Annotated in this window: 56 protein-coding genes (2 of these 56 only partly in view); 29 read left to right on the forward strand and 27 right to left on the reverse strand. The window is 72.6% G+C overall.

The genetic code is table 11. From position 1 onward, the window contains the following. The 4 genes in view from ACZ6BG_RS21385 to ACZ6BG_RS21400 are tightly spaced (at most 60 nt apart) and all read left to right on the forward strand, a layout consistent with a single transcriptional unit that may run on beyond the window. Positions 1 to 2331, forward strand: partial view of an amino acid adenylation domain-containing protein gene (locus ACZ6BG_RS21385; protein ID WP_469003636.1) — the end only. It extends 4959 nt beyond the left edge of the window; 2331 of the gene's 7290 nt are visible here — the last part of the coding sequence; the start codon falls outside the window, past its left edge; its stop codon occupies positions 2329 to 2331. Between the two features lie 5 nt (positions 2332 to 2336). Next, positions 2337 to 2549 carry an MbtH family protein gene (locus ACZ6BG_RS21390; protein WP_469003637.1) on the forward strand — a complete coding sequence of 71 codons (213 nt, stop codon included), beginning with the start codon at positions 2337 to 2339 and terminating at the stop codon, positions 2547 to 2549. A 20-nt stretch (positions 2550 to 2569) separates the two neighbouring features. Then, positions 2570 to 4123, forward strand: a complete 1554-nt coding sequence (locus ACZ6BG_RS21395; RefSeq protein ID WP_469003639.1) for an MDR family MFS transporter — start codon at positions 2570 to 2572, stop codon at positions 4121 to 4123. A gap of 60 nt (positions 4124 to 4183) precedes the next feature. Next, positions 4184 to 4909 (forward strand): transporter substrate-binding domain-containing protein, encoded by a 726-nt coding sequence (locus ACZ6BG_RS21400; protein WP_469003641.1) that lies wholly within the window; start codon positions 4184 to 4186, stop codon positions 4907 to 4909. Between the two features lie 13 nt (positions 4910 to 4922). Here ACZ6BG_RS21400 and fes read toward each other — a convergent pair whose 3' ends face one another. Beyond that, entirely contained in the window at positions 4923 to 6140 is a 1218-nt protein-coding gene (gene fes, locus ACZ6BG_RS21405; protein WP_469003643.1) for an enterochelin esterase, read from the reverse strand. 269 nt (positions 6141 to 6409) lie between these two features. Continuing rightward, positions 6410 to 8926 carry a Fe(3+)-hydroxamate ABC transporter permease FhuB gene (gene fhuB / locus ACZ6BG_RS21410; protein ID WP_469003645.1) on the reverse strand — a complete coding sequence of 839 codons (2517 nt, stop codon included), beginning with the start codon at positions 8924 to 8926 and terminating at the stop codon, positions 6410 to 6412. Between the two features lie 103 nt (positions 8927 to 9029). Here fhuB and dhbA point away from each other — a divergent pair, with 103 nt between their 5' ends. The 10 genes from dhbA to ACZ6BG_RS21460 all read left to right on the forward strand — a co-directional run bounded on the left by dhbA (position 9030) and on the right by ACZ6BG_RS21460 (position 17867). Next, positions 9030 to 9854: a 2,3-dihydro-2,3-dihydroxybenzoate dehydrogenase gene (gene dhbA / locus ACZ6BG_RS21415; protein ID WP_469003649.1), complete on the forward strand. Its 825-nt coding sequence runs from the start codon at positions 9030 to 9032 to the stop codon at positions 9852 to 9854. A 124-nt stretch (positions 9855 to 9978) separates the two neighbouring features. Beyond that, on the forward strand, positions 9979 to 11187 hold the full coding sequence (gene dhbC, locus ACZ6BG_RS21420) for an isochorismate synthase DhbC (protein ID WP_469003651.1): 1209 nt from the start codon (positions 9979 to 9981) through the stop codon (positions 11185 to 11187). After that, on the forward strand, positions 11184 to 12872 hold the full coding sequence (locus ACZ6BG_RS21425; RefSeq protein WP_469003653.1) for a (2,3-dihydroxybenzoyl)adenylate synthase: 1689 nt from the start codon (positions 11184 to 11186) through the stop codon (positions 12870 to 12872). Before dhbC ends, ACZ6BG_RS21425 begins: the two co-directional genes overlap by 4 nt. 25 nt (positions 12873 to 12897) lie before the next feature. Next, positions 12898 to 13530, forward strand: coding sequence for an isochorismatase family protein (locus tag ACZ6BG_RS21430; RefSeq protein WP_469003655.1), 633 nt, complete (start codon positions 12898 to 12900; stop codon positions 13528 to 13530). Continuing rightward, on the forward strand, positions 13527 to 13772 hold the full coding sequence (locus ACZ6BG_RS21435) for a phosphopantetheine-binding protein (protein WP_469004134.1): 246 nt from the start codon (positions 13527 to 13529) through the stop codon (positions 13770 to 13772). The genes ACZ6BG_RS21430 and ACZ6BG_RS21435 overlap by 4 nt, the downstream gene beginning before the upstream one ends. An 88-nt stretch (positions 13773 to 13860) precedes the next feature. After that, entirely contained in the window at positions 13861 to 14871 is a 1011-nt protein-coding gene (locus tag ACZ6BG_RS21440; RefSeq protein WP_469003657.1) for a phosphotransferase, read from the forward strand. A gap of 86 nt (positions 14872 to 14957) precedes the next feature. Continuing rightward, positions 14958 to 15140 carry a hypothetical protein gene (locus tag ACZ6BG_RS21445; protein ID WP_469003659.1) on the forward strand — a complete coding sequence of 61 codons (183 nt, stop codon included), beginning with the start codon at positions 14958 to 14960 and terminating at the stop codon, positions 15138 to 15140. A 92-nt stretch (positions 15141 to 15232) separates the two neighbouring features. After that, positions 15233 to 15868, forward strand: coding sequence for a hypothetical protein (locus ACZ6BG_RS21450; RefSeq protein WP_469003661.1), 636 nt, complete (start codon positions 15233 to 15235; stop codon positions 15866 to 15868). Next, positions 15865 to 16797, forward strand: coding sequence for a DUF6895 family protein (locus ACZ6BG_RS21455; RefSeq protein WP_469003663.1), 933 nt, complete (start codon positions 15865 to 15867; stop codon positions 16795 to 16797). The genes ACZ6BG_RS21450 and ACZ6BG_RS21455 overlap by 4 nt, the downstream gene beginning before the upstream one ends. Then, positions 16794 to 17867, forward strand: coding sequence for a serine hydrolase domain-containing protein (locus ACZ6BG_RS21460; RefSeq protein WP_469003665.1), 1074 nt, complete (start codon positions 16794 to 16796; stop codon positions 17865 to 17867). Before ACZ6BG_RS21455 ends, ACZ6BG_RS21460 begins: the two co-directional genes overlap by 4 nt. A 22-nt stretch (positions 17868 to 17889) precedes the next feature. On the opposite strand, the gene ACZ6BG_RS21465 is transcribed toward ACZ6BG_RS21460, so the two are convergent. Together ACZ6BG_RS21465 and ACZ6BG_RS21470 are read right to left on the reverse strand one after the other, a co-directional pair. After that, a complete protein-coding gene (locus ACZ6BG_RS21465; RefSeq protein WP_469003666.1) occupies positions 17890 to 18315 on the reverse strand; it encodes a hypothetical protein in 426 nt (141 codons plus the stop codon). Beyond that, positions 18312 to 19016 (reverse strand): TauD/TfdA family dioxygenase, encoded by a 705-nt coding sequence (locus ACZ6BG_RS21470; protein ID WP_469004136.1) that lies wholly within the window; start codon positions 19014 to 19016, stop codon positions 18312 to 18314. The genes ACZ6BG_RS21465 and ACZ6BG_RS21470 overlap by 4 nt, the downstream gene beginning before the upstream one ends. A 321-nt stretch (positions 19017 to 19337) precedes the next feature. On the opposite strand from ACZ6BG_RS21470, the gene ACZ6BG_RS21475 reads away from it, so the two are divergent. Continuing rightward, complete coding sequence (locus ACZ6BG_RS21475; protein ID WP_469003668.1) at positions 19338 to 20639, forward strand: phytase; 1302 nt, start codon at positions 19338 to 19340, stop codon at positions 20637 to 20639. A 156-nt stretch (positions 20640 to 20795) separates the two neighbouring features. On the opposite strand, the gene ACZ6BG_RS21480 is transcribed toward ACZ6BG_RS21475, so the two are convergent. Together ACZ6BG_RS21480 and ACZ6BG_RS21485 are read right to left on the reverse strand one after the other, a co-directional pair. Continuing rightward, positions 20796 to 21977, reverse strand: a complete 1182-nt coding sequence (locus ACZ6BG_RS21480; RefSeq protein WP_469003670.1) for a S1 family peptidase — start codon at positions 21975 to 21977, stop codon at positions 20796 to 20798. Between the two features lie 192 nt (positions 21978 to 22169). Beyond that, the gene (locus ACZ6BG_RS21485) at positions 22170 to 22601 is read right to left on the reverse strand and encodes an ATP-binding protein (protein WP_469003672.1); all 432 of its coding nucleotides are present in this window, start codon (positions 22599 to 22601) and stop codon (positions 22170 to 22172) included. A gap of 206 nt (positions 22602 to 22807) precedes the next feature. Here ACZ6BG_RS21485 and ACZ6BG_RS21490 point away from each other — a divergent pair, with 206 nt between their 5' ends. Beyond that, a complete protein-coding gene (locus ACZ6BG_RS21490) occupies positions 22808 to 23650 on the forward strand; it encodes a DUF1206 domain-containing protein (RefSeq protein ID WP_469003674.1) in 843 nt (280 codons plus the stop codon). 159 nt (positions 23651 to 23809) lie between these two features. On the opposite strand, the gene ACZ6BG_RS21495 is transcribed toward ACZ6BG_RS21490, so the two are convergent. Together ACZ6BG_RS21495 and ACZ6BG_RS21500 are read right to left on the reverse strand one after the other, a co-directional pair. After that, positions 23810 to 24673: an ANTAR domain-containing protein gene (locus tag ACZ6BG_RS21495; RefSeq protein ID WP_469003676.1), complete on the reverse strand. Its 864-nt coding sequence runs from the start codon at positions 24671 to 24673 to the stop codon at positions 23810 to 23812. 247 nt (positions 24674 to 24920) lie between these two features. Beyond that, the gene (locus tag ACZ6BG_RS21500) at positions 24921 to 25769 is read right to left on the reverse strand and encodes an acyl carrier protein (RefSeq protein ID WP_469003678.1); all 849 of its coding nucleotides are present in this window, start codon (positions 25767 to 25769) and stop codon (positions 24921 to 24923) included. A 264-nt stretch (positions 25770 to 26033) separates the two neighbouring features. Here ACZ6BG_RS21500 and ACZ6BG_RS21505 point away from each other — a divergent pair, with 264 nt between their 5' ends. Then, a complete protein-coding gene (locus tag ACZ6BG_RS21505; RefSeq protein ID WP_469003680.1) occupies positions 26034 to 26414 on the forward strand; it encodes a hypothetical protein in 381 nt (126 codons plus the stop codon). 42 nt (positions 26415 to 26456) lie between these two features. On the opposite strand, the gene ACZ6BG_RS21510 is transcribed toward ACZ6BG_RS21505, so the two are convergent. Then, positions 26457 to 28439: a hypothetical protein gene (locus ACZ6BG_RS21510; protein ID WP_469003684.1), complete on the reverse strand. Its 1983-nt coding sequence runs from the start codon at positions 28437 to 28439 to the stop codon at positions 26457 to 26459. Positions 28440 to 28565: 126 nt separating this feature from the next. Further along, a complete protein-coding gene (locus tag ACZ6BG_RS21515) occupies positions 28566 to 29111 on the reverse strand; it encodes a YceI family protein (RefSeq protein ID WP_469003686.1) in 546 nt (181 codons plus the stop codon). A 219-nt stretch (positions 29112 to 29330) separates the two neighbouring features. Between ACZ6BG_RS21515 and sigJ the strand changes: the two genes are divergently transcribed. The 9 genes from sigJ (at position 29331) to ACZ6BG_RS21560 (ending at position 34992) form a co-directional block, all read left to right on the forward strand. After that, the gene (gene sigJ / locus ACZ6BG_RS21520) at positions 29331 to 30272 is read left to right on the forward strand and encodes an RNA polymerase sigma factor SigJ (protein ID WP_469003688.1); all 942 of its coding nucleotides are present in this window, start codon (positions 29331 to 29333) and stop codon (positions 30270 to 30272) included. A gap of 68 nt (positions 30273 to 30340) precedes the next feature. Next, the gene (locus tag ACZ6BG_RS21525; protein ID WP_469003691.1) at positions 30341 to 30889 is read left to right on the forward strand and encodes a YciI family protein; all 549 of its coding nucleotides are present in this window, start codon (positions 30341 to 30343) and stop codon (positions 30887 to 30889) included. Positions 30890 to 31019: 130 nt separating this feature from the next. After that, on the forward strand, positions 31020 to 32093 hold the full coding sequence (locus ACZ6BG_RS21530; RefSeq protein ID WP_469003693.1) for a hypothetical protein: 1074 nt from the start codon (positions 31020 to 31022) through the stop codon (positions 32091 to 32093). Between the two features lie 2 nt (positions 32094 to 32095). Beyond that, positions 32096 to 33223: a hypothetical protein gene (locus ACZ6BG_RS21535; protein ID WP_469003695.1), complete on the forward strand. Its 1128-nt coding sequence runs from the start codon at positions 32096 to 32098 to the stop codon at positions 33221 to 33223. 76 nt (positions 33224 to 33299) lie between these two features. Further along, entirely contained in the window at positions 33300 to 33485 is a 186-nt protein-coding gene (locus ACZ6BG_RS21540) for a hypothetical protein (protein ID WP_380850313.1), read from the forward strand. Next, a complete protein-coding gene (locus ACZ6BG_RS21545) occupies positions 33482 to 33793 on the forward strand; it encodes a hypothetical protein (RefSeq protein WP_468456868.1) in 312 nt (103 codons plus the stop codon). Before ACZ6BG_RS21540 ends, ACZ6BG_RS21545 begins: the two co-directional genes overlap by 4 nt. A gap of 191 nt (positions 33794 to 33984) precedes the next feature. Then, positions 33985 to 34311: a PadR family transcriptional regulator gene (locus ACZ6BG_RS21550; protein ID WP_469003698.1), complete on the forward strand. Its 327-nt coding sequence runs from the start codon at positions 33985 to 33987 to the stop codon at positions 34309 to 34311. Further along, a complete protein-coding gene (locus tag ACZ6BG_RS21555; protein ID WP_469003701.1) occupies positions 34308 to 34664 on the forward strand; it encodes a DUF1048 domain-containing protein in 357 nt (118 codons plus the stop codon). The genes ACZ6BG_RS21550 and ACZ6BG_RS21555 overlap by 4 nt, the downstream gene beginning before the upstream one ends. A 1-nt stretch (position 34665) precedes the next feature. After that, complete coding sequence (locus ACZ6BG_RS21560; protein ID WP_469003703.1) at positions 34666 to 34992, forward strand: DUF1048 domain-containing protein; 327 nt, start codon at positions 34666 to 34668, stop codon at positions 34990 to 34992. Positions 34993 to 35043: 51 nt separating this feature from the next. On the opposite strand, the gene ACZ6BG_RS21565 is transcribed toward ACZ6BG_RS21560, so the two are convergent. Beyond that, positions 35044 to 36279, reverse strand: coding sequence for an epoxide hydrolase family protein (locus ACZ6BG_RS21565; RefSeq protein WP_469003705.1), 1236 nt, complete (start codon positions 36277 to 36279; stop codon positions 35044 to 35046). Positions 36280 to 36685: 406 nt separating this feature from the next. Between ACZ6BG_RS21565 and ACZ6BG_RS21570 the strand changes: the two genes are divergently transcribed. Then, positions 36686 to 36955 (forward strand): SRPBCC family protein, encoded by a 270-nt coding sequence (locus ACZ6BG_RS21570; protein ID WP_469003708.1) that lies wholly within the window; start codon positions 36686 to 36688, stop codon positions 36953 to 36955. Positions 36956 to 37032: 77 nt separating this feature from the next. Further along, complete coding sequence (locus tag ACZ6BG_RS21575) at positions 37033 to 37626, forward strand: TIGR03086 family metal-binding protein (RefSeq protein WP_469003710.1); 594 nt, start codon at positions 37033 to 37035, stop codon at positions 37624 to 37626. 3 nt (positions 37627 to 37629) lie between these two features. On the opposite strand, the gene ACZ6BG_RS21580 is transcribed toward ACZ6BG_RS21575, so the two are convergent. Further along, positions 37630 to 38589, reverse strand: coding sequence for a helix-turn-helix domain-containing protein (locus ACZ6BG_RS21580; protein WP_469003712.1), 960 nt, complete (start codon positions 38587 to 38589; stop codon positions 37630 to 37632). Between the two features lie 163 nt (positions 38590 to 38752). Here ACZ6BG_RS21580 and ACZ6BG_RS21585 point away from each other — a divergent pair, with 163 nt between their 5' ends. After that, a complete protein-coding gene (locus ACZ6BG_RS21585; protein ID WP_469003716.1) occupies positions 38753 to 39784 on the forward strand; it encodes a saccharopine dehydrogenase family protein in 1032 nt (343 codons plus the stop codon). A gap of 84 nt (positions 39785 to 39868) precedes the next feature. Here ACZ6BG_RS21585 and fabG read toward each other — a convergent pair whose 3' ends face one another. The 15 genes from fabG to ACZ6BG_RS21660 all read right to left on the reverse strand — a co-directional run. Next, complete coding sequence (gene fabG / locus ACZ6BG_RS21590) at positions 39869 to 40615, reverse strand: 3-oxoacyl-ACP reductase FabG (RefSeq protein ID WP_469003718.1); 747 nt, start codon at positions 40613 to 40615, stop codon at positions 39869 to 39871. Continuing rightward, the gene (locus ACZ6BG_RS21595) at positions 40615 to 40875 is read right to left on the reverse strand and encodes an acyl carrier protein (RefSeq protein ID WP_469003721.1); all 261 of its coding nucleotides are present in this window, start codon (positions 40873 to 40875) and stop codon (positions 40615 to 40617) included. The genes fabG and ACZ6BG_RS21595 overlap by 1 nt, the downstream gene beginning before the upstream one ends. Positions 40876 to 40926: 51 nt before the next feature. Beyond that, positions 40927 to 41736, reverse strand: coding sequence for an SDR family oxidoreductase (locus ACZ6BG_RS21600; protein ID WP_469003723.1), 810 nt, complete (start codon positions 41734 to 41736; stop codon positions 40927 to 40929). Positions 41737 to 41769: 33 nt separating this feature from the next. After that, on the reverse strand, positions 41770 to 42768 hold the full coding sequence (locus ACZ6BG_RS21605) for a beta-ketoacyl synthase N-terminal-like domain-containing protein (protein WP_469003726.1): 999 nt from the start codon (positions 42766 to 42768) through the stop codon (positions 41770 to 41772). Further along, positions 42765 to 43976, reverse strand: coding sequence for a beta-ketoacyl-[acyl-carrier-protein] synthase family protein (locus ACZ6BG_RS21610; protein ID WP_469003728.1), 1212 nt, complete (start codon positions 43974 to 43976; stop codon positions 42765 to 42767). The genes ACZ6BG_RS21605 and ACZ6BG_RS21610 overlap by 4 nt, the downstream gene beginning before the upstream one ends. After that, a complete protein-coding gene (locus ACZ6BG_RS21615; protein WP_469003730.1) occupies positions 43973 to 44836 on the reverse strand; it encodes a beta-ketoacyl synthase N-terminal-like domain-containing protein in 864 nt (287 codons plus the stop codon). The genes ACZ6BG_RS21610 and ACZ6BG_RS21615 overlap by 4 nt, the downstream gene beginning before the upstream one ends. After that, a complete protein-coding gene (locus ACZ6BG_RS21620) occupies positions 44833 to 45972 on the reverse strand; it encodes a beta-ketoacyl synthase N-terminal-like domain-containing protein (RefSeq protein WP_469003733.1) in 1140 nt (379 codons plus the stop codon). Before ACZ6BG_RS21620 ends, ACZ6BG_RS21615 begins: the two co-directional genes overlap by 4 nt. Further along, on the reverse strand, positions 45969 to 47534 hold the full coding sequence (locus ACZ6BG_RS21625; RefSeq protein WP_469003736.1) for a class I adenylate-forming enzyme family protein: 1566 nt from the start codon (positions 47532 to 47534) through the stop codon (positions 45969 to 45971). The genes ACZ6BG_RS21620 and ACZ6BG_RS21625 overlap by 4 nt, the downstream gene beginning before the upstream one ends. Then, positions 47531 to 47767 (reverse strand): acyl carrier protein, encoded by a 237-nt coding sequence (locus ACZ6BG_RS21630; protein WP_469003739.1) that lies wholly within the window; start codon positions 47765 to 47767, stop codon positions 47531 to 47533. Before ACZ6BG_RS21630 ends, ACZ6BG_RS21625 begins: the two co-directional genes overlap by 4 nt. A gap of 83 nt (positions 47768 to 47850) precedes the next feature. Next, positions 47851 to 48273, reverse strand: a complete 423-nt coding sequence (locus ACZ6BG_RS21635; protein WP_469003741.1) for a PaaI family thioesterase — start codon at positions 48271 to 48273, stop codon at positions 47851 to 47853. 53 nt (positions 48274 to 48326) lie between these two features. Next, on the reverse strand, positions 48327 to 49724 hold the full coding sequence (locus ACZ6BG_RS21640) for an MFS transporter (protein ID WP_469003743.1): 1398 nt from the start codon (positions 49722 to 49724) through the stop codon (positions 48327 to 48329). Between the two features lie 71 nt (positions 49725 to 49795). Then, on the reverse strand, positions 49796 to 51331 hold the full coding sequence (locus tag ACZ6BG_RS21645) for a class I adenylate-forming enzyme family protein (protein ID WP_469003745.1): 1536 nt from the start codon (positions 51329 to 51331) through the stop codon (positions 49796 to 49798). A 14-nt stretch (positions 51332 to 51345) separates the two neighbouring features. Beyond that, complete coding sequence (locus tag ACZ6BG_RS21650) at positions 51346 to 53397, reverse strand: oxidoreductase (RefSeq protein ID WP_469003747.1); 2052 nt, start codon at positions 53395 to 53397, stop codon at positions 51346 to 51348. A 53-nt stretch (positions 53398 to 53450) separates the two neighbouring features. Then, complete coding sequence (locus ACZ6BG_RS21655; RefSeq protein WP_469003750.1) at positions 53451 to 55154, reverse strand: B12-binding domain-containing radical SAM protein; 1704 nt, start codon at positions 55152 to 55154, stop codon at positions 53451 to 53453. 324 nt (positions 55155 to 55478) lie between these two features. After that, a protein-coding gene (locus tag ACZ6BG_RS21660; protein ID WP_469004138.1) for a dihydrofolate reductase crosses the window boundary here: on the reverse strand, positions 55479 to 55925 show its 3' portion. 57 nt of this gene lie beyond the right edge of the window; the window shows 447 of its 504 coding nt (coding positions 58–504); the start codon falls outside the window, past its right edge — the gene reads right to left on this strand; its stop codon occupies positions 55479 to 55481.

Here is a 55925-nt window from a genome sequence, read left to right on the forward strand (position 1 = left end):
TACATGCTCGCCGACGCCCGGCCCGCCGCCGTCGTCACCGACACGGCCACCGCGCCCCGGCTGCCCGCCCACGACCTTCCGGTCATCACCGTCGACGGCGACACGACCGGCTCGTACGCGGACACACCGCTGCGCGACGAGGACCGCACCGGGCCCCTCACCCCCGAGGACCCGGCGTACGTCATCTACACCTCCGGCTCCACCGGCCGCCCCAAGGGCGTCGTGGTCTCCCACCACAACGTCACCCGGCTCCTGACCGCCACCGACCACTGGTTCGGCTTCGGCCCCGACGACGCCTGGACGCTGTTCCACTCCTACGCCTTCGACTTCTCCGTGTGGGAGCTGTGGGGCGCCCTCCTCTACGGCGGCAAGGTCGTCGTCGTACCGCACCTCACCAGCCGCGACCCGGGCGCGTTCCTGCGCCTGCTCGCCGAGGAGCGCGTCACCGTCCTCAACCAGACGCCCTCCGCCTTCTACCAGCTGGCCGCCGCCGACCAGGACGCGCCCGGTACCGAACTCGCGCTGCGCTACGTCGTGTTCGGCGGCGAGGCGCTGGAGCTCGGGCGGCTCGCCGACTGGTACGAGCGGCACGCCGCGGACGCGCCGACGCTGGTCAACATGTACGGCATCACCGAGACCACCGTGCACGTCACCTACTTCCCGCTCGACCGTGCCACCGCCGCCGCTGCCACCTCGTCCACCATCGGCGTCAACATCCCCGACCTGCGCGTGTACGTCCTGGACGACCGCCTCCAGCCGGTGCCGCCCGGCGTCACCGGGGAGATGTACGTGGCGGGCGACGGCGTGGCCCTCGGCTACCTGGGACGGCCCGACCTGACGGCCACCCGGTTCGTCGCCGACCCCTACGCGCACCTCTTCGGTGCGCGCGGCGGCCGCATGTACCGCTCCGGCGACCTCGCACGGCGCCGCGCCGACGGCACCCTCGAATACTTCGGGCGCGCCGACCACCAGGTGAAGATCCGCGGCTTCCGCATCGAACTCGGCGAGATCGAGGCGGTCGTCGCCGCGCACCCCGACGTCGCGGACGCGGCCGTCGTCGTCCGCGAGGACACCCCCGGCGACAAGCGCCTCGTCGGTTACGCCGTGCCCACCCCGGGAGCAGACGGCATGGAAGCGTCCCAACTGCGCGACCACGCCGCCCGGCACCTGCCCGCCCACATGGTCCCCTCGGCCGTCGTGCTCCTCGACCGCCTCCCGCTGACCGGCAACGGCAAGCTCGACCGCAAGGCCCTGCCCGCGCCCGGCGCGCCCGCGGCGACCGGCGGCGGCCGCGCCCCGCGCACCCCGCGCGAGGAACAGCTCTGCGTGATCTTCGCCGACGTGCTCGGCCTCGAACGGGTCGGCGTCGAGGACAACTTCTTCGACCTCGGCGGGCACTCGCTGCTCGCCGTGCGCCTCGCCGCCCGCGTCCAGGCGGCGTTCGGCGCCGACGTGTCCATCGGCACCGTGTTCCAGTCGCCCACCGTCGCCGCCCTCGACGCCGTACTCGACGCCGAGCGCGAGGACGACCCGCTGGACGTCCTGCTGCCGCTGCGCCCGGCCGGGGACCGCGCCCCGCTGTACTGCGTGCACCCCGCCGGCGGGCTCAGCTGGTGCTACGCGGGCCTCATCCGGCACCTGCCGCCGGACGTGCCCGTCTACGGCCTCCAGGCCCAGGGCGTCGGCCCCGCCACCGCCGCCGAGCCGCTGCCCGCCACGCTCGAAGAGCTCGCCGCGCACTACGCGTCCCGCGTCCGCGAGGTCCAGCCCCACGGTCCCTACCGGCTCCTCGGCTGGTCCACCGGCGGCATCATCGCGCACGCGATGGCGGCCCACCTCCAGGCCGCGGGCGAAGAGGTGCAGCTCCTCGCGATCCTCGACGCCTACCCGGCCGAGGGCTTCCGCGACCTGCCCGAGTCCGACCGCGCCGAAGCGCTCGAATCGCTCCTCACGATGGGCGGCTACGGACCCGACAGCCTGGAGGGCAAGGCGCTGACGACCGCCAACGTCGTCGACGTGCTCCACCGCGAGAACAGCCCTCTCGCCGCGCTCTCCACCACGACCATCGAGGCCCTCGCCGACATCTACCTCAACACCAACGACCTGGTACGGCGCTACGACCACCGCCGGTTCGACGGCGACGTCCTGTTCTTCCGGGCCACCGTCGACACCATCGACGACGCCCTGACGCCCGACACCTGGACGCCCTACGTGAGCGGACGCGTCGACAACACCGATGTCGCCTGCTCCCACAAGGACATGACCCTGCCCGAGCCGATCGCGCACATCGCCCGCGTGGTCGCCGACCGCCTGACCCATCTGGAGAAGTGACCCCCATGTCCGTGACCGGCGACGCCCCCGCCAACCCCTTCGACGCGGACGGCCCCACGAGCGCCTTCGTCGTCCTCGTCAACGAACGGCGGCAGCACTCCCTGTGGCCGCTGTTCGCAGCCGTCCCCGACGGCTGGACGGTCGGGTACGGGCCCTGCCCGCGCGCCGCCGCGCTGGAGTGGATCACCGCGTGTGACGCCGGGGCGCTCGCCCGGTGAAGGACAGCTCCGCAGACCCCGTGAAGAACTCCGACGCGAACCCGCCGAAGGAAGGCTCCGTACGCGCAGGCCTGCTCTCGCCGAGAGCCGCCGTCGTGGTCGTCTACGTGGCCGCGATGTGCATGAACGGCCTGGACTCCACGATCGTCAACCCGGCGCTGTTCACCATCGCCGAGGACTTCGGCCGGCCCGTCTCCGCCGCCAACGCCGTCGAGACGGCCTTCCTCGTCGCCCTCGCCCTGACCCTGCCGGTCGCGGGCTGGCTCGGCGACCGCTGCGGCACCAAGCGCGTGTTCCTCGGCTCGCTAGCGGTGTTCACCGCCGCCTCCGCGCTGTGCGGCCTCGCCCAGGACCTGCCGACGCTCATCGCGGCCCGCGCGGTGCAGGGCCTCGCGGGCGGCCTGCTCACCCCGGTCGGCATGACCCTGCTGTTCCGTACGTACGCCCCGCACGAACGCGGCAAGCTGGCCAAGGCGCTCATCGTCCCCACCGCCCTCATGCCCGCGCTCGGCCCGCCGCTCGGCGGCCTGCTCACCGAACACGCCTCCTGGCACTGGCTGTTCTTCGTGAACGTGCCCGTCGGCCTCGCCGCGCTCCTCATCGGCGCCCTCGGCCTGCGCGAGCACGTCGAGGGCACCGAAGGCCCCTTCGACCGCACCGGCTTCTGGCTCGCCACCCCGGCCCTCGGACTGCTGACGTACGCCCTCGGGTACGGCCCCGCACACGGCTGGAGCAGCCCGCCCGTGGCCGCCGCCGGCGTCTTCGGCGCGGCCCTCCTCGTCGCCGCGGTCCGCCACCTCCGGCGCACCGCCGAACCCCTCCTGCGCCTTGGCCTGTTCACCGACCGGAACTACGGGACGGCCTCGGTTCTCGCCGTCCTCACCGCCGCCGGACTCATGGGCCTGCTCTTCGTCTTCCCGCTGCTCTGCCAGGCGGCCATGGGCGCCTCCGCGCTCGACGCCGGGCTCAGTGTGTTCCCCGAGGCGCTCGGCCTGATGCTCGCCTCCCAGCTCGTGGACCGGCTCCTGCCGCGCCTCGGCCCACGCCGCCTCACCGTACCCGCGCTGCTCCTCGCCACCGTCGTCTTCGCCCTCCTCGGCGTGCCCGGCGTCGCCGACGACGCGTGGGCGGTCCGGCTCCTGATGTTCCTGGTCGGCCTGGTGCTCGGCACCGCCGTACTCACCGTGCAGCTCGCCGGGTTCGAGTCGATCGCCCCGCCCGACATGGGCCAGGCCATGGGCCTCTTCCAGATCGTCCGTACCCTCGGCGGAGCCGTCGGCATCGCGCTCTGCGCGGCCGTCATCGGAGGCGGCGGCCACGGCGGCACCCCGGACGCCGGACCGTTCCGGGCGGCGGTGTGGGGGACGGCGGCGCTGGTGGCGGTGGGCGCGCTGGTGGCCCTGCGCCTCCCGGCCGAGGCGCCGCAGCCGCCGCCGTACGAGGACGACGAGGACGACGAGGACGATAAGAACGACAGGAACGGGGGCAAGGACGGGGACAAGGACGAGGACAACAACGAGGACAAGGACGAGGTGGAGAGGGCGGAGGAGGAGGGGGACGCGGTGGTGGCCTGAGCCGCGCTCGGGTGGGGTCCGCGCGGTGGGCGTCCGCCCGCCGTTCCTAGACTCGGCCCCATGGAGATCACCGACATCGCCGCCCTCGCCCGTGACCTCGCCCCCACCGGCGTGCTCCGCGCCTCCGTGAACCTCGGCAATCCCGTCCTCGCCCAGGGCACCCCGGACGCGCCCCGCGGAGTCACGGTCGACCTCGCCGGTGAGATGGCCCGGCGCCTCGGCCTGCCCGTCGAGTTCCGGTGCTTCGACGCGGCCCGCAAGTCCTACGAGGCGATGGCCACCGGCCACGCCGACCTGTGCTTCCTCGCCGTCGAGCCGGCCCGCGAGGCGGAGATCGCGTTCACCGCTCCGTACGTGCACATCGAGGGGATGTACGCCGTCCTGGCCGACTCGACGCTGCGGACGCCGCAGGACGTGGACAGCGCGGGAGTCCGCATCGGGGTGAAGCAGGGCTCCGCCTACGACCTGTATCTGACGCGCACCCTGCGCCACGCCACCGTGGTCCGGGGCCCCGAGGGCGTCGACGTCTTCCACGCCGAGAAGCTGGAGGCCGGGGCGGGCATCCGGCAGCCACTGACCGCGCACGTCGCCGAGCGGCCCGAACTGCGGCTGGTCGAGCCCGCGTTCATGACCATCCGGCAGGCCGTGGGGACGACCAGGGACCGGCGTCCGGAGACGGTGCGGTTCCTGAGCGAGACGGTGGCCGAGCTGACGGCGTCGGGGTTCGTCGCCGAGGCACTCGGCCGCTCCGGTCAGGATCCGGCGCTGGCCGCCCCCGTGGCGTGACCGACCCGCCCGCTCAGCGTTCCGAGAGGAGCGCCGTCAGGCCCGACGCCAGGCCGCCCCGCCAACAGGCGTAGTCGTGGCCGCCGTTGAACTCCGCGTACGACACGTCGTAGCCCCGCTCCTTGAGGACGTCCCGCAGCCTGCGGTTCTCCTCCAGGAGCAGCCACTCCTGGAGGCCGACTTCGAGGCGGAGGCGGACCGGTCGGCGCGGGGTGGACGCGTACTGCCGGGTCAACCACTCGGCGCCGCGCTCGTCGTCGGGCCACCAGAACGACCCGGACTGGGACAGCGCGAGGCCGAACCGGTCCGGGCGGTGGTGCGCGGCGAACGCCGCGGTGAGGCCGCCCGCGCTCTGACCGGCCACGACCGTGCGCTCGGGCCGCGTCTCCGTGCCGTACCGTCCGGCCGCCCACGGCAGCAATTCGTCCGCCAGCCAGTCGACGAACGGCCCGCTGCACGACAGGTCCTCCATCCGGCGGCCCATCGTGTCGACGAGCAGGGCTACGGTCGGCGGCAGCGCGCCGTCGGCGTGCAGGTTGTCGAGGACATCGCCGACGCCCAGGACGGGACCCCACATCTCGCCGTCCAGGAGCACCGCCACGGCGTACGGGCCGCCCTCCGGGGTGTGACCGGGCGGCAGGTGCACGGTGATCCGCCGCCCCTGCACCTCGGCGTCGACGCCGCGGCCCCGGGGCACGCCGGGCCTGCGGCCTGTGTGCGGCTCGGCGGGGGCGTCCTGGAGGGACATTACGGAGGCGGGGGAGCGGCCGTCGCGGGACGGCAGGACGGGGGAGGGGTTCAGGGGGTCGGGAACCGCCGCGTCCAGTACGGCCCTCCAGGACGCCCGGTCGGTGCGCAGGACGTCCTCACGGAAGCCGCGGTGCGGCAGGAACTGGTACGAGGCGCGGTGATCGGCGCGCAGCCGGTGGCTGAGCGTCCAGACCGAGGTGCCGTCCACGCGGTCCATCAGATGGGCGGTCAGATCACCGGCGTGCCGGGCCCGGTCGGTGACGGTGTGCAGCAGCGCCAGGACGTCCGACACGGGCGCCGCGGGGTCGTCGCGCCACACGAACGTGACCAGACGGTACGCGGGGTCGCCCTCGGGGTCGGGTTCGACGAGCGGGGTGCCCAGCGCCTCCGCGCGGAGCCAGAACTCCGCTTCCGCGCCCGCGACCTGGGCGCGGACGGCCTGACGCAGGGAGCGCAGGAGGGGGCTGCGGGTGTCGGTCACGTGGGGGTACCTCTCACGGGTCGAGCGGGACGGGGTGGGGCGGGGGAGGGCGGGGGAGGGAGGGAAGGTCGGGGGCGTCGGCGCGGTCGGCTTGTCGGGGCGGGGTGAGCGGGGGGCTTCTGCGGGGTGGGGCGGTGCCGGGAGCGGCGGCAGGGGAGCCGCGTCGGACGCGGGAGCCGGCTGGGGCAGGGGAGCAGTCTCGGGTACGGCAGCCGTCTCGGTAGGCGCGCCGTCTCGGGTACGGCAGCCCTGTCGGCGGGGGAGCCGTCTCAGACGCGGGTCGCCGCCGAGCGGCCCAGCAGCACCCACAGCAGGAACGGCCCGCCCAGGACGGTCGTCACGATGCCCACGGGCAGTTCGGAACCGGAGAACGCGATCCGCCCGAGCGTGTCGGCGGCGACCACCAGCACGGCCCCGGTGAGCATCGAGCCGATCAACGGCACCCGCAGCGGCCCGGCGAGCCGCGACGCGATCACCGGCGAGGCCAGTGCCACGAACCCGACAGGTCCGCAGACACCGACGGCCAGACCGGCCAGCGCCACCGCGAGCAGCAGACAGACGACGCGGGTGCGGGCGGGGGCCGAACCCAGGGACGCGGCGGTGTCGTCGTCGAACCGCAGCACTGCCAGATGCCGGGCGACGGCCAGGGCCACCGGAATCAGCACCGCGAGGCCGATCAGGACCGGCCCGGCGACCGAGTAGCCGCGGCCGTTGAGGCTCCCGGAGGTCCACACGTACAGCGAACTGGCCGAGTTGAGGGAGCGCCGGGACAGCACGACCTGGGTGACGGCGGAGGCGAGCGCCGACATCGCGAGGCCCACGACGAGGACCCGGTAGCCGCGCCGGCCCACGCCGCCGGACACGGCGGTCACCACGATCACGGCGACCAGCGCGCCGAGCGGCCCCGCCCACCAGGCGCCGAACGAGCCGGACGAGCTGAGGGCGGCGGAGAGCAGGACGGCCGCGGTGGCGCCGTCGTTGACGCCGAGGAGTTCGGGGGTGGCGAGGCGGTTGCGGGCCAGGGTCTGGGTGAGGCAGCCCGCGAGGCCGAGGGCCGCGCCCGCGACGAGCCCGGCGACGATCCGGCCGAGCCGGAACTTCTGCACGAGCAGCACGTCGAAGCGGTCGCCCTGGCCGAGGACGGCGTGGAAGGTCCGGGAGATGCCCATGTCGCTCTGCCCGGCGTACGCGGAGAGGACGACGGCGCAGGCGAGGAGGGCGGCGAGGCCGAGGGCGGCGAAGGCGGGGCGGCGGGCCACGAGGAACGACATCGGCCCGGTGCGCAGGGCCATGAGGCCGTCGGTGCGTTCGGGGCGGAGGGGGCGAGTAGGGCTTTTGGGTCGGGCACGCTGACCGGTGCTGGCGGTGCTGGCGGTGCTGGCGGTGCTGGCGGTGCTGGCGGTGCTGGCGGTGCTGGCGGGATGGTTCGGGCTGCCGGGGGCGTCGCCGTCGCGTGGGCGATCAGTGCCGCGCGCGCGGCCGTAGCGCACGGCACGCAACGCCAACGCCCGCAGCGGCCCCCCGAGCCGCCGTCTGCCGCCGCCCGTCTCCTCCGTGGCCGGGTCCGTCATCCCCATCGTCGCGAGTTGCTTGGAGCGCACGATGCCGATCAGGACGGGCGCGCCGATGAGCGCGACGATGACGGACACGGGTGCCTCGAAGGGCCGGGACACCACGCGGGCGGCGACGTCGGCGGTGGTGAGGACACCGGCTCCGACGAGCCCCGCGAGGACCAGGCGCACCGCGAGGCGGGGCCCGGCGAGGGAGCGGGCCACGAACCCGGCGAGCAGGCCGAGGAAGGAGATGGGGCCCGCGAGCGCCACGGCCGCGGCGGTGAGCAGCGTCACGGCGACGGCGACGACGGTACGGGTGACCGACGGCCGGTGGCCGAGGCCGCGGGCCAGATCGTCGCCGAGGGCCAGTGCGGAGAGGGGCCGGACGACGAGCGCGGCGACGAGCAGTCCGACGCCGAGGACCGGGGCGAGGCGGGCGAGTTCCCCGTACCCCTCGACACCGGCGAGTGAGCCGAGCACCCAGAACCGGAAACGGTCGTACGTCTCGGCGGAGTTCACGACGATGACGCTGGTGAGCCCGCCGAACGTGGCGCCGAGGGCCGACCCGGCGAGCACAAGCCGCATCGGGGAGCCGCCGCCGCGCCCGGCGATGAGCAGCACCAGGGCGCTGGCGACCACGGCGCCGACGAACGCGCAGACCAGATAGGCGTATCCGGAGTCGAACCCGAGGAGCGCGATGCCGGCGACGACGCCGAGGGAGGCGCCCGCGTTGACCCCGAGCAGACCCGTCTCGGCGAGGGGGTTGCGGGTGACGGCTTGGAGGAGGCACCCCGCCACGCCGAGCGCGGTGCCGACGAGGACGGCGGTGAGGGTGCGGGGCAGCCGCAGGTCGCCGATGACGAGGGCGAGCCGCGCGTCGTCGCGGGCGCCGCCGCGGTCGAGCAGATAGTCCAGGGCGCCGCCCGGTCCGACCTCACCGGCCCCGATGGACAGCGACAGGGCGCACAGCACCAACAGGAGGACGGCGAGGCCCGCGAGCCAGAGGTGGATCCGGCGCCGTGCGCGGTCCGGAGCGGACGGCCGGTCGGTGACCGGGTCCGCCTGCTGGCGCGCGGCGTCCGGTCCCGTCTCCCGTACGGCCCCCTCCACCGCCGACGGCGAGATCGCGGTGCTGGCCGAAACACCACCCTGCACGGGTGTGTCGGTCAACTGGCCCGGTGACGGGTCCTCTTCGGCTGCGGGATGTGACGGCCCCGTGTGCTGCGACTGCATGAAGTGAGGTTAGCCTAACCAAACAAGCGACCCGGATCGAGGCGATGTCCGCGCTCGATCATCTAAGGTTAGGCTTACCTAAGAGCAACGGGGGGAGTTGATCATGCCCGTATCCATATCCGGCGACCGCACGGAACTGGCCGACCGGACCGCCCTGGTCACCGGGGCCGGACAAGGAATCGGCGCGGCCGTGGCCCGGCTGCTGGCCGCCGAGGGCGCCCACGTACTGGCCACCGACCGTACCGCGGACGGCCTGGAGGAGCTGACCGCCGCACCGGTGGGCGACCCGCCCCCGCACGGCGCCACCGCTACGGGCACCATCACCGCGCAGGTCATGGACGTCACGGACGCCGCGGCCGTCGAAGCCGTCGTGAACGCCGTCGAACGCGACCGTGGCCCGCTCGACATCCTGGTCAACGTGGCCGGAATCCTTCGCCCGGGTCCCGCCGTTCGGCTCAGCGACGAGGACTGGGCGGACACCTTCGCCGTGAACGCCACCGGCGTCTTCCATACCTCCCGCGCCGTCGGGTCCCGCATGGCCGCGCGCGGCGGCGGCAGCATCGTCACCGTCGGCTCCAACGCGGCCGGAGTGCCCCGCACCGGCATGGCCGCCTACGCCGCCTCCAAGGCCGCCGCGGCCATGTACACCAAATGCCTCGGCCTCGAACTCGCCCGCAGCGGCGTGCGCTGCAACATCGTCGCCCCCGGATCCACGGACACCGCGATGCAACGCGCCCTGTGGACCGACGACGCGGCCCCGCAGCGGGTCGTCGACGGCGACCCCGCCACGTTCCGCACCGGCATCCCCCTTGGCCGTATCGCCGCGCCCCGTGACATCGCGGAGGCGGTGCTGTTCCTCGCCTCCGACCGCGCGCGGCACATCACCATGCAAGAGCTCTACGTAGACGGCGGCGCCACCCTGCGGTGACCCGCCGTCCCCTCGCCCCCGCACGTCCGCCGCCACCGGCAGGACACACGTGCCCCTCCCCCCCCCGCACCCGCGGCCGTACCTCCCACCGGAGGCGCGGGCCCCGGGAGAAACGGAGCCCTCCGTGTCGACGGCACCCGATGTCGCCACACACGTCCCCGCCCTGGCCGACCCGGCCCACCCCGCCGTAGGAGCCGCCACCGCGCTCCTCGCCGACTACCGGCCGGGCGCCCGGTTCCTCGGTACCCCCACCCGCACCCTGCTCGGGCAGGGCGCGCACAGTGAAGTGCCGCACGACGAGAGACCGTTGGCGGCGCGGGTCGCCCAGACGCTCGGGCAGGCCCGCGCGGACGGGGCCGAGTCGCCCGTCGTCATCGGGGCCGTGCCCTTCGACCAGACGGCCCCGGCCGCCCTCGCGGTGCCCGCGGCCCTGCGCACCGCGCCGCCGCTGGCCGCCGACCCGCTGATCGCACTGCCCGCCGAGCCGCCCGCCCGCGTGGACTGGCGCATCCGTCAGGTCCCCGCGCCCGAGGTGTACGGCGCGTCCGTGGCCGCCGCCGTCGACCGCATGTGGCGCGGCGAGTTCAGCAAGGTCGTCCTCGCCCGCACCCTCGAACTCGACTGCGCCGAGCCCCTCGACGTCCCCGCCATGCTCCAGCGCCTGGCCCGCCGCGACGCCGGCGGCTACACCTTCGCCCTGCCGACCGGACCCGCCCGCACCCTCATCGGCGCGAGCCCCGAGCTCCTGGTGTCCCGGCGCGGGCGGCGCGTCATCGCCAACCCCCTCGCGGGCTCCATACCGCGCAGCGACGACCTCGCCGAGGACGTGCGCCGGGCGGCCGCGCTGCTGCAGTCGGCCAAGGACCTGCACGAGCACGCCGTCGTCGTGGACGCCGTGCACCAGGCCCTCGCGCCCCACTGCGCGGACATGACCGTCCCCGCCAAACCCACCCTGATCCGCACCGCCGCCATGTGGCACCTGTCGACGACCGTCACCGGCACCCTCGCGGGCCCGGGTGCCTCCGCGCTCGAACTGGCCTGCGCGCTGCACCCGACGCCCGCCGTCTGCGGCACGCCCACCGACACGGCCCGCGAGGTCATCCGCGACAGCGAGCCCTTCGACCGCGGCTTCTTCACCGGCATGGTCGGCTGGGGCGACGCCGCGGGCGACGGCGAATGGGTCGTCACCATCCGCTGCGCGGAGGCCGAGCGGGACTCCCTGCGCCTTTTCGCGGGCGCGGGCGTCGTCGCCGCCTCCGAGCCGGAGGCCGAGACGGCGGAGACCGCCGCCAAGTTCCGTACGTTCCTCGCCGCGGTGGGGGCCGAGCTGTGACCGTCGCGTCCGACACCGCACGGGAGTCCCAGGCGCCCACCTGGCCGAGGGAGTTCGCCGAGCGCTACCGCGCCGCGGGCTGGTGGCGCGGCGAGACCTTCGGGGGCGTGCTGCGCGAACGGGCCGCCGCGCACCCCGACCGGATCGCCGTCGTCGACCCCACCACCGACCGCCGCTGGACCTACGGCGAACTCGACACCCGCGCCGACCGGCTCGCCGCCGGACTGCTCGCCCGCGGCATCACGGCGGGCGACCGCGTGGTGGTGCAGCTCCCCAACATCGCCGAGTTCTTCGAAGTCGTCTTCGCGCTGTTCCGCGTCGGGGCGCTGCCGGTGTTCGCGCTGCCCGCGCACCGCGAGACGGAGATCGCCTACTTCTGCCGCTTCACCGAGGCCGCCGCCTACGTCATCGCCGCCGAACACGGCGGCCACGACTACCGGACGCTCGCCGCGAAGGTCCGCGCCGACGTGCCCACGCTGCGGCACGTGTGGGTGGCGCAGGGCGAGCCGGGGGAGTTCGAGGCCCTCGCCGACGTGCCCGTCGAGCCCGCCGAGCCCATGGCCGGGCCCGCCCCGCACGACCTCGCGTTCCTCCAGCTGTCGGGCGGCTCCACCGGCGTCCCCAAGCTCATCCCGCGCACCCACGACGACTACATCTACTCGCTGTGGGGCTCCAACGAGCTGTGCGGCGTCGACGAGAACAGCGTCTATCTGTGCGCGCTGCCCGCCGCCCACAACTTCCCGCTGTCCTCACCGGGAACCCTCGGCGCGCTGTACGCCGGTGCCCGCGTCGTGCTCTGCCCCCAGCCCGCGCCCGAGACCGCCTTCCCGCTGATCGAGCGCGAGGGCGTCACCCTCACCGGCCTCGTCCCCCCGCTCGCGCTGCTGTGGACGGAGGCCGCCGCGACCACGTCCCACGACCTCACCAGCCTCGATGTCCTGCTGGTGGGCGGCGCCAAGTTCAGCGAGGAGGCGGCCCGTCGGGTGCGGCCCGCGCTCGGCTGCACCCTCCAGCAGGTCTTCGGCATGGCCGAGGGGCTGGTCAACTACACGCGCCTCGACGACCCCGAGGAGACCATCGTCACCACGCAGGGCCGTCCCATCTCCCCGGACGACGAGATCCGGGTCGTCGACGACGAGGACAACGACCTGCCCGTCGGCGCCACCGGCCATCTGCTGACCCGCGGCCCCTACACCATCCGCGGCTACTGGAACGCGCCCGAGCACAACGCGCGTTCCTTCACCGCCGACGGCTTCTACCGCACCGGCGACATCGTCCGGCTCACCCCGACGGGCCACCTGGTCGTCGAGGGCCGTGCCAAGGACCAGATCAACCGGGGCGGGGAGAAGATCGCCGCCGAGGAGATCGAGAACCACCTCCTCGCCCACCCCGCCGTCCACGACGCCAACGTCGTCGGCGAACCCGACGCGTACCTCGGCGAACGCACCTGTGCCTACGTGATCCTCAAGGCGGGTGCCGAGCCGCTCAAGCCCGTCGCCGTCAAACGCTTCGTGCGCGAGCGCGGCCTCGCGGCGTACAAGGTGCCCGACCGCGTGGAGTTCGTGGACGCGTTCCCGCGGACGGGGGTCGGGAAGATCTCCAAGAAGGACCTCAGGGCCGGTGCCGCCGACACCGGCGAGGCCCCCGCAGCCGACCCCGCCGGGCCCCGCCCCGGCACCCTCTGACCAGCCGAACGGAAATCCCAGCATCATGGCCCTGCCCGCCATCACCCCCTACCCCCTGCCGACCGCCGCCGAGCTGCCGGCCAACCGCGTCGACTGGAAGGTCGACCCGGCCCGCGCCGTGCTCCTCGTGCACGACCTGCAGAACTACTTCCTGTCCGCGTACGACACCGGGGCCGCGCCCGTTCCCGGACTCCTGGCCAACGTGCGCGGCCTCAAGGAGCGCGCGGCCGCCCTCGGCGTGCCCGTGCTCTACACCGCCCAGCCCGGCGGGCAGACCCCCGAGGAGCGCGGCCTCCAGCAGGACTTCTGGGGCTCGGGGCTCCCGGACGACCCGCACGCCGCCGCCATCGCCGACGCCGTCGCGCCCGCACCCGAGGACAAGGTCCTCACGAAGTGGAAGTACAGCGGGTTCGTCCGCACAGACCTGGAGGACCACCTGCGCGCCCTCGGCCGCGACCAGCTGGTGATCACGGGGATCTACGCCCACATCGGCGTGCTGATGACGGCCTGCGACGCGTGGATGCGGGACATCCAGGCCTTCGTCGTCGCCGACGCCGTCGCGGACTTCTCCGCCGACGACCACGCCATGGCGCTGCGCTGGGCCGCCGGGCGCTGCGCCGTGGTGACCACCACCGACTCCGTACTCGAAGGGAACTGACCGCTGTGACCCCGACCCTGACCCTGGACCAGCTCCGCCAGGACATCGCCGACGTCCTCGGCGAGGAGCCCGCCGACATCCCCCTCGACGAGAACCTCGTCGACTACGGCCTCGACTCGGTGCGCCTGATGACGCTGGTCGGCCGCTGGCGCGAGACGTACGGAGTGGACGTGGCGCTCACCGACCTCGCCGAGCGGCCCTCCATCGACCAGTGGGCGGCGCTGCTCGAACTCTCCGCCTGACCGCGGGGAGAGCCCCCTCCCCGTACGCCGGCGGCGGGCGCGCGGTGCCAAGTGTCCGCCGCCGTAAGGCGGTTGCTAGCGTGCGATCATGAAGGTGTTTCCTGAAAATCTACGAAATGAAACCCTCACACGCGGTCTTGCGGCCTACGGCATCGCGCCCACCGCTCTGACCTACGCGCCCGTCGGCTTCGGTGACCACCACTGGAACGTCACCGGCGACGACGGGCGCGACTGGTTCGTCACCGTCTCCGACCTGGAGCACAAGGCGCACTGCGGGCCGGACGCCGCCACGGCGGGCACCGGGCTGCGGCAGGCCATGGACACGGCGCTGACGCTGCGCGCACGCGACGGCCTGGGGTTCGTCGTCGCCCCCGTCGCCGCCACGGACGGGAGCTCGGTGGTGCCGCTGGGGGAGCGGTACGCCCTCACGGTCTTCCCTCATGTCGCGGGCCGCACCGGCGAGTTCGGCGACCGCCTCGGCGTCGCGGACCGCGACCGTGTCCTCGGCCTGCTCGCACGACTGCACGGCAGTAAGCCGCCCGCCACCACTCCGGCCACCACCCTGGAGCCCGCCGGTCTCACTGGCATCCGCACGGCCCTCGACGACCTCGCCAGCACCTGGTCCGGCGGCCCGTACGCCGAACCGGCCCGTCGCCTGCTCGCCGCCCACACCACGACCCTGCGCGCCCGCCTGGCCGAATTCGACGCGCTCGCGAGCCGCGTACGCCACGGCGGCGCCCCGCTCGTCGTCACCCACGGCGAGCCGCATCCCGGCAACCTCATCCAGGGCGCGGACGGATATCTGCTCGTGGACTGGGACACGGTCGGACTCGCCCTGCCCGAAAGGGACTTGTCGCTGCTCGCGGACGACCCGGCCGCGCTGGCCCACTACACCGGGCTCACCGGCCGGACCCCCGACGCGGCCGCGCTGGCGCTCTACCGGCTGCGGTGGAGCCTGCTGGACGTGGCCGAGTTCACCGACTGGTTCCGCGGCCCGCACGAGGCGAGCGACGACACGCAGGTGGCGTGGGACGGCTTCGCGGGGACGCTGGAGCAGTTGGCCGATCGAGGTCGCGGCGCGGTGATCGATTCGAACTGAACAGGCAATAATGATGAATTGCCATAAACTGGGGCAAGGGTGGGCGCCACTGGATGTAGTGGCGACGTCTATTTGAGGAGGCACCGATGCTTGCTCAGCACACACCGCTTCTTGTCGCTCCGACGGACGCCACGGCGCTTGGCGCGGCCATGGTGGAGCCTGAGGCGGCCCTGAGCGACGCGCCGACGTACGCGCCCGAGGCGGCGGGATTCCTGCTGCTCCTCGCGCTCGTATCGCCGAAGGAGCCGAAGGAGCCGAAGGGCAAGTGAGTCCTGATCGGTCGCAGACGGCGTACGCCGCTTCAGCGGCTGACCTGGCAGTTCGTGCCCTCGATGCCCTCCGTGGCATCGGGGGCACCGCCATGGTCGCCGAGCACGTCGAACACGCGGACGACCCCAAGGCGGCACTGGCCGCCATCCGGGTCGTCGGCGCCGACGCCTTCGCCCCCTACCTGCTGGCCGACGCCGTCTTCCACCCCCGGGACGCGGCCGCCGTCACCCAGTCCTTCGCCCTCTTCCCACCCCCGGTGAACACCCCCGACCCGCCGCCCGCGGGGGCCGCCGAGCCCTGGGTCGTCGCCTGGCGCGACTGGGCCATGGCAGCGCTGCTCGCCCGCCTCACCGACGCGGGCCCGGGCGGCGCCCTGGCGCCACGGCCCACGGGAGCCCCCGAGCTCGACACCGGCTGGCAGCGCTGGTCCGTCCGCATGGGCCAGCTCTCGCCGCTCGCCCTGCCCGGACTCGAAGGGCCCGTGCACTCCGCCGCCCGCGCCGCCCCGCTCGCCCTCGCGCGCGGCGCCACCCGCGCCGTGCTGCGCCGGGACTTCCCCACCGCCGCCCGCATCACACGCTGGCTCGCCCTGCTCGGCGCCGAGGGCGTCCCCCTCCCGCTCGACCCCGCGCCCCTGCTCGAACACCTGCGCCTGCACGGCGGCGGCCCGCGGCTCGCGCTCGACGTCGCCATCGCCCGACGGCTGCTCGGACTGGAGACCGTATGACGGCGTCCGTGACGCGGACCGCGCACCAGGTGAGCGCGCGGGCCCTGACCTGGCTGCACACCCACCGGGAGCTCGGCGCCCTGCCCGCCGACACCACCGCCGACCTCGGCGATCCGGACAGCGTCTACAAACCCCTCGGTGAGAGCGCTCTCGCCGCCTCGCTCGTGCTGCGCGAGTCCGCCGCGGGCGGCACCGAGCTGCGCCTTGCCCGCGAGCTGATGGACTTCTGCTGGCAGCAGTTCGGCGACGGCGACATGCTGTACGAACGGCTGCTGCGGTACTCGATGATGACCGACCCGCTGGAGACGTACGCGCCCTTCGCCCGCTGCGGCATCCGCCACGAACCCCTGGAACGGCTGCTCGCCCACACCAGCGGACTGCGCTCGGTGCGCGGCGCCGAGGTCCTGCCCAACCGCAGGCTCGCCGTCGCCAACGCGGCCCGCGTCGCGGGCCTCGACCAGGGCGCGCACGCCTACGACTGGTCCGCCCTGGCCCGCGCCACCTGGCTCGGCGCCGTCCCCGAGCCCTGGCTCATCGACTGGATGACCGGCTATTGCGTCACCCACACCGTCTTCCACCTCACCGACTGGGGCGGCCACCCCGCCGGGCTGCCCGACGACCTCGCCGCGTACGTGACCACCTGGCTGCCCGTGTGGATCGACATCTGGGCCGAGATCGAGCAGTGGGACCTGGTCGCCGAGCTGATGATCGTCGGCTGCTGTCTGCCCGAGCCGTACTGCGAGCCCGCCGACTGGGAGCGGCTCGCCCGCGTCCAGCACGCCGACGGCCTGGTGCCGCGCGACGGCGACCCCGTCGCCGACGACCCCGGGCGCCGCTTCGAGGACCACCAGCACACCGCCGTGGTCGCCGCCATCGCGGGCACCCTCGCGGTCTCCCGCACCCTGGGCGGGGCGGCGGAGCAGCGGTGAGCCCGGGGGAGCCCGCCTGGGCGGTGAACCTGCTCGCCGCCCTGCGTGCCGCGGCCCCCGGCGCCAGCGCGGTGGCAGTCGGCGTCCGCCGCGGCCCCGACCACGCCGTCCTCGCCACCGGCTCCACCGCGCTGCGCGGCGGCACGACGGCCGACCCCGACACGTGCTTCGAGATCGGCTCCCTCACCAAGACGTTCACCGCCCTGCTCCTGGCCGAGATGGTCGCCCGCGGCGAGGTCGCCTACGACGACCCGATCTCCCGCTTCCTGCCCCGCACCGCCACGCCGCACCTGCGCGGCGCCCCCATCACCCTGCTGCACCTCGCCACCCACACCTCCGGCCTGCCCCGGCTGCCCCCAGGACTGCTGCGCAGCGGGGCGACCACCTGGTTCAGCAACCCGTACGCCGCCTTCTCCGCCACCGACCTGCGCGCCGCCCTCGCCCGCACCCGGCCCCGCGCCGCCCCCGGCACCCGCGTGCGCTACTCCAACCTCGGCGTCGGCCTGCTCGGTGCCCTCCTCACCCACGCGGCCCACGGCCCTGGTGTCCCCTTCGCGCCCCTGCTCGCCGCCCGCGTCCTCGACCCGCTCGGCCTGACCCGCACCAGTTGCGCCGCCGACCAGCCGCAGGCCACCGGCTACTGGCACGGCAGAGCGCGTCCCACCTGGCAGATCCCCGCCCTGCCCGGCGCGGGAGCGGGCCGGTCCAGCGCCCGCGACCTGCTGACCTCCCTGGACGCCCTGCTCGACCCGGCCTCGGCACCCGCCACTGTCCCCGCCACGCTGCGCACCGCGCTCGCCGACGTCACGACGCCCCGGATCGCCCTGCCGCGCACCGGCCGCCGCATCGCCCTGATCTGGAACATCCGCCCCCGGCCGACCCACGACCTCTACCACCACTCCGGCGGCACCCGGGGCTTCACCGCCTTCGCGGGCTTCAGCCCGCACAAGCATGTGGCGCTCGTCGCGCTCGCCAACACGAGCCCCGCCCTGACCGGCACGTTCATCCAGCGGGCGTACCTGGAGCTGTGGGCGCTCGCCCAGGCTGCCGAGCCGCGCCAGGCCGCCTAGGCGCGAGGGCGCGGCACGGGAGTCAGCCAGTCGGACAACGGGGTGTTTCTCGCCGGTCACCGTGTCCTGATACGCGTCCCGCAGCGCGGCGGTGACGGATCCCGGGGCGGGCTGTGACGTGGGGTGGTCGGCCAGGGTGCGGGGTGAGGTCGCGGCGGACGGCGGCCACGGCGGCCCGCAGCGCCGCCGGGTCCCCCAGGGTGCGCTCCACGGCCCGGAAGTGCGCCGGGTCGATCATGTCGCGGTGCGGGAAGAGCGGCCGGAACGGCGGGTCGTCCGGGGCGCTCTTCCAGTCCACCAGATGGTCGATGACATGGCCGCTGAGCTTGAACGAAAGCACCTGGCCGACCACGTCGACATCGTGCGCGAGCCTGGCGTCCGCGCACAGGTCGCGCACCAGCGCGGCCAGCCTGCGGCCCGACACCGTGCGGGTTCCCGGGCCGCTCATGCGGCGATCCAGTAGCGGCTCAGATGGCGGTCCGCGTCCTCGTAGTCCTCGTACGCGGAACGGGCGTGCAGCATCCGCTGGTTGTCCCAGATGAGCAGACACCCGTCGGGGACCAGGAACCGTGTGCGGTACTGGTCGAACAGCTCGCCCGCCCGGCGGGCCAGGGCCGCGCCCGCCCGAGCGGCAGCAGCTCCGGCTCCGGGGACGCGTCGAGGGCGGCGTCGTAGTCGGCGGCGGTCAGCAGGTTGTCGCCGAACTTGAGCACCGGGCGGCCGTCGGCCTCCTCGTACGGCGTCGGCACGGTGACGGTCCCGCTTCCCGGGCCGGGGAAGGCGAGCCGGGGCTCGGTGAGGAGGGCGTGCTCGGCCGGGCAGAGCCGCTTCTCCAGAAGCCGTCCGTCGAGCAGGTCCGTGTGGCCGCCGCCGCAGCGGGCCTGCTGGTGACAGTACAGGGCGAGGTGGCGCGGGCTCGGGTCCCAGCCCGGCGCCTCGGTGTGGGCGCGGATCGTGTTGCTGCTCTGCGAGTAGGCGCGGCCGTCGTTGCCGGGACGGTGCACGACCTCGTGCTCCACGGTGCCGGTGTACTGGGGCACGAACCGGCCGATGTCCTGCAGGAGTTCGATGGCGTGCCGCTGTCCGGCGATTCGGTCCACGACGCCGGGCCTGAGCGCGGGCGCCGGGCGGTCGGCGGCCCGCTCCCACGTTCCGTCAGGGCAGCACGAACACCTCACCGGATGCCCCGTCCCCCCGTGTCCCCCTGCCGCCATTGTCGGCCGGGGGAGGGGCCCGGGAGGCGGCGTTCTCGCGCCGGTGTCCTCGTCATGCGCATGCCGTTTATGTGCATGACGTGTCCTCTTCCGCGGGCGTACTTCCGCCCCTCACCCCGCATCAGTACCTAAGAGCCTGCGAGCGCACACGGTCGGGCAGGACGCCGGGTGCGCCGCGCGTCCAGGACAAGCCGAAGTCCGCCGTGAACCGCAGCCGTCACGAGTTGCGTCCGTGAGGAACCGAAGGAGCCCATCCGTGCCCAAGGTCCGTATCCGCATACCGAGCGTCCTCGCCGTCGCGACCGCCCTCGCCGCCCTCGCCGCCACGGCCCCCGCGCAGGCGCACGCGCCCGGCGCCCTGCCCGCGCTCACCCCCCGGGCCGAGACGGCGCCGCTGTACGACGACGAGGCGGGCGGCAACTCCGACGCCGACGACCCGGCGATCTGGCGGAACACCGCGGACCCGGGCCGCAGTCTGGTCGTCGCCACGGCCAAGGAGGGCGGTCTGAGGGTGTACGACCTCGACGCCCGGCAGGTACAGGAGCTGCCCGCGCCCGCAGGACCGGCACCCGGCGACGCCCCCGGCCGCTTCAACAACGTCGACCTGGTCCACGGGCTGAAGCTGTCCACCGGCCGCGCCGACATCGCGGTCACCAGCGACCGGGGCAACGACCGGCTGCGGTTCTACCGCATCGACCGCGACCGCCCCGGCGGCCCGCTCACCGACGTCACCGACCCGGCCGCGGCCCCCGTCTTCTCCGCGGACCAGGGGGAGATCAACGAACAGCGCACCGCCTACGGCCTGGCCACCTGGACCGACCGGGCCACGGGTCGCTCGTACGCCGTCGTCAGCCGGCGCGAGCGGACCCGCGTCGCCCTCCTCGAGCTGCTGCCCGGCCGCTCCGGCACGGTCGGCTACCGCACGATACGCACCCTTGACCTGCCGTCGGCCTTCCGCCTTCCCAACGGCACCTCCTGGACGCCGTGCGCCGAACCGGGCCAACTGCCCCAGGTCGAGGGCATGGTCGTGGACCCCGCCGACGGCACCCTCTACGCGGGCCAGGAGGACGTCGGCATCTGGCGGCTGCGCGCCGACCTCACCGGCACGCCCACCCTCGTCGACAAGGTGCGCGAGTACGGCGTGCCGGGCACCTACGACGAGGCCACGGACGAGTGCGTGCCGGGCGCCGACCCCGGCTACGGCGGCAAGCGGCTCGCCGCCGACGTGGAAGGCCTCACGCTGCTCACCGAACGCGACGGCGACGGCTACTTGCTCGCCTCCAGCCAGGGCGACAACACCTTCGCCGCGTACGACCGCGAACGCGGCGAGGACAACGAGTACGAGGGCGGCTTCCGCGTCACCGCTGCCTCCGCGACCCTCGACGGCTCCGAGGAGTGCGACGGGGCCGCCGCGCTCAACGCCCCGCTCGGCGCCAAGTACCCGCACGGTCTCCTCGTCGTCCAGGACGGCGACGAGACCCCGCATGCGTCCGGACGCGAGGCCACGGGCTTCAAGTTCGTCCGCCTCGACGACGTCGTGGACGCGCTGGAGGACTGAGCGGGACCGGGCGCCGACAGCCGCGTCACGTGTGCGCGGTCTGTCGGCACCCCGGGGTTCACGTGCCCCGGCGCGGTCTGACGGTCTGATCGGTCGTGCGTGATCAGGCGGGACCGGCCGGGCCCACTCGGGAAGGTTCGTTCCGGCCGGTCGCGATCAGGCGGTGTGCAGCCTCAGCCCATAGCGCCCGAGTATCTCGTTCACCGGCTGGAACCACGTCTCGCCGCCGCTGGTGCAGTTGCCCCAGCCGCCGGAGGTCACGCCCTGGGCCTGGTCGCCGCTGATGAACGAGCCGCCCGAGTCGCCGCCTTCGGCGCAGACGCTGGTCTTGGTCAGCTGGTGCACGACCGTGCCGTCCGAGTAGTTGACGGTCTCGTTCTTGGCGAGCAGCCGGCCGCAGTGCCACTTCGTGGTGGACCCGGAGCGGCAGATCGACGACCCGACGGGCGCCTCGGCCGAGCCGCGCACGAGCTGGTCGGGAATCGTGCCCCAGCCGAGGACGACCGGCACGGTCCACCAGCCGTGCCCGACGGACACGTACGCGTAGTCGTCACCCGGGAACGAGGAGCCCTGGAACGTGCCCATGTCGGACCCGTCCCAGCCGCGCACCGACGCGCCCGCGCGCCCGCAGTGCCCGGCCGTCACGAAGCCGCCGTGCACCGAGAAGCCGATGGAGCAGCGGACGTTGCCGGTGTAGTACGGGTCGCCGCCCACCGTGCCCGCGGCGAAGGTCCGCGGCCCCTCGGGGACCGTCGCCACCCGCAGGGGCGCGACGGCGCGGGCCTTCCGCAGGAAGCTGCTGACATCGTTGTCGCCGTGGTGTCCGGCGACGACCTCGACGACGACACGGTTCGCCTTGTGGTCGACGCGCCAACTGGCCACGTCCGCCGGGGCGTCGAGCTTGTCGACGCGGGCCTTCGCCGCGTTCAGCTCCCTGGTGCTGTGCTCGACGAGCCGGACGTCGGCGCCGGTCGCGCGGACGTCGGCGAGGGCGCGCCGCTGTGCCACGGCGACGGTGAGGCCGCCGCGCCTCTCGTCGAACCAGGCGCCGCCGAACGCGGCACCGGCGGCCTTGCGTGCCGCGCTCTCGGTCGCGGTGGCCCGCTGTTCGTCGGCGAGCCGCTCACGCGCGGCGGCGGGGGTCAGGCCGAGGTCGCGCTCCATGGCGTCGAGGAGGGCGGCGGAGGCGGGTGGTGGGGACGTGCGGTCGGGGGTCGCTGCGCGGTCGGCGGCAGCGGCGGAGGAGAGCCCGGTGCCGGCGCAGGTGGCCATCAGGAGCAGGGCGGACAGGCCGAGGCGTGCGCTGCCGGCGCGTCTCGCGGGGACGGTGCGTCTCACAGTGGGGGACCTCTCGTCGTTCCAACGCGGGTGTGGTGGACCAGAGTTGCTGAGAGCGCTCTCAGTTCGTGATGCGGCAGAGCGTAGGGAGAGCACGCGGTCAAGTCCATACCTTCGCCACGGCTCGGCTCTTCGCGGGGAGCCCTTTGTGCGGAGGGCTCTTCACGAGAGGGGAGTCCGGAGGGAGTGCCTTCAGGTGTCGCGCCGGGAGCAGGGCGCGTCGCCGGGGCCCTTGAAGCAGGCGGTGATGGTCTTGCCGTCCGCCGTGGGATGGATGCTCCAGGTGTCGGCGAGGGCGTCCACGATGGCCAGGCCGCGGCCGCTGACGCTGGTGTCGTCCGCGGGGCGCGGCGCGGGGGATCCCGGCCCGGAGTCGTGGACGGTCAGGTGCAGCCCCTGCCCGTCCCAGGTCAGCACCACCTGGGCGCTGGTGCGGGCGTGGTGGTGGGCGTTGGTGACCAGCTCGGACACCGCGAGGACGACCGAGTCCACCGCGTCCGGGTCCGTGCGCGCCCACCCCAGGGACTCCATATGGGCGCGGGCCCACTCCCGCCCGGCTCTGACGCCTCGGGACACGGGGAAGGACTGGGCCCAGCCGACGGCCCGCAGCGAAGCATCCGACATGACGCACCCTCACACGGTTGGCACAGCCTGCCCTCCGAGTACCCCGCTCCGCGCCGCTTCAACGGCCCTCATGCACAGGGCACAGAACTCTCAGGTGCAGGGCGCAGGGTGAGAACCGCCCCTTGCCGACGCCCTGCCGTCCCGCCCGCGCTCCTGTGTGCACGATCCACGCGCATCGTGCCGCTGTACCGGGGCACTCGCGGGCCATGGGATTCGACGGGGTCGTACGCGACGGGACACAGCAGGCGCGCCGAGTGGCGAAGGGGCGTGCCGTAGGGTCGGCGGCACGCGCCGGATTCGTGGCGCGCGGCGTCCTCTACGCGCTCGTCGGCGTCCTCGCGCTGCGCATCGCGTTCGCCGACGACGGCGGGCAGCAGGCCGACCGGGGCGGCGCCCTGACGGAGATCGCCGACAAGCCGTTCGGGAGTGTCCTGCTGTGGCTCCTGGGGCTCGCCCTCGTGGGCATGGCGCTGTGGCGGCTCTCGGAGGCGCTGTTCGGGCAGGCCGGACCGGACGGCCACCGGGCCAGGAAGCGCCTCGCGTCGGCGGGCCGGGCCGTCTTCTACGGCGTGGTCGCCTACTCCGTCCTGGCCTACGTCACCGGGGACAAGGGCAGCGGCAGCGGCTCCTCCGACCGTCAGAGCGACGATGTGACGGCGACCGCGCTTGGCTGGCCCGCGGGACAGTGGATCGTCGGCGCCGCGGGCGCGGGCGTGGCCGCGGCCGGCGTGTGGATCGCCGTGCGGGCGGTGCGGCGCAAGTACCACAAGCACCTGCGGATGAACGAGATGTCCACCCCGGTACGCCGGACCGTGGACACCCTCGGCGTGGTGGGCGGCAGCGGCCGCGGCGCCGTCTTCGCCGCGGCCGGGGCCTTCGTCCTGGTGGCCGCCGTGCGGCACGAGCCGGGGGAGGCGAAGGGCATGGACGACGTCCTGCGCTCGTTCCGCGACACCCCGGCGGGCCCGTGGCTGCTCGTCGCGGTGGCGCTGGCGCTGGTGGCGTTCGGCCTCTTCTCCTGGGCGTGCGCGCGGTGGCGGCGGGTGTGAGGGGGCCTGCCGGAGGTGGGCTCGTGGGGATGGTTGGTGGCGGCTCGGCTCTGCGCGCTGTCAGGGGCGGCTCGGCCCGCGGGAGTCGACTGGTTGCGCGTATGGTCGGCTGGTCCGCCGGGAGTCGGGCCGGTTGCGCGGACGCTCGGGCCCGTCGCGTCAGCGCAGGGCGGCAGCGGCGGCGTGGAGGTGTTCCAGGGCGTCCAGGACGCGCGTGTTGCGGTGCCAGGCCAGCCAGCGGCCGACCTGTTCACCGACGGCCTCCAACTCGCCGAGCTGCGTGCGGGTGAACCCGAGCAGGGGGCGTTCGTGGTGCGAGGAGACCATGCCGAGCACCGCACCGCCCGGCCCCGTCAGGGGAACGCTGTGGCAGGCGCGGCTGCCCGCCCGCAGGATGGTGCGCCGGGAGTCCTCGTCGAAGATCTCCGCGACGGCCACGTCCTTCACCGTCACCTGCCGGCTCTCCTCGGCGGCCTGCGCGCACGACGTCGTCGAGTCCTGCACGAAGGCGAAGAAGTCGGTGAACTCCCGGCTCAGCCCGACGTGTCTCTCCAGGCGCAGCATTCCGTGCTCCGCCACCTGCACGTTGCCCATCCCGGCCTGTGTGACGTGCAGGACCCGCCGCAGCGTGGACTTCAGCACCGCGCCCTGCCCGCTGTGGTCGCCCTCCGGCTGCGCCAGACCCGGCAGGGGCGGCGGGCTGTAGCGGGCCCGCCCGGGAAACCACAGCTCGGCGTCCGCGTCGGGGCCCGGCACCCGGATCACCGCGTCGGCCAGCGTGTGCAGCTTGATGTTCATCTGCTGTGACGTCCGGCGCAGCAGATCGAACGCCACCTGCGACGACTCGAGCCGGTAGCGGCCGATCAGCACGCCCTGGGCGCGCGCGACGCAGGCGTGCGCCAACTGGCGGTTGCGCAGGGCGACATCCTGCTGCCGTGGTTCCGGCACCGCGTCGGTCGCGGGCGGTGCGTCGGCCGCGTGGCCGGAGTCGGTCGGGCTTGAGTCCAGGTGGTCCTGACTCACGGTTCGGTCTCCCTCGCAGCCTGGGGCACAGCACACATCAGCTGTCCGTGGACACACGCGTGTCCTTGGATACTCGCGGCCGAACTCTTTCCCCGCTTCAGCCGGCAAGTCACTTGTTGATGTGCCTACTTCCCAAGCACCCGCACCACGGTAGCGGCCCGCGCCGGTGCGCGCAGGGACCTGCGTCACGTCCAGGTGGATCCGAACCGGGCGGGGCGCGTGCGGCCCCGCCCGGCGAACCGCTCGGTCAGGGAGCGACGTGTGCGCCGACCGGCCTGGTGACGTTCTTGACGGGCAGGTCCTCGGCGGCCCCGGCGATGTAGTAGTCCGTGGGCGCGGAGAAGACCACGAACTCGTTGTCGTAGTCACGGATCTTGGCGCGGACGGTGAACTTCCCGCTCGCGTCGGTCTTGGTCTGCGCGTTGTACGCCGACTCGTAGTACGTCCGCAGCAGTACGCGGGTACCGGCGACGGGGCCGTGCCCGCGGGGCCAGGTGACCTTGCCGGTGACGATCAGGGTGTCGCCCTTGCGGACCTTGGTGCGGTTGACCTTGTGGGTGATGGTGCCGGCGACCGGCTGGGCGGCGACCGTGGTGTCGCCGAAGTAGATCTCGTTGTCCGTGGGGTCGCCAGGGTCGTAGGAGGCCTGGAACTCCACGCGGTGACGGGGGAACAGGAAGACGCTCGGCTTGTCCTCCCAGCGGTCCGCCTTCACGTCGGCGAGCGTGAAGTTCCCCTTGGCGTCCGTGTGGACCGTGCCCAGGTTCAGGGTCTCCCGCTCGGTCGGGTCGATGGGGTCGCCCCGCGGGTTCCAGGTGTCGTACAGCACGGATTTGAGCAGCTTGACCGGCGCGTCGGCCACGGGGGTGCCGTCGGCGCGGGACACCGTGCCGGTGAGGTCGACGTCCCGGTGGGCGTAGTCGGTCGTGCTCCCGCTGCTGGTGAGGCTCACCGTGTAGGGGGCCTCCGGCGGGTCGTCGGTCGCGCGGGCGGTGTCCGTGCCGTGGGCGGGCGCCATGCCCAGGGCGAGGGTGGCGAGGGCGAGCGCGGCGGCCGCGGTCAGCCGGGCGACCGGTGGACGGGTACGCAGGTGCACGGGAACTCCGTGGGTGTCGGGTGTCGGTGGCGCCGGTGGTCCCGGCACAGGTTTCGACACGCGGAGCGCTGTGGGTGGTTGTAGGGCTCGCTGAGCGTGCATGCGCCGTACATGGGGTGTTTGACGGGTGGTTGGCTGCTTGTTCTCCCCGTGTCGAAGGGCGCCGCCGCGGGCCCCCGGATCACCCGCCACCGGCAGGAACCCTCACACTGGCGACGGGTTCTTCGATCGACATGGTTCTGTCTCCCGTGAGGAATGATGAACGTGGCAAAGATTCTGATGGTTGGCCTCCACCCGAGCGCGATCGACTACAGCCAACATCCGGACCTGGACGAGGCCACGCTGGGCGCACGGATCGAGCAGGGCCTCGCGGCGGTACGGGCGGCGGGCTTCGACGCCAAGCACTGCCTGATCGGCGTGGATCCGGACGAGGCGGAGAAGACGGTACGCGCGGCCCTGGCCGAGGATTCCGTGGAACTGGCCATGTGCGGTGGCGGCGTGCGCATGGCGCCCGAACACACCCTGCTGTTCGAGCGGCTGATCAACCTGCTCGTCGCCGAGGCCCCCGGGATCCGCTTCTGTTTCAACACCTCACCGGAGACGACGATCGATGCTCTGCGCCGCTGGGCACCCCACGCCTCCTGACCCCCAGCGATCACGAGGTCAGGTCGCGGGGACGCGCGGGCCCTATCCGGAGCGCCCCGGGGCGGGTGCGGCTCCGGGCGGGGCCAGGGTCTCGCCGGTGCTGAGACGCGCGCGCACCCGTGCGTGCGCGTCGCGCGGCGCCGGTTCCGCAAGGGTCCGGCCCCGTTCGGAGGCGTCCACGTCCCCCGTGACGTCGATGCCAGTGACCTCGCGGCTCCCGGCGGCGAGCAGATATCGCCTGCCCGAGTCCGCCCGCCAGGTGGTGCTCGCCACGACGTGCTGGCCGAACCGGCCGCAGGCGGCCGTGGACCGGGCGCGGGCGATCACGGGAGCCGATGCCGTGGCCCGCGCCGCCGGTGCCTTGAACTGGAGGAGCACATCGCCGGGGCCGCGCCAGGTGGTGGCGCGGGCGCAGGACCACAGCGCCCGCCCGTCGTCCTCCGGCAGGTCCTGCTCGGCGAAGTCCCAGACGTTGACCGACCGCGTGCCCCGGCGCAGCTCGGGCAGTTGGCAGGCGGTCCGGGCCCAACCGGCGAGCGCCTGCGGGCTCATCGCCTCGCGCGGCTGGCGGGCGGGGGCACCGGAGCCGGGCAGCGGCGTGTACGTCAGATGGACGGGCAGCAGCCCGCCCAGGTCGGTGACCAGGAACGCGTGCTTCTCCGCGATGCGCGACGAGGAGCGCAGTTGCAGCGCGGGCCAGGCGTCGCAGGAGCGGCCGATGGCAGGGTCGGGCACGGGAGCGGTGATCCCGTCGGCCGAGACGTTCAACGGCTTGCTCGCCGTATCGGGCCGCAGCAGATCACGGGTGTGCGTCTCGGCGATCCACGGCGCGGTGAGGTACCGGGTGCGGCCGTCGGCGCGGCTGACGGCGACCGCGGCGGCCGTGGTCACATCGGCGTTGTCGGCGCGGGCGAAGTCGAGCGCGGGATCGTCGCCCGAGGAGTCCTCGCTGTAACGGACGACGCGCTCGGCGTCGTGGAAAAGCACGACGGTACGGCCGCCGACGACACCGGCGTACAGCAACCGCGGTGCCCGGCCGGGCGGTTCGGTGGCCGTGGCCGGTGCGGACGTGACACGCACGCCGCGGCCGGGGCCGGCCCAGACGGCGAGGGCGCGGACGAGCAGGGCGCGGTCGTCCGTGCGCGGTCCCCGGGGCGGCCAGGCGGTGAAGTCGACGCGGGCGGTGTCGGCCCACTCCGCTGCGGGAGCCCGGAGCAGCCGGTCCGCGGCGGCCGCGGCGGGCCCGGTCGCGAGGCCGGTCCCCTTGTCGCCCTCCGCCTCAAGGCCGGTCAGGACCAGGCCGCTGAGCAGCAGCAGCGCCACCGCCGCCCAGGCGAGCCGGGCCCGCCGCCTGCGCCGCAGCAGGTCGGTGGGCCGCGTCTGCACGGAGCAGGCGTCGAACTCCCGGGACCGCAGCAGTGAGGCGGCCGCCGGGCCTGCCAGCTCCTCCAGGCGGTACGAGGCCCGTAGCGCGTCCTTCGGCCGTTCGGCGCCCGCGGCGTCGAGCAACTCCACGACCTCCGCGTCCGCGAGCCCGTCGAGGCGGCGCAGCACGAAGGCGGCGCGGGCGGCGGGCGAGACCTGGGCGCAGGCCTGCCCGAGCGTGACCTCGTCGACACCGCCCGCCCGCGGGAACAACCGCAGTCCCCACACCACGGGGAGCACCACCAGCAGCGCCCTCGGCGGCGGCAGCCGTTTCGGCCAGCCGCGAGGACGCCGCTCGTACGCCAACGCCGCCCGCACGACCCGAAGGAGCAGCCAGGTGGCGCCGGTGGACCCGCCGCCGGTGCGCTGCGCGGGTACCCGCGCGGCCGTGTCCCGTGAACGGAACCCCCAGGGCCCCGGCAGCGCACGCTGCACCAGCGCGTGCGCGACGAGGACCCGGCGGTGCCGGGAGAGCGTGACCGGAAGGATCAGATAGGCGAGGCGTACCAGGTTGGTGTAGCGGTCGACGAGGGCCGCCTCGGCCTGGCCGAGAGAGATCCGCTGCGCGGGACCCGAGGTGCGGGCGTCGGACGTGGGCATGGAGAGGCCGCCTCCCAAAGGCTGATGACATCGGCCGCTGCCCTCCGTCAAACGAGTGAATCTTGGGATGGTCACAGCCCGCGCGGCGGTACGTCGGCGGGGAGGCGCCGCCCACGGACGGGTGGGTCAGGAGCAGCGGACCACGGCGACGTCGAACTCCAGGGTCACCTTCGCCCCGACCATGACCCCGGTCGCGGCGTTCCAGTTCACGTCCCAGTCCTTGCGGTTGATCGTGACGCCGCCTCGAAAGCCGACCCGGAAGCCGTTCGCCGGGTCCTCTTCGGCGCCGGTCAGCTCGAAGTCGACGGTGACCGGCTTGGTCACGCCCCGGACGGTGAGGTCACCGGTGACCTTGAAACGGGTCCCGTCGACCTGCGCCACCCGGGTCGACAGGAACGTGATGTACGGGTGGGCGTCCGCGTCCAGGAACTTGGTGCGCAGGGGCTCGTCGCGCTGCGGGTTGTGGGTCTGGACGCTCGCGGCCTGGATGGTCAGCTCGGCACTCGACCTCGACGGGTCGTCGCCGTCCAGGTGCGCGCTGCCCTCGAACGACTCGAAGTGGCCGCGCACCTTGGTGCCCATGGTGTGCCGGGCGACGAACCCGGTCCGGCTGCGGGCGGCGTCGAGGACGTAGTCACCGGCCAGCTCGTTGAGGGCGGTCGTGGTGGTCATGGCGGGTTGCTCCTGGAGGGGCGAGGGGTGGCGGGGGCGGAGAGGCGTCAGGGTGGACGTCGTGCGGAGGTCGCCGCCGACGTCGCCGCGACACCTCACCGACGACACGGCCCGGTGAGATGTGAGCGGGTCCGCCCGCCGACGCGCCGATCTCACATTTCGCGGGCCTGGCTCGTCATAGGGGTGACAGCGCACGTGACCGAGGGAGCCCACCGCACCATGACCACCCCTTCCGCATCCGGACCCGGCCTGCTCGATCCGAGCCTCGACGCGATCATGAGCGAGCGGCGGCAGCTGATCGGAGTCGCCTACCGGCTTCTTGGCTCACTGGCCGACGCCGAGGACGTGGTGCAGGAGACGTACGCCCGCTGGTATGCCATGTCTCCGCAGCAGCACGACGCCATCGCGTCACCCGGGGGCTGGCTGACGAAGGTCGCGAGCCGCATCTGCCTCGACCTGCTCCGCTCGGCACGGGTCAGGAGGGAGAGCTATGTGGGCGAGTGGATCCCCGAGCCGCTGCCCGGTCGTGCGGAGTGGGTCGACGGGCGGTCGGGCGCCGCCGCGGCCACCGCCGACCCGGCGGACCGGGTCACCCTCGACGAGTCGATCACCATGGCGTTCCTCGTCGTCCTGGAGTCGATGACCCCGGCCGAACGTGTCGCGTTCATCCTGCACGACGTCTTCCGCTACTCCTTCGCCGAGGTGGCCGACATCGTCGGCCGGACCCCGGCGGCATGCCGTCAGCTGGCCTCGTCGGCCCGGCGCCGGGTCCGCGACTCGGCGCCTCCCGTGACCCCGGCGGCCCGACAGGCGGGCATCGTCCGGGACTTCAAGCAGGCGTGGGAGTCCAAGGACCTGACCGCCCTCATCGGCCTCCTCGACCCCGACGCCCTGGCGACCGGCGACGGCGGCGGCCGCGTCGCCGCCTCGCTCCACCCGGTGGCGGGCGGCGAGCAGATCGCCCACGGCCTGATCGGCATCGTCGGCCGGGTGCCGGACCTGGTCATCCTGGAACGTACGGTCAACGGTCGGCCCGGTCTGGTGGCGCAGCAGGACGGCGCCACCATCGGGGTGTTCGCGTTCGAGGTCGTCGGGGACCGCATCAAGCACATCTGGGCCGTACGGAACCCGGAGAAGCTCAGGCTCTGGACGACGGGCTGACGCGCGCGGGCAGCCGCCGTCGACAAAGGGAGTTGAGCAGCCGTCATACGCTGGGAGAGACTCTGACCATGGAGTTCCTCTGCTACCACCGCGACCGGCCCGACTCCCTCCCCCTGCGAGAGGAGCTGCAGGAGGAGCACTGGTCCTACATGGACCGTTTCGCGAAGCAACTGATCGCGCGCGGCCCGACCTTCGCCGCCGACGGCGAGACGCCCACCGGCAGCGTGCACATCGTCGACGCCCCGGACCCCGCCTCGGCCCGCGCGTTCGCCTTCGACGAGCCCACCTACCAGGCCGGCGGGTACCGGGACGTGCTGCTGCGCCGCTGGCGCAACCTCCTGGGACGCACGATGTGGGACTTCCCCGGCGGACTGACCGGCGGCAACCGGTACTTGGTCCTCGGCCTCGGCTCGGGACCGGCCGCCGACACCGATGTGCCGCCCGACCGGGACGACCTGATCGCGTACGGACCGCTCCTCTCCGACGACGGCGCCGCCTGGCTGGGCACGGCGGTGCTGCTCCAGGCCCCGGACGCGGACACGGCACGCGCCGTGCTGACCGGGGACCGGTACGCCGCCATCGAGGTCCATGACTGGGAGTGCGGCGGGCGCCGCTAGCGCGCCAGGGCGCCGCGGCGGGACTCCTGGAGCCACGGTCCCTCAAAGGGAACCGTGATGGCCGAATGCCGTCTGTTCACGGGAGGGCAACGCCCATAGGCTCTGCGACCTTCACGTCATGGGGGGTCTCGTGAACGGTCTCCGTGCGCTCCTGGTCTGCCTCGTGCTCGCGTGTGCCGCGGTGGTGTCGCCGGCCGCGCCCGTGCCACGGGCCGCGGCGGCGACACCGGGCTGGGAGGCGCTGCCCGTACCGGCCGCCGCCCCGCCGGTGACCGTGAAGGACCTCGCCGCCCGCGGGCCGCGCGAGGCGTGGGCGACGGGCTACGAGGGCGAGTTCGGCGACCTGAAGCCGATGCTGTACCGGTGGGACGGCGCGAAGTGGAGCCGGGACACCACCTTCCCCGGCGCCGGTGAGCCGGGGTGGCTCGGCAAGGCGCAGTTCGTCGGCGACGAGGTGTGGATCTTCCACAACCGCGCGGGGGAGGGCGAGGTCCTGCGCCGGTCGGCGGCGGGCGAGTGGAGCGCCGTCCCGCTGCCGCAGACCCTCTGGGTCTACCAGGACTTCACCGCCGTACCGGGCGGCGCCTGGGTGGTCGGTGAGGACGGCGACGGCCTCAAGGTGCTGCACTACGACGGTTCCCGCTGGACCACGGAGTCCACGCCGGACGACGTGCTGTTCCTGATGGGCGTCACGGCGCGCACCTCCACCGACGTCTGGGCCTGGGCGAGCACCCGCACCGGCGAGCGGACCGTCCTGCGCCACGACGGCACGGGGTGGCGGTACGCGAAGGTGCCGCTGCCGCCGAACAGCAACGTGCACACGATCCTGCCCGAACGCTCCGGGCGCGTCACGATCGGCGGCAGCCAGTACACCGACGGCGTGGCCCGCACCTACGTGACGACCTGGAACAGCCACGCCTGGCGCACCACCTACCCGCCCCTGGGCGACACCTACACCGAGGACATGGTGCGCGGCCCGGACGGCGCGCTGTGGGTGCAGGTGCGCAGCGACCGCGCGTTCCAGTCGAAGTACGCACGCGTGGACGGCCGCCGCACCACCTTCACCCGCGGTCCGGAGCGCACCAACGCGATCGACGTCAAACCCCGGGCACTGGCGAGGGCCGGGTCCGCGCTCCTGTCCATCGGGACCGTCGAGATCTACGGCTCGAAACCGAACCTGATGAGCGAGCGGCTGGGAGGCTGACCATGGCACCGAGACCGACCATGGCACGCAGACTCCTCGTCGCGGCCCTCGCGGTCGCCATGACCGTCGTGGCCGTCATGAGCTCGGCCGCGGCGGAAGCACCGTCCTGGCAGCACGTTCCGGTCCCGGCACAACTGCGCCCGCAGACCGCCCTGAACGAAGCCGTGGCGTTCGGCCCGGACCGGGCCTGGGCGGTGGGCGCCGACGCCGTCGGCCGCGAGGCGCCGGGCTTCCCGCTGGTGCTGCGCTGGGACGGCGCCGCCTGGCAGCGCCAGAGCCTGCCCGGGATCCGCTGGCAGGGCGAGTTGCTCTCCATCGCCGGGACCTCACCGACCGCGGCCTGGGCCGTCGGCCGCGACGCGGCGGGCGGCAGCCGTCTGCTCCGCTTCGACGGCAGTTCCTGGCGCGACAGCCGACCGCCGCGCGGGGTCGGCCTTTCCAAGGTCGTCGCGGGCGGCGGCGAGACCTGGCTGCTCGGTGGCCGCGACGGCGGGCAGGCACTCCTGCGCTGGGACGGACGCGGCTGGCAGGACATGCCGGTGCCGCCGGGAGTCGTGTACGGCCTGCACGTCAAGGCGGCCGACGACGTCTGGGCCGCGGGCGCCGCCGACGACAGCGCGGCCGTGTCGCACTGGGACGGGAAGGCGTGGCAGCAGACGCGCGTCGACGGGTTCCCGCGGTCGGCCGTGGGCAGCATTCTGGCGGTGTCGCCGACCGAGGTGTGGGCGGGCGGCACGGCCGGGTTCGTCGGCGGCCCGCCGGGCAGGCCCATTCCGCCCCTGCTGGCGCGCTTCGACGGGCAGTCGTGGCACCGGGTGGTCATGCCGACCGACTTCGGCGGGATCACCTCCCTGGCGCCCACCGCGTCCGGTGAGCTGGGCTGGGTCGCGGTGGCCCGCTCGCTGAAGTGGGGCCCGCCGGGCAGCACCCCGCCGCTGATCCCCGGGCCGGACTTCCTCGCCTGGAACGGCCAGTCCTTCGCCGAGCACAGCGAACCGGTGGTGCCGGGGGAGGGCGACTCCTCGGCGCTGCGCCTGGCGGCGGTCCCGGGCACGGCGACGGTGTGGGCGGTCGGCAGGGCCGGAGGGCCCGAGGGCACCTTCGCGCCGCGGATTCTGAGGTTCGGCTGAGACGGAGCACGCGGAACTCCCCACGCGACATCCGGAGCCCTGTCGTGACGTCACCCGTGCCACTACATTTGACGTCATGACTGCCATCACCCTGCGGATCCCCGACGCGATGGATCAGCCGCTGCGCGACGCCGCGGCCGATGCGCCGTCGCTGAACGACTACATCCTGCGTGCCGTGCGCCGGCAGATGACGCTCGACGCGGGCCGCAAACTCGCCCTCATCGCGCCGCTCGACCTCGACGGCGAGGGCGACTCCCTGTGACGATCGGCAAGGGCGACGTCTGGGACATCGACACCGGCAAGGGAAGCCGGACGGTGCTCGTCGTCAGCCTCGACGGCCTCGCCGAGGCGTACGGGGCCGTCGTCGCCCTGGTCCTGCACGCCCCCGCCGTGCACCCCGACACCGCGATGAGCGTGCGCCTGACCGCGCCGGTCGACGCCTCGGTCGTCGCGGTCAACGTCCTGCAGCTCTCCGCGTCCCGGTTCGAGACGGGCACGCTGCTCGGCAACATCGGCCCCGAGCAGCAGTCCCTCGTCGACAACGCGCTCCGCGCCGTACTCGATCTCTGAACGCGACAATCCCTGCGCCGTAGGCGGTCGCGCGGCGAAGACGACCGACATGGCCCCCCGTTCGACCCCGCCGCTCTGAGGCCGCGCGAACCGACGGCCGTGAGCGCCCCTGACAGTCCAGCTACTCGGTGATACTGTGTAGTGGTACTCAGTACTACGCAGTACTGGAGGGGACGGAGGGGAGGCCCGCGATGGACGACCTGACGGAGATGTTGAAGGGCACGCTCGAGGGCTGCGTGCTCGAAATCATCAGCGGCGAGGAGACCTACGGGTACGCCATCACGCGTCGGCTGAACGAACTCGGCTTCACCGACGTCGTCGAGGGGACCGTCTACACCATCTTGCTGCGCCTGGAGAAGAACGGGCTCGTCCAGGTGACGAAAAAGCCGTCGGGAATGGGTCCGCCGCGCAAGTTCTATGCGCTCAATGACGCGGGCCACGAAGAACTCGGGAGGTTCTGGGTGAAATGGCAGTACCTCTCCTCGCGCATCGACAGGCTCAAGGAGGGCGGGAGATGACTTTCTGGGAAACCATCACCGGCAGCGATCTCAACAGGGAATACAAGGCGTTCGAGGCCCGGGCCAAGGTGCTGCCGGTCGAATATCAGGAGGCGTGGGGGCAGATCAATCTGCACCTCACCCCCTACGGGGACTTCACGGGCCGCAACCTGATGCCGATCCTCGACGGCGCCCTGGGGCTGCTGGAGGAGACGGCGGGGGACGGGCAGAGCGTTCGCGAGGTGCTTGGCGACGACATCAAGGGCTTCTGTGCGGCGCTGGCCGGCGGAGAAGGGTCTCGGGACTATCGGGACCGGTGGCGCGAGCAGTTGAACCGGAACGTCGCGAGGAAATTGGGCCGGCTGGGAGGCTGACGTGGGAATCCAGGACATCATCGAGGGCAAGAAGGAGTGGCGAGCGCACATGGCGCGAGTCAAGGCGCTCCCACCCGACTACCAGATCGTCTACAAGGAGATGCAGAAGTACTTCTTCAAGGTCGGACCGGTCGCATTGCCCGACGGGCCCCTGCTCCCGGGGATCGTCGATTTCTTCGAAGGGGGCGTCGCGGCCGGAAAGGGAGTCCTGGAACTCATCGGCGACGACGTCGCTGCCTTCTGCGACGACCTGATCAAGGAATCGCGCACCAACGCGGACGTCTATCAGGAGTCCATCGGCGGAAAGCCCGGCACGTCCGGGACGTAGGACCGACCGACAGCCGGAACACGTGAGGCGGCGGGTGCTGGGACGGTCGTCTCAGCACCCGCCGCCCGCCCGCGCCCGCAGCGTCTGGAAGAACCGCCGCACGTCGTCGACGAGGAGCCGCGGCTGTTCCATCGCCGGGAAGTGCCCGCCCCGGTCATGGGTCGTCCACTGCACGATGTTGTTGGTCCGGTCCGCGATGTGGCGCAGCGGGATGAAGTTGTCGTGCGGGAAGACGGCCAGGGCTGTCGGCGTCGGCGAGGGCTGCGGCGGGACGCCTTGGTAGGCGGCGTGTGCCCGCTCGTAATAGATGCGGGCCGCCGACCCGGCCGTGCCGGTGAGCCAGTAGAGCATCACGTTGGTGAGCAACTGGTCGCGGTCGACGGCGTCCTCCGGACGGTCCCGGGAGTCGGTCCACTCCTTGAACTTCTCTGCGATCCAGGCCAGTTGGCCGACCGGTGAGTCCGTCAGGCCGTACGCCAGGGTCTGCGGGCGGGTCGACTGGATGTCCGCGTAGCCCTGACGGTCCCGGCTCCACGCCTGGAAGCGTGCCCACGACGCCAGCGTGCGCTCGCGCTCGGCCGCGCTGAGGCCTTCGAGCTCGTCCGCGGCGGGTTCCTGGGTGGGGGTCGAGTTCGGCAGCAGGTTCAGGTGGACGCCGATGACCCGGTCCGGCCGGGTCCGGCCCAGCTCGCGCGTGATGCCCGCGCCCCAGTCGCCGCCCTGGACCCCGTACCGGTCGTAGCCGAGGCGCTCCATCAGCTCGCCGAACGCGGCGGCCACCCGCTGGAACTCCCAGCCCGTGTCCCGGGTGGGGCCCGAGAAGCCGAATCCGGGGATGCTCGGCAGGACCAGGTGGAAGGCGTCGGCAGGGTCGCCGCCGTGCCCGCGCGGGTCGGTGAGTGGTCCCGCGACCTCGATGAACTCGGCGATCGACCCCGGCCAGCCGTGCGACATCAGGAGCGGCGTCGCGCCGGGCTCGGGGGAGCGGACGTGGGCGAAGTGGACGGTGGCACCGTCGATCTCGGTGGTGAACTGCGGCCACTGGTTCAGCCGTGACTCCGCCGCCCGCCAGTCGTACGTGTGCCGCCAGTGGTGCGCCAGCTCCTTGAGGTAGCCGCGCGGGATGCCGTATTCCCACCCCACCCCGGGCAACTCGTCGGGCCAGCGGGTCCGGTCGAGGCGGTCGTGGAGATCGTCCAGGGCGTCCTGGGGGATGTCGATGCGGAACGGGTGGATGGCCTGGCTGGCGCGGATGGCGGTGCTCCTCGGGTCCGGTGACGTCGTCATGTCCCGGGGATGGTACGTGTGTCGATCCGGCCGCCCACGGGGCAGGCCCCCGCTCCAGTCGCTGCCGTACACACTGGTCACGCTTGACATGCAAGTAAATGCTTGCATAATCGAGAGTGAGGGAGCTGAGCTGGACGGAACGAGCCGTCGGGGTTCCACGGGATGAGCCGTCGAGGCTCTGCGCTTCATCCGACGCGCTTCATCCGAGGCGCTTCGTTCGACGTGCTTCATCCCAAGCGCTCCGTCCGACGCGACCCGCCGACGCCAAGCGGACCGGCCGCACGCACCGGGTAAAGCTCCCGTCCCCCTTCCGTACCGCTTCACGAAGTCCAGGAGCGGCGGATCGACACGTTCGTACGCCCCGACCGGAGCGGCGGGCGCACGCACACAGAAAGCCGAGCGCGGCATGACCACCAAGCAGTCGTTCGTCCACACCGCCTCTATCGAGGCCACCCCGGACCAGGTGTGGCACGCCCTGGCCGACGCCGACACGACCGCCGTCTACTGGGGGCACGCCAACATCTCGGACTGGCGCCCCGGCTCTCCGTGGGAGCACCGGCGCACCGACGGCAGCGGCGTCGCCGACGTCGTCGCGGGCGGCTGGTCCATGGTCCTTTCCAACCTCAAGACGTGCCTGGAGACCGGCAAGCCCCTGTCCCTGCCCGCCTGGTCCTGACCACCCCGGCCCGGCTCCGCCCCCGCGATCCACCGCGGTCCGCGCCGCCCCCCCAACGCACACTCAAGGAGACAGCCATGCCTCTGTCCGCACCGGCCGACCGATTCCGCCGCACCGCCGACGGATTCGCCGACCGCATCGCCGCCGTACCGGCCGACAGGTGGGACTCCCCGAGCCCCTGCCCCGCGTGGAGCGCCCGCGACATCGCCGCCCACGTGATCAACGAGGCGCGGCGCATCCTCGCCACCGTGCGCGGAGTCGGGCCCCAGCCGTTGTACGGAGTCGCCGTCGCCGAGATGGGCGCCCTGCCCGCACTCGACGCGGACGCCGATCCGCACGCCGCCTGGAAGGAGATCGGCGCCGGACTCACGGCCGCGATCGACGACCCCGACTGTCTGCGCGCGCAGATGCCCACCTTCGCCGGACTGATGCCGTTCGCCGACATCGTGGAGTCCCTGCCGGAGGACGTCCTCATCCACACCTGGGACCTGGCCCGCGCCACCGGCGGCGACGAACGCCTCGACGCCGAAGCGGTCGCGCACGTCCACGCGCACCTCAAGCCCATGGACGAGGCGCTGCGCCAGCCCTGGGCGTTCGGCCCGAAGGTGCCCGTGCCGCCGGGCGCCGACGCACAGACCGCGTTCCTCTGCTTCGTCGGGCGGCAGCCCTGAACGTCACGCGCCCGGGTCGGAGTCGGACCGCGCGCGGAACGTACGGCGGTACGTGTCCGGCGGCACGCCGACCGTCCGGTTGAAGTGGCGGCGCAGCGTCGTGGCCGTGCCCATGCCGGTGGCCTCGGCGACGGCGTCGACGCTGTCGCCGGTCGTCTCCAGCAACTCCTGGGCGCGGTGGATCCGTTGCGTGAGCAGCCACTGCAGCGGAGTCGTGCCGGTCGCCGCCCGGAACTGCCGGGTCAGCTGGCGCGAGCTCATCCGCGCCTGCCGCGCCAGGTCCTCCACGGTCAGTGGCTGGTCGAGCCGCTCCATCGCCCAGGCGAAGAGGGCGGCGAGCGGATGCTGGGACTGTGCGGGCACCGGCGTGGCGACGAACTGGGCCTGGCCGCCGTCCCGGTGGGGCGGCACGACCAGGCGGCGGGCGACGGCGTTGGCCGTCGACGAACCGTGGTCGAGGCGGACCAGGTGCAGGCACAGATCAAGGGCTGCGGCCTTGCCCGCCGAGGTGAGCACGCTCCCGTTGTCCACGTACAGGACGTCCGCGTCGACCTCCACCTCCGGGTAGCGCTCGGCGAGGACATCGGTGTGCGCCCAGTGCGTCGTCGCGCGCTTGTGGTCCAGGAGCCCTGCGGCGGCCAGCACGAACGCGCCCGTGCACAGGGACGCCACGCGCGCGCCCGCCTCATGGGCCGCGCGCACCGTGTCGATCAGGTCGGCGGGCGGAGCGACGTCGACATCCGCCCAGGCGGGGACGATCACGGTGTCGGCGCGCGGGATCCGGTCGAGGCCCTCGTCGGGCTCCAGCGTGAACCGGCCGACCCGCACCGCGCCCGAACCGCAGACAGCGAGGTCGTACCACGGCCCCGGCATGCTCGGCGGAGCAGAGCCGAACACCTCGTACGCCACGGACAGTTCGAACGGCATCATGCCGTCGGTGACGGCCAGCGCGACACTTCCCATGTCGGAAATTGTACGGGTCGCGTCGTTCCAGACACTCGTCGTGGCTGCCCGCGACCGCCAGGATGGTCGTAGTGGATCACACGGAGAACGTAGTGAGTCACTCAAGGAACACAGAGAACGCAGACAACTCAGAGCACACAGGAAACGGGGAGAGGTCGAGGTCATGGGTACGGGACAGCGAGTGCTGGTGTTCGGCGCGTACGGGCACACCGGGCGGTTCGTGGTCGCGCGGTTGAGGGACCGCGGGTTCGTGCCGGTCCTGTCCGGCCGCGACGCGGACAAGCTGCGCGACCTGGCCACGGCGCACGAGGGGCTGGAGACCCGCCCGGCGACGGTCGACGACGCGGACTCCCTCGACCGCGCGCTCGCGGGCACGGCCGCCGTGATCAACTGCGCAGGGCCCTTCGCCACGACGGCCGCCCCGCTCATCGAGGCGGCGCTGCGCGCGGGCATCCCGTACGTGGACGTCGCGGCCGAGATCGAGGCCAACGTCGACACGTTCGCGCGGTACGCGGACCGGGCCCGCGCCGAGGGAGCGGTGATCGTGCCCGCCATGGCCTTCTACGGCGGCCTCGGCGACCTGCTGGCCACCGCGGCGCTCGGCGACTGGACGACGGCCGACGAGGTGCACATCGCGTACGGCCTGAGCAACTGGCACCCCACCGCCGGGACGCGCACCGCGGGCGCGGTCTCCCGGGAGCGCCGCGACAGCCGCCGCGTCCTCTACACGAACGGGCGCCTGGAGTACCGCGACGACGAAGCACCCACCCTGAAGTGGGACTTCCCCGACCCGATGGGCACCCGGGCCGTCATCGGGGACTTCACGATGGCCGACGCCGTCACCATTTCCAGCCATCTGCCCGTGCCCGAGGTGCGCGGCTACATGACGGTCGAGGCCGTCCGGGACCTCGCGGCCCCGGACACACCGGCGCCCGCCCCGGTCGACGACAGCGGGCGCTCCGCGCAGACCTTCCTCCTCGACGTCGTCGTGCGCTCCGGCGCCGAGGAACGCCGCGCTGTGGCACGGGGCCAGGACATCTACGCCGTCAGCGCGCCCCTCGCCGTGGAGGCGGTCGAGCGCGCCCTGACCGGGAGGACCAGGACGACCGGCGTCGCGTCGGCGGGTGAGCTCTTCGATGCGGACGCCTTCCTGCGCGCGCTGTCCCCGCACGTCACCTTCGAGCTGTTCCAGTAGCCGAGGCGGCGGGCAGGGCCGCACCCCGACGGTGAGGCGTCGGCCCCGTCCGCGCCGAGGAATCAGCTTTTCGGCGGTGAGGCGTCAGAGCGAGAAGCCACCATCGATTCCGAGGACCTGCCCCGTGATGTAGGCGGCACGGCGGGACACCAGGAAGGACACCAGATCGGCGACCTCGTCGGGGGTGCCCGGACGGCGCAGCGGGATCCTGTCGAGCTGTTCCTTGCGTTTCGCCTCGCTGAGGTCGTCGGTCATGTCCGTCGTGATCATGCCGGGTGCCACGCAGTTGGCCCGCACCCCGAACCGGCCGAGTTCCTTCGCGATCGACCTGGTGAACCCGATGATCCCGGCCTTCGACGCCGCGTAGTTCGACTGGCCGACGTTGCCGTAGATACCCGCCACCGAGGAGATCGTGACGAGGGTGCCGCTGCCGTGGCGCATCAGTGAGCGCGCCGCGGCACGGCAGATGTGGAACGTGCCGTCGAGATTCGTGCGGACCACCGTGTCCCACTCGTCGTGGCCCATCCGGGCCAGCTGCCGGTCACGTACGACACCGGCGTTGGCCACCACCGCCGCCAGGGGGCCGAGTTCGGCCTCTGCCTCGGACACGAGGTCCTCGGCCTGGCCCGCGAGTGAGACATCGGTCCTGCGGGCGAGCACCCGCGCCCCCGTGAGGCGGGCCTCGGCCGCGACCTCGTCCGCCTTCTTCTGGCTGGACAGGTAACAGAACGCCACGTCGAAGCCGTCGGCCGCGAGGCGGAGCACGACGGCCCGTCCGATGCCGCGCGAGCCGCCGGTGACGACCGCGACCGGCCTTTCCCCGTCGGCCATCAGGTCGCCTCGACCTTGGTGGTGACGAGCCGGTGAATGGCCGTCAGCGACGTGAGGGACGGTATCTCCTCCTCGTCGATCTTGACGCGGTACTTCTTCTCGATCTGGACGGCGACCTCCATCGCGGTCAGGGAGTCCACGTCGAGGTCGTTCTTCAGATGGGCCTCGTCGGTCACTTCTTCGACGGGGAGTTCGAGCTCTTCGGCGATCAGCGCGCGCAGGTCCTCGAGGTCGACTCCGGCTGTCCGGTGGTCCGCCATGGTGCGGCTCTCCTTTCGATTCGGTCGCGGTTCGGGCGACTCGATCGCGGTTCAGACGACGAGGGCTTCGCCGCCGTCGACTCCGATGACGTTTCCGGTGAGCCACGACGAGTCGGACGAGGACAGGGTGACGATCGCCTCGGCCACGTCCTCGGGACGCGTCAGGCGGCCGCCGGGGTTGATCTCCCGGCAGTGGGCGATCAGCTTCTCGCTGCCCGGGATCTTCCGCAGCGCCGGGGTGATCGTGGTGCCCGCCCGGATCGCGTTCACCGCCACGCCGTGGGGCGCGAGTTCCACCGCCAGGTCGCGGACATGGGCCTCCAGCGTCGCCTTCGCCGCCGACACGGGCGCGTACCCGGGAAGGACCCGGGTGCCGCCCGCGCTGGTCATGGCGAAGACCTTCGCCCCGCGCGGCAGCAACGCCGCCCTCACCAGGTCCTGGATCCAGTACACGAGACTGTGCCCCATGACCTCGACGGTCATCGAGAGCTGCTTGGGCGTGACCTCCGGGGACTCTTCCTCCTGGCCGCCCCGCGCCGGGAGGAGGGACGTCAGCGTCCCGTAGGCGACCGAGTGCAGGACGACCCGGGTCCCGGCGCCGGACGTCAGGTCACGGATGACGGGGACGAGCTCCGCGCGGGCCTGTCTCGCCGCGACGTTGCGATTGAAGAAGTGTGCCTCCACGCCGAGTTCACCCAGCGACTCGGCGTACTCCTGCGCTCGCTGCTGCCCCTCGGCCAGGTCGAAGTGCACCCCGATGATGTTGCAGCCCGCGTCGGCCAGGGCCCGCGCGGTCTGCTTGCCCATGCCGCTGGAGACGCCGAATATCAAGGCCCAGGATCCCTTGAGGGGAACGAACATCGGTTTTCTCCCTGCTGGTCGGAGCCGAGACGGTCAGGTGCGGGCCCTCGGTTCGGTGCGCACGCCCGGTTCCCCGGCGCGATGGGGCGCGACGGTCATCTCGGCCCACGCGAGAGTGCCCTGGGCGGACGCCGCCAGGACCGCGCGCCGGGTGGGGGCCGTGTGCTCCTGCGCGAACAGGCCGAGGACGCGCCGCAACGGGACGAGGCAGCCGGCCTGCGCCGGGGACGGCACGACGACGACGTCGCACGCGCCGCTCAGACGGTCCAGCCACCGGGCAGCGGCCGTCCCCACCGCCGAGTCGTCAAGGACGGCGTCGATCCGGCCCGGCGGATCGTCGCCCACCAACGGCCCGAAGACAGCGTCGACCTCGCTCTCCGCCGAGCCGGGAACCAGGAACGCGCCGCGCGCCCAGCACGTGCCATAGCGCGCGTGCGTCCCCGCGACGGGCTCGCACTGCAGCACCGCGGCGCCCGCCTCCGAGCGCGGGCCGGTCGACTGGGCGGGAGACAGCGCCTCCTCGACGGCGCCCACCAGGACCGCCCGGGCCCGGCCCGCGGCGATGGCGCGGGCCGCTATCCGCAGCGCCTCGAGACCAGCGGTGACGGGGGAGTTGACGGTGAGGTTGAAGCCGGTGATGTCATGCTCCATCGACAGCCTGCTCGCGAACGAACTCATGGCGATGAAGGGGCTGCTGGACGGCGACATCTCGTCGGCGCCCTCCCGCACGATGATGTGGTCCAGCTCCTCCAGCAGCGCGGCGCCGGTGTTGTTGACGGCCACCACCGCCGCCCGGAGGTTCCGCTCGGTCCGCGCGAACCGGTCCCCGGCGTCGCCGACCGCCAGCCTCGACGCGGCGAGGAGGTACTTGCACGCGTCGGGCAGCCGCCGGTAGCCCCGCCCGGGCAGCGCGACCTCGGCCCGGAACCAGCCGGGAACCGCCTCCTCGGCCGGAGCCAGCGCTCCCTCGGCCCCACAGACGCCCGGCGCCACCATCCCCAGGCCCACGACGGCCAGCTCACCGGTGCTCACCACGCCTCCTCCGCGTTCTCCCCGGCCACGTCCCTGACGACGAGAGACGCGTTGTTGCCGCCGAACGCGTACGTGTTGACCAGGACCGCGGGCGCCGCCAACGGCACCGGACGCTCCTGCGGAACCCAGACGTCACACTCCGGGTCCTGGTCGATCGGGGTGTTCGCCGGGCTCGTCCGGTGGCGCAGCATGAGCGTCGCCGTGAGGCAGGCGAACGCGCCCGCCGCACCGGTCGTGTGACCGATCATCGCCTTGAGCGAGAAGAGCGGCAGCGCACGCGTCCGCCCGCCGAACACCCGGTGCAGCGCCTGGCTCTCCACCACGTCGTTGAGCGGCGTCCCCGTCCCATGGGGAATGACACAGCCCACCTCGGAGCTGCTCAGGCCCGCGTCGGCCAGCGCCTCGGTCATCGCGCGGACGACCTGGTCCCCCGACGGATCGGGGGCCGTCGGATGGTAGGCGTCACAACTCCAGGCCGCGCCGGCCAACTCGGCGTACGGCTCGGCGCCGCGCCGCCGGGCGTGCTCGGCAGCCTCCAGCACGATCATGGCCGAGCCGTCGCCGAACATCGTGCCCGCCCGGTTCCGGTCGAAGGGCCGGCAGCGCACCGGATCCGCGGCCCCCAGCCGGTTGAAAGCGCCGATCCCCGCCCGTGTGACCCCCTCGGCGCCACCGACGAGGACCGTGGTCGCCTCACCCGCGCGGATCATGTCCAAGGCGATCGTGAGCGCGTAGCCACTGGCCGAGCAGGCGTTCCCCACACTGGTCGGCGCCGCCCGGGAGCCGATCTCCGCCCCCACGACAGCGGCAGCCGGGGTCAGCGTCGTCCACGCCGTCCGGCCCGCGCTGCGCTGGATCTCCTGCATGTCCGCGTTGCCCAGCTCCACCCCGAGCACCACGGGAACGGCGGCGCGTGCCCCGTACTCCACACCGGCGTCGGCGAGCGCCTGCTCGGCCGCGGCGACCGCGAGGCGCGGGCCGCTCCCCAGCTCCACCCCGGCGTAGACGGCCGGTTTGGCGGGCACTTGCGCCCGGTCGACCAGATACATCTTCGTCGTACGCATGTTGAGGTGCGGCAGCGGCACCTCAGCGGGCTCCCCGCCACCCGCGAGCAAGCCGTCCCAGTGCGCGGCGACACCGGTGCCCAGGCAGGAGATCGCGCCCAGGCCGGTGATGACGACACGTCGGTCCCTTGCGCACGTGTTCATGTGTCCCTCCCTCGAGCGGGCGTGAGGACCAGCGCCGAGACCGAAGTCCCGTCGCCCTCCCCGCTCCCGGCGCCCGCGACGGCGAGCACCGCCTCACCGTCCAGTCGCTCCACGGCCAGCGCGCACTGCACCACGCCCAGGGCCCCCGAGCACCGCCCGAACCGCGCGGTCGGCTCACCGTCCAGGCACCGCCGGACCGCCGTTGCGCCCGCCGCCCGCACGGCGGACCGCTCGTCGCCCGCCCTGCCGTATCCGGCGATCTCCGCGCGGATCCGCGCACCGCGGCGCACGGCGTGCCGCACGGGCTCGATCACCAGGCCCACGGCTCCGTCGAGCCACCTGCTGCCGCCGGTCTCCTGGTGCAGTCTGGCCACCGCCGGGCTGTCCGGCTCCACGCCGATCACCAGGGCCGCCGTGGCCCGGCCCGCCGCGATCAGGTTCCGTGCCGCGGCCACGGCGTCGAGCCCGCTCGAAGCACCGTTGCACAACGTCAGATTCGGGCCGCGGATGCCGTGATCGAGCGCGATCCAGGCCGCCGACACGGCGCTCGACAGCTGCGGTACGCGCATCGGGCTGATGTCCGTACTGGCGCCGGCGGCGAGCGTCGCGACGGTGTCGCACACCGGGTCCAGGTTCCCGAAGTTGCTGGAGACGACGACCGCCGCACCGCCGAGCTCGGGCGCGCCGAGCAGCCCGGCGTCCTCGATCGCCCGCCGTGCCGCCCGCACCGCGAACCGCGACGCCCGGTCCTTGTGCCGCATGCCCCGCCCGGCCAGCGCGGTCACCGGGTCGAAACCGGGTCCCGCCACCGCCCAGCCCACACCGGTGACAGCGGTCCGCACGAGCGCCCGAGTACTCACCGCGATGCCCCTTCCACGATCGCCACGGCGTTGATGCCGCCCATGCCGACGGCGTGCACCTGCGCGGCGCCGAGCGGCCCCGTCGCTGGCCGACCGGACACCAACCGCAGCTCTCGCGCCTCCTCGATCGGGTCGGTGAGATCGCTGATCGGGGGCACGACCCGGGAACGGATCGACTCAAGGGCCACGACGAGGTTCAGGAGCCCGGCGCCGCCGGAGATGTGGCCCATGCCGCCTTTGATCGCGGTGACCAGCGGGCCGGGATCGGCGGCCTTGAACACGTCCTTGAGCGCGACCGCCTCGGCCAGGTCGCTCTGCGCCGTGCCGCTCCCGTGCACGATCACCAGGCCGATGTCCTCAGGGGCGGCCGACGCGCGCTCGTGCGCCTCCTCGATCGCGCGGACGATCCCCGCGGCGTCCGGCGCCGTCGGATGGGACGCGTCACAGTTCATGCTCACACCCCGGACCAGGCCGTGGACGAGGCCGGGGCTCGTACCGGCGCGCCGGAGGACCACCGCCACCGCGCCCTCACCCATGATCATGCCGCGCCGGGACCGGTCGAACGCGCGGATCGTGTCCGGCGGCGGGAACTGGATCCGGTCGAACCCGCCGAAGGAGCTCTCGGTGATGGAGTCGGTGCCCGCCACCACCACGGTGTCCGCTTCGCCGAGGGCGATCAGGTCCGTGGCCATCCCCAGTCCGTACAGCGACGCCGCGCATGCGCTGGCGATCGTCTGTACGTGGTACAGGCCGAAGGCGGCCCGCAGAGCCGAGGTGAAGTGCAGGTCCGTGGGGGAGAGGGAGCCCTCGTGGCCCCACCAGAGTTCGGCGGTCCGCATCTCCCGGTGCGTGGTTCCGACCAGGACCGGAAGGCTGGGCTCAGGTTCCGGCAGGCCCGCGTCGGCCAGGGCCTCCCGGACGACACGGACGAGCCAGCGGGTCGCCCGGAGCGGTTCGTCCACACCGGGGCGCGCCCGGTCCAGCACTTCGTAGGCCGAGCCCGCGCGGTACTTGGACGGGTCGAACGTCGAGAAGGGTGCCGGGCCGGACTGCCCGGAGCACAGGGCGTCATGGATTGCGGCGACGGTGTCGCCGAGCGCACAGATCGCGCTCATGCCGCTGATCTCCCAGCTCATGGGCCGCCCTCCGGAGTGCCGACGGAGCCGCCGGGCCGGTGGCGCAGCCGGAAGCGGGCCAGCTTGCCGTTCGCGGTGACGGGGAGGCGGTCGATGATCTCCACCCGGGACGGCCTCTTGTACGGTGCCAAGTCGGCGCGCAGCGCCACCCGTACCGCCGTGCGGGCCTCGTCCGGGCGGGCCGGGTCCCGCGCCACGACGTACACCGTGGCCTGTTCGAGCCCGGTGGTGTCCGTGCTGCCCACGACCGCGCAGTCGGCGACCTCGGCGACCGTCCGGACCACGTGCTCGATCTCGGCCGGCGCGATCTTGTAGCCGCCGAGCAGGAGCATGTCGTCGGCGCGGCCGACGTGGCAGAGGTCGCCGCCGGTCGCGCGGAAGGCGATGTCGCCCGTGTAGACGCCGCCGTCGGCGAACGCGCGGACGGTGTCGTCGGGCCGGTTGAGGTAGCCGAGCGCGGCCGACTCCGTGGTGAGGTGCAGGCGGCCGGGGATCCCGTCGCGGACCGGTCGGCCGTCGTCATCGCGGATGGCGGCCGTCACCCCCGGGACCGGGAAGCCGATCGATCCCGGACCGGCGGCCTCGCCCTGGCCCACGGCGGCCGCCACGACCGTGTGCAGGACCTCGGTCGCGCCGAAGCCGTTGAGCAGCGGCACGTCGAACGCCTCGGTGATACGGGTGGCCAGTTCACCCGGCAACTGCTCGCCGGTGGCCACGGCCAGCCGCAGCGAGCCGGTCTCGACCGCCTTGCCCTGCTCCGCGAGTTTGAGCAGGCCCGCGTAGAGGCGGGGTACGGAGAACAGCACGGTCGGCCGGTATGTGTCCAGGGCCGCCGCCACGGTGTAGGGATCCGCCGGCCCCTCGAGCAGCACCGCACTCGCGCCCGCCGCACAGGGGTGGAGCAGCGAGTTGCCGAACCCGTACCCGAACGACAGCTTCGCGGTGGACAGGACGACGTCGTCCGGGGTGAGTGCCAGCGTGCTGCCGACACCGCGCAGGACCGCGTGCACCGCCCGCAGACAGTGCCGTACGCCCCGGGGCCTGCCGGTGCTGCCGGAGGTGTACTGGACCAGCAGCTCATCGGTGTCGCGGAAGCGGGCGCAAGGAGGCGGGGCCTGGCCCGCGTTTCCGGGACCGGGGCCGATGCGCAGCCCGGCGCGCCCGGCCGTCCGGCGCTCCGCGTCGACCTCGCCCAACTCGGCCCGCAGCGCCGCCTCCTGTGCCGGGGCGACGTACAGCTCGGCGAACTCCGCCTCGCTGTCCCGCACGATGAAGGCGACCTCCGCGGGCCGCAGCATCGGGTGCAGCACGATGGGCACGCACCCGTGCCACCACAGGCCGAGGACGGCGGTGACCGCCGCGACGCTGTCGTCGGACACGACGACCGCGCGGCAGCCGGGCCGCACGCCGGCCGCCCGGAGGCTCCCGGCGTGGTCCGTCACCGCGTCCCGCAGGTCGGCGTAACTGACCGCACCGACCCGGCGGTCCACGGCGCAGCGCCGACCGCCGGGATGGTCGAGCAGCAGCTCGACCGGGTTCGCGATGCCGGTGGCGGGATTCATGGCACCTGATGCCGGTCCTGGAGCAGCCGCATCACGTCCCCGACACTGTCCATCTCCGCGGCGTCCGCCGGGTCGAACTCCGCTCCAGTGGCCCGTTCGAGGGCCACGACGAATTCCGCCTTGTGGAGCGAATCCATTTCGAGGTCCACATAGAACGACTTGTCGATCCCGATGTCGTCGACGTCGAGTTCCAGGACGCCCGCCACCAACTCCCGCACATCCCGGTCGGTCAACACGGCATTCTCGTCTCCTCCGCCGATTCGTCATCGGAGCGCATGGGCGACCATTCGGTCACGTGTGTACACGCACACCCGGGTCATCTCTTGGCTTTCCTGATCGCTTCGGTGACCACCGACTCGCTTGTCACCTTTCCGCCTTGCAGGAGCGAGACACGGACCGTGGCGGAGCGCTCGTCCATCGAGTCGAGCCTGGCTTCGGCGCGCACGTCTCCGGGGCGGGTCATCGTCAGGTACGTCACGTTCAACTGGGTCGTGGCGAACACCATGTCGTCCTCCAGGACGCTGAACAGGGCGAACCCGGCGGCCTGATCGTGAATTCCGGCGACATGGCCACCGAAGGCCACATCCGGCTCCACACACAGCTCATCGGGAATGTGGAAGGTGACCGCGACGAACCCCGACCGCCATTCCATCGCGACGACCCGCAGGCACAGGCGCGCGACATAGGGCGGCACCGGGGTGGTGCCCGCGGCGATGACATCGAGCATCTTCTGCCGCATCGTCAGGGCACCCGGCGGCGAGGATCCGTCCACGTACACTCCCACCTTTCCTGTCATGAAGCCGGACTGTCACGGTCGGTGCGGCTTTCGCGCGCCATGAGCCACACGAGCGCGGACGCGAGGGCGAAAGCCGTCACCACGACGACAAGCCCGAGCATCATGTCGGTCCGCAGCCGCGGATAGTCGAGGTCCGTCAGATCTCCGTGGAACCCCCGGAAGAACGCCAGCCCGATCACGGCCACGCCCAGAGCAGAACCGAGCTGCTGCGCGGTGGAAAGCGTCCCGGAGACCGCCCCGGAATCGTCATGGCGAACCCGGGCCATCACGAAGTTCAGCAACGGCCCGAGTACGAGGCCGAGACCCAGGCCGGTGACCACCATCGTCGGCGCCATCGCCCACCCGAGATGCCGCCCCGAGCTGTTCCAGCCGATGGTGGCGATCATCAAAGCGCTGCCGGCGGCGCAGAGGGCGCAGCCGACGAGAAGGGTACGGGGCGCCGTGAGTCGGGCCACGACGCGCGCCGACCACAAGGAAGTGATCGTGCTGCCCACCGCGTACGGCGCCATCGCCGCGGCCGTCGCGAGCGCCCCGTAACCGAGGCCGTACTGAAGCGTGATGGAGAAATAGAGGAAGAACGGCACGACCGCGGAGAAGTACACCAGATAAAGGGCCAGGGCCAGTCGGAAAGCCGGATCGCTCCACAGCCCCGGCCGGAGCAGCGGAACCTTCCCCTGCCGCTCCAGCGCCGACTCGAGCCGGAGAAAGACGGCGAGCAGCACCGGCGCGCACAGGAGCAGCAGCCACCCCCACAGCGGCCAGTCCTGATCACGGCCGATCGTGAGCGGCACCAACAGCGCGATCAGCAGCAGGACGACGGTGAGCGAGCCCGCGTAGTCGAGCCGCAGACGCAGCCCTTTGTGCGCCGGCACCATCCGGGGCGCCAGCGTGATCAGGACGATGCCGACGGGAATGTTGATGAGAAAGATCGGGCGCCACCCCCATCCGGCGACATCCGCGGCGATGAGCAGCCCGGCGATGATCGGGCCCGCGATCGTGGCGCAGCTCACCACCGCGCCGAGGAGCGCGAACGCCCGCCCTCGCCGTGCCGCGGCGATCGAGATGTGCAGGGTCGCGATGATCTGCGGGAACAGCACGGACGCGGAGAGGCCCTGCCAGACCCGGGCGGCGATGAGCTGGCCCGGCCCCTGCGCAAGGCCGCAGGCGAGGCTCGCCAGGGTGAAGGACACGGCACCGATCATGAACATGCGCCGTCTGCCGTACAGGTCGCCGAGGCGGCCGCCGGTGATGAGCATCACGGCGTACGCGACCACGTAGCCCGCGACCACCAGCTGCACCTCCGGCACGCTCGCCCCGAGGTCGCGCTGCAGGCTCGGCATGGCGACGTTCACGATGGAGGTGTCGGCGAGCAGCATGAAGGCGGCGCCGAGCACGAGCGTCGCCGCTCTTCGCTCCGCGGGCAGGAACCGGTGGGAGACCGATGCCGCCGACGTGGCGGAGCCACTCATCCGAGGGTTCCGGGCGAGAGCAGCCGATGGCGGCGGACCTTCATCGTGCCGGTGAGCGGAAACTCCTCCCACGGCCGGTAGTCGACCCTGGTGTCCTCGGGCAGCCCCGCCTTGTCGCGGGCGTGCTGCCAGCGGCCCTCGTCGACCGGTTTGCCGTCGACCGTGGCCGCCACCGCCGTGACCGTCCCGTCCCTGCCGACGATCACGACCTCGGCGATGTCCGGGAGTTCGTCGAGCAGGATGTCCTCGGCACGCAGGGTGCTGGGCACGCCGGGGACCTGGTCCACCTGCCGGTCGTGGAGCTCCAGGTGCCCGTCCGGGCGGAGCACGCCGATGTCGGCCATGGGCCACCAGCTGTCACGGTCGGGCAGCGGCGGGTGGCCGATCATCGATTCGGCCCGGGCGGGGGTGCGCACCTCGATCCGTCCGGGTGTGCCGGCCGGGAGCACCGCTCCGCTGTCGTCCACGACGCGGATCTCCATGCCGGGGAACGCCACGCCCACGTCACGGGAGTCGAGCCGTCCCGGCTCCCGGATGTCGGACCGCGTGGTCATGAGGATCGTGACCGGGCCGGTCTCGGTCTGTCCGTACGCCTGGATGAAGGTCGGGTCGGGATGGTCCGTCGCTTCGAGGAGCGTGCGCAGGGTCCGTGGGTGCAGGGCGTCGAAACTGCTGATGAAGCGCTCGGCCGTGCTGAACGGGTTCGGTGTCTCGCGTGCCAGCGCTTCCCAGTGCAGGAACATGTTGGGCTGCGCTTCCAGCGTCTGCGGCCGGTAGCGCAGGAGTGCCGCGCGCACCGAGGCGAGGTCGGGGGAGGAGATGCCGAGGAACGGCACTCCCGTGTTGAGCGCCGTGAGGATCCCGGTCGACATCCGCACATGCACGAAGGACAGGCACTTCGCGCTGATCCCGGCGTAGTCGAGCGACTGCACGACGTTGATCTGGGGAGCCACGTGGGCGTACAGGGAGTCCACCGTGTGCACGAGGAGCTTGGGTTTCCCGGTGGTGCCGGACGAATGCGTGATGAGGGTCGGGTCCGTGCCGGGACGGTGGGTGACCTGGTGGGGTGCCGACTCACCGAGTTCGACCGCCCCTGTCAGCGCTGCTTGGGGGGTGAGCGTGAGGACGCCGGTGACGATCTCGCCGAGGTGGTCCTGCCAGGGGCGCAGGGCCGTGGCGCCGCCGGTGTCGGTCAGGAGGTGAGGCTGCTGGAGTTCCTTGAGGCAGTGCAGGAGATCGGCCGGCTCCATCGTCGCCGACAGGAGCGCGGGCAGCGCGCCGATGCGGACGATGGCGCACTGGATGGCCTGGATGTCCAGATGATTGGCCTTGACCAGCGCGACGACCGCGCCGGGCCGCACTCCGGCCGCCCACAACCGGTCGGCGTAGTCCGCGACCACGACCGCGAAGTCGCTCACCGTGTTCGAGGTGCGGCACGCCGAGGTCCAGGGCGTGTCCGCGCACAGGGGGGTCTCGCCGTGGTCCTCGGCGGCGCTTTCGGGCAGCAGGCCAAGATCTGCGACAGGGAGCACGGCATCCTCCTCCGCTAGGACGACTCTTGTGAAGTAGCGCGATCCGGTGTCCCGCGCGGGAAGCGCGAGGGCGAGTTCAGGGTTGGCTGGTCCACGACGCACAGGTCCGCACGCCCGGCCAGGACGATCGTGTTGACGTCGTCCGTGGCGATCGAGCCCGCTGCTATCACGGCGAACTCGCTTCTGCGCCCCGCCTGGTTGCGGACCCGGTCCGCGTACACGTCCCGGTCGGCCCGCGCCCCGGCACAGACGTGCACTGCCGTCGCGCCGTGCGCGGCGAACTCGTTCGCGATCCCGGCCACCGCGTCGGCACCGTCCCCGTCCGGATACCACCGCGCCGGTGAGATCCGCACGCTGAGCGGCCGCTCGTCGGGCCACACGGTGCGGATCGCGTCGAACACGTCGATCTGGTGGCGCAGCCGCTCGCGCGAGGAGAGCAGGCTGTCGTGGGCGCAGTCCAGTTCCAGCAGGTCGAACCCGTCGGCATCCGGCAGATCGAACCCGGCGGTGGCGGCGCGCCGGGCCGCGGCGGCGAACTCGCGGCACAGCCCGCCCGGGGGCTCGCCCGAGCCGACGGGTCCGTAGTGGCCAAGTCGTACGCCGATCTTCGCCGTTGAGTTCGTGTGGACGAAGTCCACCACCCGCCGCCACCCGGCCATCTGCTCCCCGCTGTACAGCCCCGCGCCGCCCGGCACGGCCGCGCCCGTGGCGGAGACGGCCACCGGCCCGGCCAACACCAGGCCCGCCCCGCCGAGGGCCGCGCCGCCCAGGCGCACCAGCTGAAGGTCCCCCGGCACACCGTCGCGGCTCGGGGCCATCGCGTCGGGGGACACCACGACACGGTTGACCAGCTCCAGGCGGCCGAGCGAGAACGGCTGGAACATCGGCTGGCCCGCCGCGCCGCCCGCCGCTTCGGCGAACCAGCGCTCCGCCCGGGCGGTGAACCCGGGGTCGCGTCGGCGCAGGCCGGTGTAGGAGACCCGGCGGCTGCGGGTCAGGAGGTTCACCGCGAACTGCTGCGGCTCCTGGTGGGTGTAGTGGTCGACGTTCTCGAACCACTCCCGGCTGGCCTGTGCCGCGTGCTGGAGGGAGCCGACCGCGGGGCGGCGCTCGGCCTCGTACGCGGCAAGCGCCGCTTGCGTGCCCGGCTGCTCCCGCAGGCTCGTGGCGAGGGCCAGCGCGTCCTCCATCGCGAGCTTGGTGCCCGAGCCGATGGAGAAGTGAGCCGTGTGCGCGGCGTCGCCGATCAGCGCGACGTTGCCGTGCCGCCAGGTGTCGCACCGCACCGTGGGAAAGCGGAGCCAGCGGGAGTTGTTTCCGTACAGCTTCTGGCCGTCGAGGATGTCCTTGCACAGCTCGGCGATGATGCCGATCGACCGTTCGTCGCTCTCTCCCGGCGCGAGCCGCGGGGGAGCGGCGGCGCCGAACCCGGCCGCGTGCCAGGCGCTTTCGGAGAGCTCCAGGATCAGGGTGCTGGCATGACGGGAGTCGGGATAGGCGTGCACCTGCGCGGCCCCGCCCGGCGTGTCGATGACGTGGAACTCGAACGAGTCGAGTTCCAGGTCGGTGCCCAGCCAGATGTACCGGCAGGTCCCGGTGCGCACCGTGGGCCGGAAGGCCTCGGCGTACCGCTCCCGGACGAGGGAGTTCGCCCCGTCGGCGGCCACGACGACGTCATGGTCGGCGGTGAGGGCGTCGACGTCGGTGATCTCGCTGCCGTAGCGCACCGGAACGCCGAGCTGGGCGCAGCGCCGCTGCAGGGTCTGGAGCAGCCCGGCGCGGCTCATCGCGGCGAAGCCGTTGCCGCCCGCCGTGAACGTGGTGCCGCGGTAGTGCACATCGATGTCGTCCCACCGGGCGAGCAGCGGCCGCAGCTCGGACAGGACGGCCGGGTCGGCGCGCTCGATCCCGCTCAGCGCCTGGTCGGAGAGCACCACGCCGAACCCGAACGTCTCGTCGGGTGCGTTCCGCTCCCAGACGGTGATCTCGTGCGTGGGGTCGAGCTGACGGGCCAGCGCGCTGAAGTACAGCCCGCCGGGTCCGCCGCCGATCACAGCGATCCGCACCTGGACCTCCCGCGGTCTGCTGGTGCGTCCTCGGTCCCCGGCGGCGCGTCCATCTATGCCCCGCGGACCGGGGACGAGGCGGCGGACGACGTCAGGATGTCCTCGATCATCTCGGGTGGGACGGTGGCGTCGTCGAACCAGCGGCCGCCGAGCGGCCGGGGGACCGGCATGATCTGGTCGTTCGTGTAGGCGAGGACCTTGCGGTTGTAGTGACGGATCTCGTCGCGCAGGTCGGGTGGGAGTTTCTGGTCGAGCAGGAGCGCTCGTTCCATTTCCCCGAGCAGTTCCCGGGTCTCTTCAATGGTTCTGAGAACGGCCTTGCAGAATCCGGTGGGCAGCACTCCGTACTCACCTTTGATCTCCACCAGGCGCGTGATCGCCTCGTAGGAGACGTCCTGTAGCTGCCGCCTGCTCAGCCACCGCGTCTCGTAGTTGAGCCGCCGATACCACAGGGGTTCGACCATGGCCCGGCGATGTTCTTCGAGGGTGCGATGGTGAATGCGGTATCCGTGCTTCTCCGGTTCTTCGAAGAACTGGGAGCCCGGGTCGAGGAACGGCACCATCGGGCAGATGAGGGGAAGGGCGGCCCATCCTCCGAACTTGCGGATGATTCGTTCGGAGTACGCGATCGTGTCCATCACCGACTGCCGGTCCTGGTGGGGCATGCCGATGAAGAACCAGATCATGATTCCTTTCACGCCCGCGTCCAGGGCGCGTGGAATCCATTCCTCCATCTGTGCCATGGTGTAGTTCCCGCGACCGGCCGCCTTGCTGATCTTCAGGTCGTGGGACTCGGGGGAGAGCATGATGTAGGAATCCGTCGACTCGCCCATCTTCTTGAGAATGTCGAGGGGCGTCAGGCTGAACTGCTCGAAGTGGACGCTCTTGTAGCCGAGTTCTTTCACGGCGTCGAGATACTGGTGCATCCGCGTCCGGTTCTCGGAGTAACACTGGAGTGCGTAGATCGAGGTGCGCTGCGCGGCCTCACGCATGGTGCGCAGCTCTTCGACGACGAGGTCGTTGTCCTTCTGCACCAGGGTCCTGCGGACACCCATGATGTTGCGGTAGGCGAACCGCGATCCGCCGCACCAGCCGCAGTCGTGCGCGCATCCGGTGTTGGGCAGCGTCATGATGAGCTTGGACGCCGAAGGCCCGCCGTCGGGTGCCTCGCGGTAGTACGACCAGTCGTTGCGCACATTGTTGTAGTTGCTGTCCGGCGTGTGCGAGAAACCGGTGACCTGGACCTCGCCGTCGACCTTGTACAGCAGGTTCGGGATGGACCGGAAGTCCCTGCCGCCCTGCCGGACCTCGGTGACGAGCGCGGTGACCGGGTCGAGGGTGTCGTACCCCTGAACGACGACATCGACGCTCGGATACTGGATCAGTTCCTCGGCGTAGTACGTCGCCGAGATGCCGCCGAAGACGGTGAGCGCCTCGGGGTGCACTTCCTTCACCACGGCCGCGAGTTCGACCGAGCCGTGGCAGTGCGCCATCCAGTGCAGGTCGAACCCGAAGATCGGTGCCTCGAAGCGGGCGAGCAGTTTCCTGACGTCCAGTTCGGGATGCAACAGCATCAATGAGGCGACATTGACGATTTTCGTGTCGAACCCGCAGTCGGCAAGACGCTGCTTTATCGAGAACCAGCCGATGGGGTAGATCTCGTAGACCGAGGTGACATTGACGCTGTCGCTGTCGCTGAGATACGCGAACAGCATGTCGTCGCGCTCACGGAATTCATAGACACTGGGCGCGTGCAATAAGAAGAGATCAGCTTCAAGTCGCGATGTTGACGGCTGTTCCGTGATGGTCATTCACGGCCTCCCCTGGCTGACTCCGCGCCAGCAAGATTCACCATGGTTTCTTCCTGCTGAAAGGTTTGTCAAGGGTCGTACGACTGGCGTCGCAATGAATCTTGATTTGCTGCTTTCAGCTCTGCGAAGGTGCCATGCGGAAAGAGATCAGGGGATACTGGTAAACCGTTGTCCGCAACCGGAATCTGACCAGTGTATTTGAGTGCAGGGATCGGTTGCGGAATTGATCAGGCCGATGAATCGGTAATTGATCGGGTGGGGATTCGACAGTTACCGGGTGTAGGTGCGGATGCGGTAGCGCAGCCCGGTTGTGGAGGTCTGCCAGCCTTTGTCCTCGGCGACTTTCCACGCCGGGCCCAGGGCCGGGGCGTAGGTGTCGCCCTCCACGGTCGCGTCGACCTCGGTCACCGAGAGAGTCGTGGCGTGCTCCAGGGCCGCCCGGTAGATCTCACCGCCGCCGATCACCCACGCCGTGGCGGGGGCAGCGGACACCGGCGGCTCGGCCGCGCGCTCCAGGGCCTGTGCGATGGACCCCGCACGCTCCGCGCCCTCGGCCGCCCAGAGCGGATCGCGCGTCACCACGACGTTGCGCCTGCCGGGCAGCGGACGGAACCGCGGAGGCAGCGAATCCCAGGTCCTGCGCCCCATCACCACGGGATGACCGAGGGTGGTGGCCTTGAAGTGCGCCATGTCCTCGGGCAGCCGCCATGGAATGCC

It is taken from the genome of Streptomyces sp. NPDC041205 (assembly GCF_055591765.1).

Excerpts from the sequence above, each read along its gene's own strand:
- ACZ6BG_RS21390 (WP_469003637.1), top strand. The coding sequence starts at position 2,337 with ATGTCCGTGACCGGCGACGCCCCCGCCAACCCCTTCGACGCGGACGGC.
- ACZ6BG_RS21400 (WP_469003641.1), top strand. The coding sequence starts at position 4,184 with ATGGAGATCACCGACATCGCCGCCCTCGCCCGTGACCTCGCCCCCACC.
- fhuB (WP_469003645.1), bottom strand. The coding sequence starts at position 8,926 with ATGCAGTCGCAGCACACGGGGCCGTCACATCCCGCAGCCGAAGAGGAC.
- dhbA (WP_469003649.1), top strand. The coding sequence starts at position 9,030 with ATGCCCGTATCCATATCCGGCGACCGCACGGAACTGGCCGACCGGACC.
- ACZ6BG_RS21430 (WP_469003655.1), top strand. The coding sequence starts at position 12,898 with ATGGCCCTGCCCGCCATCACCCCCTACCCCCTGCCGACCGCCGCCGAG.
- ACZ6BG_RS21440 (WP_469003657.1), top strand. The coding sequence starts at position 13,861 with ATGAAGGTGTTTCCTGAAAATCTACGAAATGAAACCCTCACACGCGGT.
- ACZ6BG_RS21445 (WP_469003659.1), top strand. The coding sequence starts at position 14,958 with ATGCTTGCTCAGCACACACCGCTTCTTGTCGCTCCGACGGACGCCACG.
- ACZ6BG_RS21450 (WP_469003661.1), top strand. The coding sequence starts at position 15,233 with ATGGTCGCCGAGCACGTCGAACACGCGGACGACCCCAAGGCGGCACTG.
- ACZ6BG_RS21455 (WP_469003663.1), top strand. The coding sequence starts at position 15,865 with ATGACGGCGTCCGTGACGCGGACCGCGCACCAGGTGAGCGCGCGGGCC.
- ACZ6BG_RS21465 (WP_469003666.1), bottom strand. The coding sequence starts at position 18,315 with ATGAGCGGCCCGGGAACCCGCACGGTGTCGGGCCGCAGGCTGGCCGCG.
- ACZ6BG_RS21485 (WP_469003672.1), bottom strand. The coding sequence starts at position 22,601 with ATGTCGGATGCTTCGCTGCGGGCCGTCGGCTGGGCCCAGTCCTTCCCC.
- ACZ6BG_RS21490 (WP_469003674.1), top strand. The coding sequence starts at position 22,808 with ATGGGATTCGACGGGGTCGTACGCGACGGGACACAGCAGGCGCGCCGA.
- ACZ6BG_RS21510 (WP_469003684.1), bottom strand. The coding sequence starts at position 28,439 with ATGCCCACGTCCGACGCCCGCACCTCGGGTCCCGCGCAGCGGATCTCT.
- ACZ6BG_RS21515 (WP_469003686.1), bottom strand. The coding sequence starts at position 29,111 with ATGACCACCACGACCGCCCTCAACGAGCTGGCCGGTGACTACGTCCTC.
- sigJ (WP_469003688.1), top strand. The coding sequence starts at position 29,331 with ATGACCACCCCTTCCGCATCCGGACCCGGCCTGCTCGATCCGAGCCTC.
- ACZ6BG_RS21525 (WP_469003691.1), top strand. The coding sequence starts at position 30,341 with ATGGAGTTCCTCTGCTACCACCGCGACCGGCCCGACTCCCTCCCCCTG.
- ACZ6BG_RS21535 (WP_469003695.1), top strand. The coding sequence starts at position 32,096 with ATGGCACCGAGACCGACCATGGCACGCAGACTCCTCGTCGCGGCCCTC.
- ACZ6BG_RS21540 (WP_380850313.1), top strand. The coding sequence starts at position 33,300 with ATGACTGCCATCACCCTGCGGATCCCCGACGCGATGGATCAGCCGCTG.
- ACZ6BG_RS21550 (WP_469003698.1), top strand. The coding sequence starts at position 33,985 with ATGGACGACCTGACGGAGATGTTGAAGGGCACGCTCGAGGGCTGCGTG.
- ACZ6BG_RS21555 (WP_469003701.1), top strand. The coding sequence starts at position 34,308 with ATGACTTTCTGGGAAACCATCACCGGCAGCGATCTCAACAGGGAATAC.
- ACZ6BG_RS21565 (WP_469003705.1), bottom strand. The coding sequence starts at position 36,279 with ATGACGACGTCACCGGACCCGAGGAGCACCGCCATCCGCGCCAGCCAG.
- ACZ6BG_RS21570 (WP_469003708.1), top strand. The coding sequence starts at position 36,686 with ATGACCACCAAGCAGTCGTTCGTCCACACCGCCTCTATCGAGGCCACC.
- ACZ6BG_RS21575 (WP_469003710.1), top strand. The coding sequence starts at position 37,033 with ATGCCTCTGTCCGCACCGGCCGACCGATTCCGCCGCACCGCCGACGGA.
- ACZ6BG_RS21580 (WP_469003712.1), bottom strand. The coding sequence starts at position 38,589 with ATGGGAAGTGTCGCGCTGGCCGTCACCGACGGCATGATGCCGTTCGAA.
- ACZ6BG_RS21585 (WP_469003716.1), top strand. The coding sequence starts at position 38,753 with ATGGGTACGGGACAGCGAGTGCTGGTGTTCGGCGCGTACGGGCACACC.
- fabG (WP_469003718.1), bottom strand. The coding sequence starts at position 40,615 with ATGGCCGACGGGGAAAGGCCGGTCGCGGTCGTCACCGGCGGCTCGCGC.
- ACZ6BG_RS21595 (WP_469003721.1), bottom strand. The coding sequence starts at position 40,875 with ATGGCGGACCACCGGACAGCCGGAGTCGACCTCGAGGACCTGCGCGCG.
- ACZ6BG_RS21600 (WP_469003723.1), bottom strand. The coding sequence starts at position 41,736 with ATGTTCGTTCCCCTCAAGGGATCCTGGGCCTTGATATTCGGCGTCTCC.
- ACZ6BG_RS21610 (WP_469003728.1), bottom strand. The coding sequence starts at position 43,976 with ATGAACACGTGCGCAAGGGACCGACGTGTCGTCATCACCGGCCTGGGC.
- ACZ6BG_RS21620 (WP_469003733.1), bottom strand. The coding sequence starts at position 45,972 with ATGAGCTGGGAGATCAGCGGCATGAGCGCGATCTGTGCGCTCGGCGAC.
- ACZ6BG_RS21625 (WP_469003736.1), bottom strand. The coding sequence starts at position 47,534 with ATGAATCCCGCCACCGGCATCGCGAACCCGGTCGAGCTGCTGCTCGAC.
- ACZ6BG_RS21635 (WP_469003741.1), bottom strand. The coding sequence starts at position 48,273 with ATGCGGCAGAAGATGCTCGATGTCATCGCCGCGGGCACCACCCCGGTG.